Origin of the sequence: Bradyrhizobium australafricanum (assembly GCF_020329495.1) — a bacterium.
Taxonomy (GTDB): Bacteria; Pseudomonadota; Alphaproteobacteria; order Rhizobiales; family Xanthobacteraceae; genus Bradyrhizobium; species Bradyrhizobium australafricanum.
The window spans coordinates 57,672-115,342 of sequence record NZ_JAGKJL010000026.1 but is presented as its reverse complement, the minus strand read 5'-3'; the positions used below and the strand labels follow the sequence as shown (position 1 = coordinate 115,342).

41 protein-coding genes and 4 pseudogenes (2 of these 45 cut by a window edge) are annotated in these 57,671 nt (G+C 60.4%); 9 read left to right on the top strand and 36 right to left on the bottom strand.

Going from position 1 to position 57,671, the window contains the following annotated elements:
* Window positions 1-572, bottom strand: a pseudogene (locus J6525_RS47535) (sugar ABC transporter substrate-binding protein); it reaches 21 nt to the left of the window's first position.
* Window positions 573-1,072: 500 nt separating this feature from the next.
* Window positions 1,073-1,351, bottom strand: coding sequence for a DNA -binding domain-containing protein (locus J6525_RS23325; RefSeq protein WP_225646457.1), 279 nt, complete (start codon window positions 1,349-1,351; stop codon window positions 1,073-1,075).
* An 82-nt stretch (window positions 1,352-1,433) separates the two neighbouring features.
* Here J6525_RS23325 and J6525_RS23320 point away from each other — a divergent pair, with 82 nt between their 5' ends.
* On the top strand, window positions 1,434-1,664 hold the full coding sequence (locus J6525_RS23320) for a helix-turn-helix domain-containing protein (protein ID WP_141340112.1): 231 nt from the start codon (window positions 1,434-1,436) through the stop codon (window positions 1,662-1,664).
* 526 nt (window positions 1,665-2,190) lie between these two features.
* Here the strand turns inward: J6525_RS23320 and J6525_RS23315 are convergent.
* From J6525_RS23315 to J6525_RS23300, 4 genes and pseudogenes are all read right to left on the bottom strand, one after another.
* On the bottom strand, window positions 2,191-4,311 hold the full coding sequence (locus tag J6525_RS23315; RefSeq protein ID WP_225646456.1) for a DUF3363 domain-containing protein: 2,121 nt from the start codon (window positions 4,309-4,311) through the stop codon (window positions 2,191-2,193).
* A gap of 374 nt (window positions 4,312-4,685) precedes the next feature.
* Window positions 4,686-5,573, bottom strand: a pseudogene (locus J6525_RS23310) (lytic transglycosylase domain-containing protein).
* Window positions 5,570-6,082: a S26 family signal peptidase gene (locus tag J6525_RS23305; RefSeq protein WP_225646455.1), complete on the bottom strand. Its 513-nt coding sequence runs from the start codon at window positions 6,080-6,082 to the stop codon at window positions 5,570-5,572. The pseudogene J6525_RS23310 and the gene J6525_RS23305 overlap by 4 nt, the downstream one beginning before the upstream one ends.
* Window positions 6,079-6,543 (bottom strand): DUF2840 domain-containing protein, encoded by a 465-nt coding sequence (locus J6525_RS23300; protein WP_225646454.1) that lies wholly within the window; start codon window positions 6,541-6,543, stop codon window positions 6,079-6,081. The genes J6525_RS23305 and J6525_RS23300 overlap by 4 nt, the downstream gene beginning before the upstream one ends.
* Window positions 6,544-7,118: 575 nt before the next feature.
* Here J6525_RS23300 and J6525_RS23295 point away from each other — a divergent pair.
* Window positions 7,119-7,325, top strand: coding sequence for a hypothetical protein (locus J6525_RS23295; protein WP_225646453.1), 207 nt, complete (start codon window positions 7,119-7,121; stop codon window positions 7,323-7,325).
* Between the two features lie 404 nt (window positions 7,326-7,729).
* Here J6525_RS23295 and J6525_RS23290 read toward each other — a convergent pair.
* The 8 genes and pseudogenes from J6525_RS23290 to J6525_RS23255 all read right to left on the bottom strand — a co-directional run bounded on the left by J6525_RS23290 (window position 7,730) and on the right by J6525_RS23255 (window position 20,557).
* Window positions 7,730-8,622: pseudogene (locus tag J6525_RS23290) on the bottom strand (replication initiator protein A).
* A 3-nt stretch (window positions 8,623-8,625) separates the two neighbouring features.
* Window positions 8,626-8,904, bottom strand: coding sequence for a helix-turn-helix transcriptional regulator (locus tag J6525_RS23285; RefSeq protein ID WP_081334860.1), 279 nt, complete (start codon window positions 8,902-8,904; stop codon window positions 8,626-8,628).
* A gap of 859 nt (window positions 8,905-9,763) precedes the next feature.
* Window positions 9,764-10,084, bottom strand: a complete 321-nt coding sequence (locus J6525_RS23280; protein WP_069279422.1) for a DUF736 domain-containing protein — start codon at window positions 10,082-10,084, stop codon at window positions 9,764-9,766.
* A 605-nt stretch (window positions 10,085-10,689) separates the two neighbouring features.
* Window positions 10,690-11,121, bottom strand: coding sequence for a hypothetical protein (locus J6525_RS23275; protein ID WP_225646452.1), 432 nt, complete (start codon window positions 11,119-11,121; stop codon window positions 10,690-10,692).
* A gap of 141 nt (window positions 11,122-11,262) precedes the next feature.
* Window positions 11,263-12,180, bottom strand: coding sequence for a DUF2493 domain-containing protein (locus J6525_RS23270; RefSeq protein WP_225646469.1), 918 nt, complete (start codon window positions 12,178-12,180; stop codon window positions 11,263-11,265).
* Between the two features lie 377 nt (window positions 12,181-12,557).
* On the bottom strand, window positions 12,558-13,619 hold the full coding sequence (locus J6525_RS23265) for a DUF7146 domain-containing protein (protein ID WP_225646451.1): 1,062 nt from the start codon (window positions 13,617-13,619) through the stop codon (window positions 12,558-12,560).
* On the bottom strand, window positions 13,619-17,941 hold the full coding sequence (locus tag J6525_RS23260) for a strawberry notch family protein (protein ID WP_225646468.1): 4,323 nt from the start codon (window positions 17,939-17,941) through the stop codon (window positions 13,619-13,621). Before J6525_RS23260 ends, J6525_RS23265 begins: the two co-directional genes overlap by 1 nt.
* Before the next feature lie 489 nt (window positions 17,942-18,430).
* Window positions 18,431-20,557 carry a ParB/RepB/Spo0J family partition protein gene (locus J6525_RS23255; protein ID WP_225646467.1) on the bottom strand — a complete coding sequence of 709 codons (2,127 nt, stop codon included), beginning with the start codon at window positions 20,555-20,557 and terminating at the stop codon, window positions 18,431-18,433.
* 221 nt (window positions 20,558-20,778) lie between these two features.
* On the opposite strand from J6525_RS23255, the gene J6525_RS23250 reads away from it, so the two are divergent.
* The gene (locus J6525_RS23250) at window positions 20,779-21,078 is read left to right on the top strand and encodes a hypothetical protein (RefSeq protein WP_225646450.1); all 300 of its coding nucleotides are present in this window, start codon (window positions 20,779-20,781) and stop codon (window positions 21,076-21,078) included.
* 184 nt (window positions 21,079-21,262) lie between these two features.
* Here J6525_RS23250 and J6525_RS23245 read toward each other — a convergent pair whose 3' ends face one another.
* Entirely contained in the window at window positions 21,263-22,456 is a 1,194-nt protein-coding gene (locus J6525_RS23245) for a DUF932 domain-containing protein (protein WP_225646449.1), read from the bottom strand.
* Between the two features lie 274 nt (window positions 22,457-22,730).
* Window positions 22,731-23,048, bottom strand: a complete 318-nt coding sequence (locus J6525_RS23240) for a hypothetical protein (RefSeq protein ID WP_225646448.1) — start codon at window positions 23,046-23,048, stop codon at window positions 22,731-22,733.
* 444 nt (window positions 23,049-23,492) lie between these two features.
* On the opposite strand from J6525_RS23240, the pseudogene J6525_RS23235 reads away from it, so the two are divergent.
* Window positions 23,493-23,878 (top strand): annotated as a pseudogene (locus J6525_RS23235) (helix-turn-helix domain-containing protein).
* A gap of 244 nt (window positions 23,879-24,122) precedes the next feature.
* Here J6525_RS23235 and J6525_RS23230 read toward each other — a convergent pair.
* On the bottom strand, window positions 24,123-24,443 hold the full coding sequence (locus J6525_RS23230) for a DUF736 domain-containing protein (RefSeq protein WP_018454792.1): 321 nt from the start codon (window positions 24,441-24,443) through the stop codon (window positions 24,123-24,125).
* A 992-nt stretch (window positions 24,444-25,435) separates the two neighbouring features.
* Here J6525_RS23230 and J6525_RS23225 point away from each other — a divergent pair.
* Entirely contained in the window at window positions 25,436-26,083 is a 648-nt protein-coding gene (locus J6525_RS23225; protein WP_225646447.1) for a hypothetical protein, read from the top strand.
* A 177-nt stretch (window positions 26,084-26,260) separates the two neighbouring features.
* Window positions 26,261-26,821 carry a DUF4142 domain-containing protein gene (locus tag J6525_RS23220; RefSeq protein WP_225646446.1) on the top strand — a complete coding sequence of 187 codons (561 nt, stop codon included), beginning with the start codon at window positions 26,261-26,263 and terminating at the stop codon, window positions 26,819-26,821.
* Between the two features lie 327 nt (window positions 26,822-27,148).
* Here J6525_RS23220 and J6525_RS23215 read toward each other — a convergent pair whose 3' ends face one another.
* From J6525_RS23215 to J6525_RS23195, 5 genes are all read right to left on the bottom strand, one after another.
* Entirely contained in the window at window positions 27,149-27,643 is a 495-nt protein-coding gene (locus J6525_RS23215; protein ID WP_225646466.1) for a YciE/YciF ferroxidase family protein, read from the bottom strand.
* Between the two features lie 357 nt (window positions 27,644-28,000).
* On the bottom strand, window positions 28,001-28,477 hold the full coding sequence (locus J6525_RS23210; RefSeq protein WP_225646445.1) for a DUF3147 family protein: 477 nt from the start codon (window positions 28,475-28,477) through the stop codon (window positions 28,001-28,003).
* A complete protein-coding gene (locus J6525_RS23205; RefSeq protein ID WP_225646444.1) occupies window positions 28,474-28,821 on the bottom strand; it encodes a DUF3147 family protein in 348 nt (115 codons plus the stop codon). The genes J6525_RS23210 and J6525_RS23205 overlap by 4 nt, the downstream gene beginning before the upstream one ends.
* Window positions 28,818-29,348, bottom strand: a complete 531-nt coding sequence (locus J6525_RS23200) for a cupin domain-containing protein (RefSeq protein WP_225646443.1) — start codon at window positions 29,346-29,348, stop codon at window positions 28,818-28,820. Before J6525_RS23200 ends, J6525_RS23205 begins: the two co-directional genes overlap by 4 nt.
* A 60-nt stretch (window positions 29,349-29,408) precedes the next feature.
* On the bottom strand, window positions 29,409-29,906 hold the full coding sequence (locus J6525_RS23195) for a phosphatase PAP2 family protein (RefSeq protein ID WP_376708547.1): 498 nt from the start codon (window positions 29,904-29,906) through the stop codon (window positions 29,409-29,411).
* Between the two features lie 1,600 nt (window positions 29,907-31,506).
* Here J6525_RS23195 and J6525_RS23190 point away from each other — a divergent pair.
* Window positions 31,507-31,803 (top strand): hypothetical protein, encoded by a 297-nt coding sequence (locus J6525_RS23190; protein WP_225646441.1) that lies wholly within the window; start codon window positions 31,507-31,509, stop codon window positions 31,801-31,803.
* A 996-nt stretch (window positions 31,804-32,799) separates the two neighbouring features.
* Complete coding sequence (locus tag J6525_RS23185) at window positions 32,800-33,750, top strand: oxygenase MpaB family protein (RefSeq protein ID WP_225646465.1); 951 nt, start codon at window positions 32,800-32,802, stop codon at window positions 33,748-33,750.
* A 357-nt stretch (window positions 33,751-34,107) separates the two neighbouring features.
* On the opposite strand, the gene J6525_RS23180 is transcribed toward J6525_RS23185, so the two are convergent.
* The 11 genes from J6525_RS23180 to noeE all read right to left on the bottom strand — a co-directional run bounded on the left by J6525_RS23180 (window position 34,108) and on the right by noeE (window position 52,404).
* On the bottom strand, window positions 34,108-35,442 hold the full coding sequence (locus tag J6525_RS23180) for a glutamine synthetase family protein (protein ID WP_225646440.1): 1,335 nt from the start codon (window positions 35,440-35,442) through the stop codon (window positions 34,108-34,110).
* A complete protein-coding gene (locus J6525_RS23175; protein ID WP_225646439.1) occupies window positions 35,439-36,728 on the bottom strand; it encodes an ATP-grasp domain-containing protein in 1,290 nt (429 codons plus the stop codon). Before J6525_RS23175 ends, J6525_RS23180 begins: the two co-directional genes overlap by 4 nt.
* Window positions 36,725-37,594, bottom strand: a complete 870-nt coding sequence (locus J6525_RS23170; protein ID WP_225646438.1) for an EamA family transporter — start codon at window positions 37,592-37,594, stop codon at window positions 36,725-36,727. Before J6525_RS23170 ends, J6525_RS23175 begins: the two co-directional genes overlap by 4 nt.
* A 162-nt stretch (window positions 37,595-37,756) precedes the next feature.
* Window positions 37,757-38,575, bottom strand: coding sequence for a gamma-glutamyl-gamma-aminobutyrate hydrolase family protein (locus J6525_RS23165; RefSeq protein WP_225646437.1), 819 nt, complete (start codon window positions 38,573-38,575; stop codon window positions 37,757-37,759).
* Window positions 38,572-39,630, bottom strand: coding sequence for a dhydrorhizobitoxine desaturase (rtxC, locus tag J6525_RS23160; RefSeq protein ID WP_225646436.1), 1,059 nt, complete (start codon window positions 39,628-39,630; stop codon window positions 38,572-38,574). Before rtxC ends, J6525_RS23165 begins: the two co-directional genes overlap by 4 nt.
* 31 nt (window positions 39,631-39,661) lie before the next feature.
* Complete coding sequence (locus J6525_RS23155; protein ID WP_249796151.1) at window positions 39,662-42,073, bottom strand: 2-aminoethylphosphonate--pyruvate transaminase; 2,412 nt, start codon at window positions 42,071-42,073, stop codon at window positions 39,662-39,664.
* A 1,714-nt stretch (window positions 42,074-43,787) separates the two neighbouring features.
* On the bottom strand, window positions 43,788-44,441 hold the full coding sequence (locus J6525_RS23150; RefSeq protein ID WP_225646434.1) for an HD domain-containing protein: 654 nt from the start codon (window positions 44,439-44,441) through the stop codon (window positions 43,788-43,790).
* Window positions 44,442-45,534: 1,093 nt separating this feature from the next.
* On the bottom strand, window positions 45,535-46,548 hold the full coding sequence (locus tag J6525_RS23145) for a hypothetical protein (protein WP_225646433.1): 1,014 nt from the start codon (window positions 46,546-46,548) through the stop codon (window positions 45,535-45,537).
* 1,540 nt (window positions 46,549-48,088) lie between these two features.
* Window positions 48,089-49,972: a sulfate adenylyltransferase subunit CysN gene (cysN, locus tag J6525_RS23140; RefSeq protein WP_225646432.1), complete on the bottom strand. Its 1,884-nt coding sequence runs from the start codon at window positions 49,970-49,972 to the stop codon at window positions 48,089-48,091.
* Window positions 49,972-50,871 carry a sulfate adenylyltransferase subunit CysD gene (gene cysD / locus J6525_RS23135; protein ID WP_249796153.1) on the bottom strand — a complete coding sequence of 300 codons (900 nt, stop codon included), beginning with the start codon at window positions 50,869-50,871 and terminating at the stop codon, window positions 49,972-49,974. The genes cysN and cysD overlap by 1 nt, the downstream gene beginning before the upstream one ends.
* Window positions 50,872-51,138: 267 nt before the next feature.
* Window positions 51,139-52,404, bottom strand: coding sequence for a nodulation protein NoeE (gene noeE / locus J6525_RS23130; protein ID WP_225646430.1), 1,266 nt, complete (start codon window positions 52,402-52,404; stop codon window positions 51,139-51,141).
* Between the two features lie 674 nt (window positions 52,405-53,078).
* Here noeE and J6525_RS23125 point away from each other — a divergent pair.
* On the top strand, window positions 53,079-53,633 hold the full coding sequence (locus J6525_RS23125; RefSeq protein WP_225646429.1) for a MarR family winged helix-turn-helix transcriptional regulator: 555 nt from the start codon (window positions 53,079-53,081) through the stop codon (window positions 53,631-53,633).
* 1,142 nt (window positions 53,634-54,775) lie between these two features.
* Here J6525_RS23125 and J6525_RS23120 read toward each other — a convergent pair.
* The 3 genes from J6525_RS23120 to J6525_RS23110 all read right to left on the bottom strand — a co-directional run.
* Window positions 54,776-54,961 carry a hypothetical protein gene (locus J6525_RS23120; protein WP_075968370.1) on the bottom strand — a complete coding sequence of 62 codons (186 nt, stop codon included), beginning with the start codon at window positions 54,959-54,961 and terminating at the stop codon, window positions 54,776-54,778.
* 983 nt (window positions 54,962-55,944) lie between these two features.
* Complete coding sequence (ccoS, locus tag J6525_RS23115; protein ID WP_225646428.1) at window positions 55,945-56,172, bottom strand: cbb3-type cytochrome oxidase assembly protein CcoS; 228 nt, start codon at window positions 56,170-56,172, stop codon at window positions 55,945-55,947.
* Window positions 56,172-57,671, bottom strand: partial view of a heavy metal translocating P-type ATPase gene (locus J6525_RS23110; protein ID WP_225646427.1) — the 3' portion only. The gene runs 687 nt beyond the window's last position; only the last 1,500 of its 2,187 coding nucleotides appear in the window; its start codon lies beyond the right edge, outside the window; it ends in the stop codon at window positions 56,172-56,174. The genes ccoS and J6525_RS23110 overlap by 1 nt, the downstream gene beginning before the upstream one ends.

Genomic DNA, 57,671 nt, shown 5'->3' with positions numbered 1-57,671 from the left:
TTGATGATCATGCCGTGGCGAGCGCCGCCCAGCGAGCACTTCGTGCGCATAGTAGACATTCCAGTACACTTGCTCGTAGAAGCTTTGGGCGATTGTGAAACAGAATGTAGAGCCACTCTTGATGTGTTCGAATGCTTCACTGCCGCCATCAATACCCGTTGCGACAATGTCCTTTCGACCGAGCGCCCCGATCGCATGTGCGGCGCCGATCGCTCCACCATCCCACGCGCTCCAGATCGCGTTATGTCCGGGTGTGTCGTCAGCATGTGCTCGACCGCCTGTCGAGGTGTCGCTGAACCAGTCAGCGAATATGCTATCTCCGCAATGACCCGAATCTCGGGATAGCCGGAGAGTACAAACCTCATTCCGTCTGACCGCGCGCTCCACGCTTCGTTGGAATACAGGTGGATGGCGGCAATTTTGCTTTTTTCCTTGAGTCGCTTGCAGATGTACTCGGCAGCGGCAGAACCCATGCCAAAATGATTGTGCACCGAAGCCGAATTTGCGGGCACGCCCGGAATCGATCCATCGCACAGGAACGTTGGAATACGCGCGTCCGTCGCCGCCTGCACCGCCCGCGATATACCTACGGGGTCAACCGGAACGACAAACAAACAAAGCGTCCGGCTTGGATCCAACAAACGACGCGATCTGCTTGCTCTGCTCACCAGCATCCCAGTTCGCATCGACAATCGTCAGCGTGCCACCCATATCCACCTCGCGTACTTGTCGGCATGACGGATGGCGCATTCTGGGAGCCGGCCGCGGCGCACGCTGGCCGCGAGGCGCTACAATCCGAACAAGCTGCGTAATGTCACCGTGAGGATAGCAAGGTGTCGTTCCTAGAAAAAATGAGAGCTGCAGCCGCCAAAGCCTCGCAACCTGTAAACCCGAGGCTCGGCTAGCGACCGAGGGTGACGTCACGGTCTCAGATCACACGTTGAGGGCATGGATCGAGTGGGCAAAGGCGAAAGCGGAAGCCCTCAGTCCGTTTGGCGGGGGCGCTGTGGGGATGTTTGAGACCATTGCGAAAGTAAACCAATGGCCATAGGTACCGCCCATTCACGACCGGTTATCTAAATGCACCTTTCAACAGGTGCCTGTAGCCTTGTTCCGTCATCCACTTGGCTCGGGCTAGATGGCTATCAAACGTTTCGCGCGCCTGTTCCGGCTCTCGATCAGGATCGATCGACAACACAATTCGCACGACCTCGCGCCAGTCGGTACCTTCAGCGTGAGCGTCAAGCAACCTGAGATAAGTCATACGGTGGGCGTGGTCATAGGGGGTTAAGGCCGGATCGGCAGGCGCAATTGCCGCAACACCGGGGCGGCGGTTCAGCTCATCAGGCATAGGGTCCTCCCATCCACTTGCACCCCACGAATTCGGTTTTAAAGCCGTGGGTTAATAAACCACAAGCCGGTTGGCTGGCGCAATGGATCTGCGTCAGCTTTTCGCAACGAACTTGCGCCGCATTCGGCACCAGCGGGGGATTTCCCAGGAAGAGCTGGCCCACGAGGCCGCCGTCGACCGCGCTCATGTGAGCAAGATGGAAAGGGGCATCACCTACGTAGGTTTGGAAATCATTGGCAAATTTTCTGCTGTCCTTGATGTTGAACCGGCAGAATTCTTCAAGCCGGTCAGCAAAAGGACGAAGCCTCGATAGCGGATCGGCGGACCGATGACGCTTCTGAAGTGGTGCCGGCCAAGTCCGTACCAATCCTTCAGGTGCTCGCTGCTGAAGGCAGCTTCATCAGCAGAAGTTCGGTTCTCTGATCATCGAATGCGTATGCTGCGTTCGCGGTTCGAAGACCCCGATCGTCCCGAAACGTCACCCAACCCCCAGACCCGCGGCGATTGCGCGGTGCTGACGATGGAACTGGCGCGGGGCCCAAGGATGGCGACAGTCGATCGGCCAAGAAGCCCGCCGCCGGCGAGGCAGTGATCCGCGAGGCCGATGATCTCGCGGCCCCGGAATTTGGAACAAAAAGATGGGGGGCTGATGAGCGCCGGCCTCTCCCTCGCCGTCAATCGATTAGGTCATCAACCGCATTTGTCCGTGGCTCCAGATCCAATGCTCTCGCTGCCAGACGCCGCGGGTGAGCGATCTAGCCACCGTGCCCAAGTTGCCACCCCCTCGTCCACGCTCCGCCTGTCGGAGGACGGCCGGCGGCTGGCAAAGGGGGTCCAGCTCACAGCCCAAGCCCACGTTTCCGACCGAAACCCCATTCGATGCCACCGCTGTCGCGCATCACACCGCTGATGTGCTGGCCGATGCGCTTGTCGAGCACAGGCTGCCAGGGCACGAGCTGGAAGCCGAGGCCATCCTCGATCATGGCAAAGCGCCCGCTGGCGAGCGTGGCGACGCCCGCAAGCCTGCCGGCGACGAACTCGCCCGGCTTGCCCGGCGTGTAAGTCAGCCCGCGCTCGGCCGCCATCTGCTTCCCGACGCGACTAATCTCGGTCGCCTCAAGGCGGGCGATCAGGTCGTTCGGCGCGCGAACGCGGCCATCGGCGAGCCGGGTGGCGTGCCCCTGATCGACGAGGGCATGGCGGCGACGCTCCATCGCGCCCGTGACCTCCCGGCCAAAGCCCGCCGCCGCGAGCGGCGTCCGGTTGGGTGAGGCCAGTTCTCGGTCGAGCCAGGTCGCGCCGTCGCTACAGATCTGGCGTTCAAGATCGAGCGTGGAGAGCGTGCGAATGGCGAAGTCCTTCGGCCGGCCAGGGGCGTCATGGGCCATGCCGCGTTCGGCAATGTCGTGGGGGATTTTCCAGTGGTCGGCGTCGATGCGCTCGACATGGCCGGCGCGGCGCAGGGCTTCGAGCCGGCGAACGTGAGAGCGGATGAACGCGTCCGGATCGCCCTTGAAGCGTTCGATCTGCGGGCGCGCGGCCTCCAGATGCTCGCTCGGCCGGTAGAGGCCACCGTTCATGGCCGCCATGTCGCGGATGTTCTGGTCCGCGGCCCGTGGCTCCGCTGTGGTCAGCACCGGATCGAGCGCGACGATGTGGCCGCGCTTGATCTCGTCCAGCCTGGTCGGATCGGCCGTCTCGACATAGTGGGTGCGCCCGTCCACGCCGTTGATGACGAGATGCAGCCGGTCGCTCATCTCGTCGCCGGCCAGTCCCTTGGCCAGCACCCGGCCGACGACCGGCTCGGCGATCTGCCTGCCATGGGTGACGTATTGGCTGGGCCCGCGCTCGTCGGCGATGCCATGCTCGGCGAGCGCCCGGTGCAGGGTCTTGATGATGTCGCCGCGCTCGCCGAGCTCCCGCAAGGTCCGCTCGGCCTTATCCGAGAGCGTCCAGCGTCCCGGCTCGATCTCGCTGGCGAGCCCATACCGTTCTAGCTGGCGGACGCGCCCGATCAGGTTGGCGCGGTTCTCGCGGACGAGATAGCTCGCCCCCTCGCCGGGCCTGAGATCGATGACGCCCTGGTCGCGCTGCTCGGAGGCCAGCATCCTGTCGAGCCGGGTCCAGCGCTCGGCCTGCACCTCGGTGTGGAGCTTGTTCTGAAGCTCGATCTCGGTCTGCGGGCCAAGTTCGAGCGTGACTAGTTCACTTGCCCGATGGCGAACGCCACGAGCGATATAATCACCGGCAATGTTGAGGATGCGGCCATCATCGAGCACCCCGCGGACGATGACATGAGTGTGCGGATGGCCGGTGTTGTGATGATCGATGGCGATCCAGTCGAGCCTGGTGCCGAGATCGGTTGCCATCTGGCGCATGAGGTCGCGGGTGAAGCCGCGCAGGTCCGCCATCTCGATGGAATCTTCCGGCGCGACAATGAACCGGAACTGGTGGCGGTCCTCACGTCCGCGTTCGATGAACGCCTTGCCGTCCGCTTCGTTCTCACTGGCTGAATAAGCCCGGCCTTTCTCGCCGTCGCGGGTGACCCCGTCGCGCTCGAGGTAGCGCAAATGCGCGTCGGCCGCCTTGCTCGCCGCGCCGCGCATCTTCGGCCCGCGCGAACCGCGTTGCGGGTTGAGCTTCACTACCCGCGCCTTGACCACGACCCGCCGCGCGCGGAATCGACCACTGGAGTCCCGCTGCCAGCCGCCGCCGTCCCGAGGAAGGGACGCCAAAACCCTGGCGCCCCGGCCGCACGCGTTGAAACGGCCGCTGCCCTGCCCGTTCCGGCTGCCCGCCGATACCCGGCCTCGGCCGATCTGCCTGGGGTTGCCGCCGGCCTTGCGCACGGCGATCTTCACCTCGGTCAGGAAGGGCAAATCGCGCGCGTTGACCCGCGTGCCCCGGTTGCGCGCGCGGCCCGGCCTGATGCGGAAATCGTCGTGCTCATCGCTCGCCATGACGCGATGATCGGCGCGGGAGTCACGCCGCGCAAGACCTCAAAATCATCAATCGGAAAGCGTCGCAGAATGGGGTGCGGCAGTGCAGAGACGGCGGGGCAAGCCACCGCTGCACGCTGCGCGCGGCAACCATCCTGGACTTGAAAGCAAACGAGAATCTCCTTGAGACGATAGCGTGCGCACATTGCACAGCGCCGTCAGATCGCCCTCGCAAGGTGCCAAAGACAATGTGCAGACAATCACTTGCCGAGCCCGCGAGGTGCGAACGACAGTTCGCTTTATCTTGCAGTCCAGCTGTCGTGCTTGTGCGCTCTCCTCGCTCTTTCGCCAATTGCTCGCTGTTGCAGCCATGGCTTGCGAACCTGCCGATATGGTCATTGCGATCCTCCCGCCTTCGACCTAGGGACGAACACACCAATAGGCCGGGGGACCATGGGCGAGACATCGTGCACCGAGATTACAGCCTTGGCGCCACTCGAAGGCATGAGCTCTGCCGATCGATCGCGCATTCTGGTCAGATCAACCCATGCGACGAACAACGTTTCAGCCGTCGATGGACGCCTGCCGGCGGTCCTCGTCGCAGGCAATTCGATGCCAAGCAGAGTTGCAAGCTTTGCCACATACGCTTGCGTCTCGGCTGGCAAAGCGTCGCCCGCAAGAAGCGCTTCATAGCGAGATGGTCCCGCGTTGTACGCCGCAAACATACCGGGCGAGCCATAGCGATCGAGCAATTCACGCAGATACGCAGCCCCAGCCAAAATGTTGTCGTGTGGATCGTAAGGATTGCTGCCTAGACTATAGCGCTTGCGAAGTTGCCCCTAGGTCGCCGGCATGATTTGCATCAGGCCAATTGCGCCCTTGGGCGATCTGGCATGCACGTCTCCCGCGCTTTCGACGCTCAGCACCGAACGTATCCATGCTGACGGGATCGCAAAGCGTTGTGCGGCTTCGTCGATGAAGCCCGCGAACGAGTGTGTGCCCTGACGGATCGCTGGAAATGCGATCGGCCCGTCCTCAGCTGAAGCAGCATTGCCCGATGCGGTCAGAAGGAGCACCAGGGGCACCACACGCGCGACGGATCGAGCTAAGCAGGCCACCGTGCTCGCGCCCGTCCAGGGTAAAGCTGCTTCGTGCCGGCCGCTCGGCCGGCCTTGACCGCCCCTGCGCGCGTCGACCTTGATATCGATCGGAACGGGGGAATGGTCCCGCAATGGACCGAACAAAGGAATGGCGAGGTGAACACGTGGAACACGCACGCTCATTCCTCCCGCATCCAGACTGGGAACGCACGTCCGATTACGGCGGAAGCCGGGATAAATCCAAAATATCGACCGTCCAGGGAGTCGCTGGACTGCCAGTTCATCAGAAATAGTTCGTCTTTGCCGACGACGCGACAGCCCCGCCATTTCGGCAGCGGCCGGCCGCGTCCGTCGCGATCGCGGGCCTCGCCGACTGTAATGTCATCAACCGAAATCGTGAGGCCGGATCTGCAGACAGTCTGTCCGGGCAGCGCGAGCACCCGTTTAAGCATTGGGACGCCGATGGGCAGATAGCCGTTAAGGTCGAGGAAGGTCGCAAGCGGCTCTGGCGGCTGAACGGCGACCAGTTCGGTAACCTGGAAGCCCGTTGCCGGTCGTAAACGATAAAGACCGGTTGGCACGCTTGTCGGTGCATTCCAGATGTAGAGGGGAAGCGGCTCCCGAGCGATAGTCCCGACCAGCGCAGCGGCGACCCCAAACGTCGTTGTCAACGTCATCATGCGGCGTCTCATCGCGTCACTCTCCGGCGATGGAGCCACGCCTGGTGGCGGGTTTTCGTGTAGGGACGCGGGTTTTCATTGACGGATAAACGGTTGTGGACGTGATGCCAGTGATCTGGAGCGACGTCGACGGGATCGATGCTGAGCGCCTCGACTGCGTCGATCATCTGCAGCACGCGTTCGACCTTTGGCCAGCCGGAGAGCCGCAGCAAAATTTCTCCGCCGGGCTTCACATAGGGCACAGTCGAGCAGCGTTGTCCCGGCGCGACCGAGCGCAAGATGTCGATCCGCGAAATGATCGTACCGAAGTCGTTGGAGGTCCAACGGACAAATGCAAAGATGCTGTCAGGCGCGAACGATAGGACGCGCCGATGACGATCAATCTTCCGTTCCTCGACGATACGACCGAACCGAATGCGGTTTTCGATTCGCTTTTCGAGCCACAGCAGTTCCACTTCGGTGAGATCGCTCATGCTGCCGCTCCCCGACGATCGAGCTGGGAGCCGTATGCTTTGAGCGTCGTTAAGCACGCGTGACGCTCCTGAAGGTTAGCAAGACTGGCGCCGCGGCGTTGCCAGTCACGTCTCATGCAAGTCGTGGTCTGATCCGCTAGACGAAATCCGGAGCATTTCCGGGTAATCGGGGTACTGACTTGTGCCCCCTCGCCGGCCGCATTGCGGCGACGACGCCTCGCAATGATTCGCGAACGGAGCGCGCGGCGCGCTGCGCCGATCGACGGTGAAAGCGAACGGCGGACTTCTATCCAGGTCCCGACGCCTCGCTGGAGGCGACGAACATTTGCGTGGTGGATGGTGACGGCAAGCTCGTCCGGGGGACGACACTTGAGACGGCCCCTGACGCAATCGAGCTGGTCCTGGCAGAGTGAGGAATCCACCTCAAGCGCCTCGACCTGGAAGCGTTCTCGTACAGCGCATGGCTGTTCACGGCGCTCGTCCAAAGGCGCCTCCCCGCGCTTTGCATCGAGACGCGCCATGCCGAAGCGGCGCTGAACGCGACCTACCGGAACGACACCAAAGATATTGCGCAGATGATGCGGACCGGCTGGTTCCGCGCAGTCCACGTCAGGCCGGAGAGCGTGCAAACGTTGCGGGCGCTGCGGGTCGGGCGGACGGCGCTGCTCGGCAAGCTGCTGGATATGGTGAACGCGATCCGCGACTCGTTGGGCACGTTCGGGCTCAAGGTCGGCGACGTATCGGCAGGCCGCCTTGAAGCCATCAAGCTTTGCGCTTGTTAGCCTGACCGCCCATTCTCCAGATTCCGGCATGTGGTGGCTTTGGTGCCCACCACGTATGTCGGCGAGTTCTCCTCGACGAGCGAGCTGCCGCAAGGGAACACAAGGAGTGTAATACGATGACGCCGACCTTGGTGATCGCGCGGTATTACGTGCGACCGCATCTGTAGGTTCGAGAAACCAGTTGCATTGCAGGAAAGCGTGGCGCGTGGGAGAGCAAGTGCAAGAGGCATCGCTGCAGGCGTGGCCTGCTTGTTCAAAAAAAGTTGGGGTTAGTAGGTTAGTGAAGTGAGCGCGGTCGTAAAGCGCGGAGAAGCAAGCAATTAAGCTCAATTTCGGACCTCGACAGCAGGAGGATTGGGTCCCCGAGGGCACGAGGGTAGCGGTCCTCGATAGCACGAGTTGATTCAGAGATTGTTCTTCGAATTTGGAATGAGACCGCGCATGCGCAGGCACGCCGTGAAGGGACCACCAAGCTTCGGTACGAAGTTCAGCCGCTCGGTACCGTTCGGATTGCGCGTGAGCACAAGCTGATAGCCGGGCAATGTCTGGCGTTAGACGATCTGACATACGGCGTCGGCAGTGCTTGAGCTCCAAGAGAATGCCGGACTTGGCATGGAAATCCACAGAGGTCGGGAAGCTCAAGCCGCCGTGGTGGCGCCCACCGTGCTTGCGCACGAGCGAGTAAAGGCGTCCGCCTGTCAGGTTGAAATAGGGTGCGACCGATCGTCAGCAGGAGCCCGTGATCAACCACACCCGTATAGAACCAATCAGGTAGGATCAGCTCGAGACCAAATGAACGCCCGTTGACATCGACCGTCTCCTTCCACTCGCTGATCCAGGAGCAACGATGCGGTCGCCATTCTGTCGGCTGGCGGATCGAAGTCTGCACTGTCATTGATTGCGGTCTGTCGAGCCCGGTCTTTAGCCGGCCATATTTCCGCGCGCTGGTGTCGCGAGCGACAAAGGTCGAAATCTCGTAACGCGTTGCAGCCATCAGGCGCGACGTTTTCAAACCGGTGTCACGGACTTCGACGATTTGGCGCACGGCCCAGATCGGCACATCTGCATCCGAAATGGCCGCCATGCCGCGTTTCCGCATGGCATCGACGTGAATTACGATCGCGCCGGCGCAGAAATCGATTGGCACGATGCGATTTGTCTTCGCGAGTGAGAAGAACGGATAAGCCATGAGATCCTGCGCATCGCGCGGCGCGAGATCGCCAGGATGCGCACGAAACGGGGGAATGCGCTCGCGCTCTGAACGGCGGCGGTGCGCCGAGGATTTGCTAACGGACATTGCTTAGCGCCGCTCTTTACCTGCATAAGGAATTGGCGCATGCCGTTTTGCGGGCAGTACGGTGCCGGTACCGGGATCGGAAGTCGATTTCTTCTTGCCCAGTTCGGCCCAGGCTGTCAGGTCAGCTACCGAGTAGACCACACGCCCACCGATCTTGTGATATTCCGGGCCGGTTCCGTACGTTCGATGTTTCTCCAAAGTGCGGCCGGACAAACTCAAAAAGCGCGCGGCTTCGGACGTTCGTAGGTAACGCGGCGTCTTACCCGCGTTCGGATCGGACATTTGAAAAGCTCCGTGATCGTCTGGAGCGCGAACGAGGTTCGCCGCGCGTCGACGGCCACCATCGCGGAGTAGCAGCACTTAGGGGGATGCCGAAGATGACGGAGTGATTTTCGATACCCCTACGGAAGGCCTGTTCGTCCTCGCGCCCGGGCCACAGAAGCTTGCGATAGAAGCCGCCCACCAGCGATTGCGCGGGCGAGCGCGCGGATAGCGGAGCTCGGGCGCTTGCCCCTGCTATTTGGACGATTGATCCCAAGCTTGGGCTTCGCGCGCGCCCGTTCATCGTGCGCCAGAGTAACTGGGCTACATATGCCCGTTAGTCGCCATCAAACGTCAACTCGGCTGCGTATGACGAACCGACCAGCTGCGGCTCCCTGGACCAGATGCGGTGCTCCACCGAGCCGACGCGCAGAACCGCAGTCCGGTCATTGGGCGCGACGCACCTGCCCGGCCGCAAGATCGAACCGTAGCCGAGACGCTGAACTATTGCGAGAAATGCGGCTGCTGCGATCAAGATCAGCCGCGCTCATACCGTCGCCGGAGCCGGTAGGGTCGTTCGACAACAATAGGAACGATCGCTCGGCTCAGCTCCCGTATAGCTGGATTCAAGGAGATCATCGCTGAAAATCCGCGTCGGAAACCCGACGATCTACTTATTACGCAGGAGGAGCGAGCGGGTTTAAGCCGCCAAAGCACTGCGATCTCTCAACAAGCACTACCGTGCTCGGACAGATTGCTGAAGCGTCGGGATCGAACCGGGGGCCTGCTCAAGAGCGCCGCGCGGCCTGGCAATCGTAAGCCGCCTCAGTCCAGTTGCGAAGCGCCCCGCCAGATGGCGGGGCGCAGCACTCGGCTCAACTCACTCGCCGTTCTTGCGCGGCCGCGACCACAGCAGCGTGTAGCCCTCGCCACCTTCGTCGTCGAACAGATTCGCGTAGATCGGTGCGTTGAAGGAGGGATCGTCGAGCTTGAGCGAGAGGTAATCGCGGCCCTCTTCGGAGCGCTTCGACCAGGCTGCTCCGATCTCGGCCCGGCCCACATAGATGCGGTGGCTCGGAGCGTTGTCGTTGGAGCGGTTGGTCTCGGCGACGATACGGACGCCCTTGGCTTGCAGGCTCAGGGTGACGATCTCGCCCAGGAAATCGTTACCGACCTTCTTGAAAGAACCGATGTTAGCCATGTCACTTCTCCTGTTGTGTTTCGAGCCGCGACCACCGCGGCCTCGATGGCGATCTAAAGGCCGAGGACGATCGGCGACGCACCCCTCGTGGGCCGGAGCGCAGCGGAGGACGCCGTTGTGGCGACTTTCTTGTCTCGCGAGGAATGGGCGAAAGCCCAGGGGAAGAAAGTCGCATCAACGGCGTTGCGGCTCAGACGATCGAGGCGAAGCCGGTCTTCGGCCAGATCAAGCCATCAAGGAGGCCACGTGCGTCCGCGTGCTGAACCGCAATCTCAAGGAGAAGACTGGCGAATCTCGGTTGAGCTGTACAAGATGTCGGAACGATTCAGCGAAGAGAAAGAAACAATCTGCCGCGAAGGGCGGTATCGTCCACGAAAGAACGATCGATAGCGACGCCACGCGCCGCTGCGACCACGTGGGCCGGGCGGAGATCGCCAGCCTGGTCGAAGCGCTCCGAAGAGAGCTGCGATTACCTCTCGCTCCAGGTCCCTTGACCCACATTCAATATGCCGATCCAGGCGAACTCGTTCGACGAGGAAGCTGACGAAGGATCATCCCTCGCGCGCGGCGGCCGCAAGAACGGTTGAGACGGTTGCTCCACCAGCCTAGCCGGCTCGAACAGGCGGGCCTCTGCGAGCAAGAACCGTCAAGCGCGTCCACGTCGTGCCGCCAATGCAAAACGCGCCCAAGCAGGCGAAGGCCTCACGCCAGGCCAGCGACGGCACCCCGATCTGGGACAGGGCGAACACCACATTGTAGCCGGCGATGGCAGCTGGAACGGCGAATATGGTCGCAATCACGAGGCGCAGAGCCAGCGATCGGGTAACAGCGAAGGCGACCTCACCGGCGGCAAGTGTCAGCGCGCCGGCCACACTTCCGACGAGCAGCGCGCCGATGACGCCGGCGCCACCGTGGAACGCTATCATACCGCAAAGGAGTGCGACGAAAAACGGCAAGGCATGCACTGCCAGCGCGAACATCGCCCAGCACAACAGGCCGATGCCGAGCGCATTGAGGATAAGCCCAAGGGCGGGCATGGTGGCGGCTCCATTTGCATGGGTTTGCAAGTCGCGCCTTCCACCACCACCATGGCGCAACTTCGGATATAAAGTCTGAACGAGGCGGAGTTGCGGCGCGCACGACTCTGCTTTGATGGTTTGGAGACGAGAAGACGGCGCTCACGCGCCGCCGAACCTCCAAACGGGGATGCCGAAACGCTTCGCTTTGTCGGCAAGGTTGTCCTGGATCCCTGAACCCGGAAAGTGCATGACGCCGATCGGCAACAGTTCGAGCATGGCGTCATTGCGCTTGAAGGGTGCCGCCTTGGCGTGCTTCGTCCAGTCGGGCTTGAAAGCGATCTGGGGCACCTTGCGGGTGGTCGCCCATTTGGAGGCGATCAGTTCGGCCCCTTTGGGCGAGCCGCCATGGAGCAGGACCATGTCGGGATGCTTGGCATGAACCTTGTCGAGGCGATCCCAGATGAGGCGATGGTCGTTGAAGTCGAGCCCGCCGGTGAGCGCGATCTTCACTCCCTGCGGCAACATGACCTCGGTTTCGGAACGATGCTTGGCGGCGATGAAGTCGCGGGAGTCGATCGTCGCTGCGGTGAGCGTGCGGTGGTTGACCAGCGAGCCCGACCGAGGACGCCAGGATGAACCGGTGTGGACCTCAAATCGCTCGATCGCCTGGTCGCGGAAGAGTTCCAAACAATTTCTGCGCTCGATCAGCGTGATGCCCTCCGCGGTCAGGCGCTCGAGCTCAACCGATCGCACCTCGGACCCGTTCTGCTCTCGCTGGCTCTTGTGCTGCGCTTGTTCATTGTCGTCGAGCTGGCGTTCGATGCGGTCGACGGCACGATGAAACAGGTTGACAGTCGACCAAAGGAGATCGTCGAGGTCCGGCTCAAGCCGCGTATCGCTCAGAGTGGCAACCAAGGCGTCAAACAGATCGATGACGGCGCCGGCGATCATCTTGCCCTCGGGAAGAGGTCTTGGATCTGGCTGGTCGTCGAAGGGACGATAGCCGAAGAGTTGCAATTCGCTCAGGACGTGGTCGGTCGGAGACTGTGCCGGTTCGATGTCGCCATGGTCGGTCATGGGAAGAGGTCCTTTGCTGGATTGGCCGCGCCCATCGCGGCCTTCGTGGCGATCACTCAGACGGCGGGCGGAACGGGCCGGCACCCGTAAGCGGCTCGTCCGCCGAAGCCCGGCAGGGCGTAGGCGGAAGCGTCAGGGCCGAAGCGGCAGCGGAGGATGGCGCAGGCCGGCTATTTTGCTTCGCGATGCAAAGCGCGCTGATCGGATCACTGGCATGCCTCCCATCGCCTGCGCGCGGCGGAAAATAGCCGGACGCAGCCATTGCCGGCCCGGACCGCTTGCCGTCCGATCGCCCTCTAGAAGGCCGTGGTCGCGTGCTCTTCCGGCATTGGCCTAATCTATGACCGACCCATCGCGATCGATCGATAGATAGCGGCTTATTCAGCGGCCAGCGTTGGCGAACGGAGGAAGCGGTCGACGTCTTCCGGTGCGAGTTGAAGCCGCAACACTGCTCCGAGGGCCTCACGGCCGAAGATGTGCAGATCTTCATTGAAATCGCCCGTCCGAGGCGACAGTGCGATCGCTTCAACGCCGGCGTCTTCCGCGCGCTGGGTGAGGATAGCCTGTACGGCATCTCCGGCGGCATCGGCGTCGCGGGCGATGTAGAGGCGACGTAGCCCGGACGGCAGCAACATGGCCGAAAGGTGATTGGCCGACAGCGCAGCGGTCATCGGCAAGGTCGGCAGTACGTAACGCAGCGACAGCATAGTCTCGATGCCTTCGCCCGCAGCGAGCACGTCGTCCACCCGGCCGAAACGCACGGCATTGCCGAGCAGGTCGCCCATCGCCCGTCGTGGCGTGTCGATCGGAGCTTTGCCGAGCCGGACGCGATCAAAGCCGTCTGGATCGAGCCATGTGCGATGCACGCCGGAGATCCGTCCATCGAGGTCCGTGACGCGGGCTATCATCGCTGGCCATGTTTCGGTCGGCAAATGCTCGTCCGGTCGATAATAACAGCGTGGGTGGAAGCGCAAACTGTCGCCATGGTGGATGCGGGCTATTCCGCGACGCTGCAAATAGGCTTCGACCATTGTACCGTCGATCGGGCTGGACATGGCAAAGAGGCGCCGGGCGGCTTCCTGCGATCCGGCCGGCACTGCTGGATCCACGAGTTCTGGGGGAGGTTGTCGCTCGGAACGAGGTAGCATCAGAAAGCGTCTCGCCTCCCCAGTCACTTCGCGAAAGTCGCGCAAGGCCAGACTTTCGCGGATGATGTCGAGGAGGTCACCATGTTCTCCGGTCGCGGCATCGCTCCACTTACCGGCGGGACCTTTCGGCGACTGCTGCAGCCGTACGAACAACGAACGGCCCGGCGCGTTGTGGACGTCGCCGACCACCCAATACCGTCCCACCCGCTTGCCATTGGAGAGATAGTGCCTGCATACCGCCTCGGCCTCTCGCGCGAGGCGGCGTGCCAATTCAGAGGCATCGCGCGGCATCACGCGGCCTCCCGCCCACCAATGCGCGCAACCGGATAGCTGTCGAGTACCTTCGACAGGATCTCGACGCCGCTTACGTCCGCGGGCACGAACATCCGCAGCTTCCAGGAGATGATCTCGCCAAAGAGCCCATAAGCCCGCAGACGATCGCGCATGGTGTCGTTGAATCCCGACAGCTCGATGCGGGCTGCGCCCATCACCCGAACACGGCGAAGCTTCAGCCCCTCCGCGAGATCGAGGACGATCTGCCCCTCCATCAGCGCGGCAAAGGCGGCGTCCGGCGTCATCGAAGGCGCATCAGCGGCAAGGACGTTCGCGACCCAGGCGGCGGAGACCTTGCGGCCGATGATGCGTTCGCCCGCATCGGTCTGGAGACGATAGACGCGGGTCGATTCGTTCGGCAGCTGCTTCCAGATGGGTAGTAGCAAGCCCGCCACGATGTGGATCGTACTTTCCGTGAACTCCGGTACCTCGGCGAGTTCCGCCAGCCAGGCGGCGGCAAAGCGTTCGCGATCCGCTTCGGCCCAATGGCTTTCCGCCATCATGTCGAGGGCGACGCTGTGCTGCTCCATCGGCCGTACCAGGCGGATGCGCCGCTCGATCTCGCCATCGTCGAGCATGAAACTCGGGGCCGGAAGCTGCACGGCAGCACGGCCCGAGCGCTCATTGAGCAACAGGATCGCGTGATGGTCGGAACGGCGAGCCAGGGCGTCATCGAGACTGATGGGATGATTGCGCTGGCGCTGGACGATGGTGAGCAGCCGGGTCTCCGCACCAGTCCCGGGGTGGCTGTAGATCGTCCGCCGGTCGGTGACGACAAAGCTCTCGGCGCGGAGCGTTTCCAGTCCAATGTCGTAGGTGCCGGAGCTAACCGCGCCCTCGATCCGAGCAGTCAAAAGCTGATCGAAGGCGGTGAACAGAATGTTCTGTAGGTCGATGGTGAGCGCCAGCAAACGATTGAGGAACGTCGTGATCGGCGGCAGGTCGTCCCTCAGCCCATTGGCATCAGTCAGCTTCAGGCCGGTCGCATCCTCAAATCTCGCGAGCGAGCAGCCGTCGACCTTGCCTCGCACGAGCAGGACATAGAGTTGACGCAAGGCATCACGCCCGTACTGGCTTTCGAGATTATCCTCTGGCCGGAACAGGCCCTGCCCTCCGGTCTGACGCTGACCGCGCGTGATGGCACCCAGTGTGTCGAGCCGGCGGGCAATGGTGCTGAGAAAGCGCTTTTCGGCCTTTACATCGGTTGCGATGGGACGAAACAGCGGCGGCTGTGCCTGATTGGTCCGGTTGGTCCGGCCAAGCCCCTGGATCGCGGCATCGGCCTTCCAGCCGGGCTCGAGCAGGTAATGGACCCGCAACCGTCGATTCCGGGCTGACAGGTCGGCGTGGTAGCTCCTTCCCGTGCCGCCCGCGTCGGAGAACACGAGGATGCGCTTGACGTCGTCCATGAAGGCCGTGGTCTCCGCGAGGTTCGCCGAGCCAGCTCGGCTCTCGACCACCAAGCGGTCGTGCTTGCGAACGATGCGGCGCGAACGGCCGGTCACTTCTGCGACAAGTTCGGTCCCGAAACGCTGGATGACCTGATCCAACGCCCCGGGAACAGGCGGCAGCGAGGCGAGCTTTTCGATCAAGCGATCGCGGCGGGAGACGGCATCCCTGCTCTCAACCGGTTGACCATCGCGATAAACAGGCCGCGAGCAAAGATTACCCTCCGAGTCGGTGAAGGGTTCGTAAAGCTGGATCGGAAACGAATGGGCGAGATAGTCGAGCACATATTCGCGAGGCGTGATGTCGACCTGGACGTCGCCCCACTCCTCGGTCGGAATCTCGGCGAGGCGACGCTCCATCAGCGCTTCGCCCGTTGACACGATCTGGATCACGGCGGCATGGCCGGCGTCGAGATCGCGCTCGATCGATCGGATCAGCGAAGGGGTCTTCATCGAGGTCAACAGATGCCCGAAGAAGCGCTGCTTGGCGCTTTCGAAGGCGGATCGCGCCGCCGATTTGGCCTGCCCGTTCAGTGTTCCGGTTTCGCCGGTGATGTTGGCGGCCCGCATCGCCGCATCGAGGTTATTATGAATGACGCTGAACGCGCCAGCATAGGCATCGTAGATGCGAACCTGCTCCGGCGTCAGCTTGTGCTCGACGAGCTCGTACTCGACGCCCTCATAGGACAGCGAGCGGGCGGAGTAGAGACCGAGCGCTTTAAGATCACGCGCCAGCACCTCCATGGCCGCCACCCCACCCTCCTCAATCGCCTCGACGAACTCGGCGCGCGTGCCGAACGGAAAGTCGGCGCCGCCCCAAAGGCCGAGGCGTTGGGCATAAGCAAGGTTGTGCACCGTGGTGGCGCCCGTCGCCGACACATAGACCACGCGAGCATTCGGCAAGGCGTGCTGGAGCCTCAGCCCGGCGCGCCCCTGCTGAGAGGCCGCCTGGTCGCCGCGCTCGCCTTTGCCCCCGACCGCATTCTGCATGGCGTGGCTCTCGTCGAAGACGATCACTCCGTCGAAGTCGGAGCCCAACCATTCGACGATCTGCCTGACGCGCGAAAGCTTCTCGCCACGCTCGTCGGTGCGTAGCGTGGCATAGGTGGTAAATAGGATGCCCTCCGGAAGCCGGATCGCCGTGCCCTGGCGAAACCGCGACAGGGGCGTAACCAGCAGGCGCTCCATGCCGAGCGCCGACCAGTCGCGCTGCGCATCCTCGATCAGCTTGTCGGATTTGCTGATCCACACCGCCCGGCGGCGGCCCTTGAGCCAATTGTCGAGCAGGATCCCGGCGACCTGCCGTCCCTTGCCCGCACCGGTGCCATCGCCCAAGAACCAGCCGCGACGGAAGCGGACCGCGTTCTGAGCGCCCTCGCAGGCGGCGGCCACGACATCAAATGTCGCGTCGACCGTCCAGAAGCCTGCCAGCAACTCGCTATGTGCTTCGCCAGCATAAATGACGCTCTCGAGCTGGGCGTCCGACAGAAGTCCATCTGTCACCACAAGCGACGGCAGGTGCGGACGATAGGTCGGCTTCGGCGGCGCGACGGACGCCATCGCCGCGGACTGCACGAGTTCGGTCGGATGCGGGCACGATCCGGGAATAAGGATCGACTGCAACCCGTATGTCTCATAAAGGGCATCGGTCAGTCGGGTTTCTTCCGGCGGCGACCACTCGACTGTCGCGTAGTCGAGCTCCAAGCCTTCTGGCGCCGCGCTTCCCGAGGTGGACGGTGAACACAGTGCAGCGGCGGCGCTCGGTTTCGACTTGGCGGAATGACGGCTAAGGTCGGCCGCTACCGACGTCGCGATGGGCAGCCTGGGAGGCACATGCTGGGTCACCCAGTCAAGCAAGGTCCCGACATGGCTCGCCATGCCCAATGAAGCTGGAAAGGCCTTCGGATCAACCGCCGCCAGCTTGTCGATCACAAGCAGCCTTGTGTCCGTTTGTGTTCCATGCCTGGCGTACACGGCGCCGTCAATGGCGGCAGAAAACGCCACCCGACCGCGTTCCTGGAGGCGAACAAAGGCTTCCGTCCATGCCGGATTCTCCGGCGCGAGGCTCGCGCCAACGATCGCGACAAGACGCCCGCCTTCGCAAAGCCGTGCCAAGGCCGAGGTGATGTGCCGGAGGGCCGCGTCCGGCATCGGTCGTTCGACATTCGCCACCGCCGAGAACGGCGGGTTCATCAAGACGACGCTCGGGGCGACGCTCGCATCGAGATGGTCATCGATTTGGGCGGCGTCGAAGCGGGTGACTTTAAGATTGGCGAACAGATGATCGAGCAATGTCGCGCGCGCCTCCTCCAACTCGTTCAACACCAAGGCGCCGCCCGAAAGCTCGGCAAAGATAGCGAGCAAGCCCGTCCCCGCAGAGGGCTCAAGAACGCGATCGGCGGGCGTCACGTCCGCCGCCGTAGATGCGACAAAGCCGAGCGAAATCGGCGTCGAGAATTGTTGGAGTGCCTGGCTATGCTCGGAACGCCGCGTATGGGTCGGCAGACCGCTCGCGATCCTCGCGAGCATCGGCAGCATGGCGGCCGTCGAGCCAGCCCGGGCGCGCATGGCCGGTCCGAACTTGCGAAGGAACAGAACGGTCGCCGCCTCGCAGACGTCATAGGCGGTCTTCCAGTTCCAGGCGCCGGCCGCGTCCGAGCCGGCGAACGCCGCCGCCATGGCACTGCGCAGGACGGCGGCATCGATGCGACGGCCGCGTTCGAGCTCGGACAGGAGATTCTGTGCGGCACGGAGGGCGGCGGAGCTGAGACTTGCAGCGGCACGCATCGAGAGCGGCGCGGCGGCGGCGCCGCCGGCGAGAGATTCGGTCATGTCAGTGTCTTTCGGAGAGCGGGAATGGGGCGAGCCGGCTGGCGCTCTCTCTGGACCGTGCCGGCTCAAACCCGTCCCGGCCGCTCTTTGCCTCTCATGACCCGGCCAACCCTCACGGCTCGCCCAAAACCCTCGGCCGGGCGAACAAGGCGAAATGCACTGCCGGCACGGCGTGGGCTGACCCGCCGGCCTCACGGCGTGACCTGAGCGATGAACTCCTCGAGGAGATCGTTGGTGGACTTGCCGAGGATTTGATTGGCCGAGATCACAACGACCGGGCCGCCAAAACCATCGGCACGCATCCACTAGTCTAACAAGCAAAGGAGGAAACGGCCGATACATGCTCCGGCGTCAGCGAGCGCCGCACGATGTCCTGAGCGATGAATTCCCGCTCATTGGAAAGCCGAAAGCCCGGCACGAAGCCGGGCGCGGGATGAGGATTGCGATGGAAGGCGTGCGGGACGGCCTCAGGCCGTCCCGCGATAGGCTTCATTCGGCGGCATCGAGCTGTGGTTCGTCGTCGCCGCCGCCGTCCTCCTGCCCTTGGTTGGCGAGGAATTCGGGGAGCGGGCCAGCCTCCGCCTCCTGTTCCATTGGCGCGGCGGTGGCGTCGACAAGACGCAGGAGCTGCGGCAACCAGCCCGAACCATGGAGAAGACGCTCGGCCTCCTTGGCCATGTCGGTCTTCTTCAGGTGATCGATCAATTGCGCCGAGGATTCACCTCGTGCCTCCCGCACCGCCTCCAGAATACGAGGCTTGGTGACGCGGCCGAGATAATTATCGACGGTCGGTCTCCAGCCGGATTGAACCATGTCGAGGCCGACGGCGCGTGCCAGCACATCGGCCTGGCGGAGCCGAGAGCTGAGGCCGTCGGCGGAGACACGGCCCTGATTGTAACGGTTGGCCGGCTCATGGACGGCGTTGACCGCAAATGACGCACAGTGAGCGAACAGGGATGCCTGTGCGGCACCGTCAAGGACCGTGAGCGAATCCCACAGGTCGTTCTCGCTCTTGGGCAGCTGCGCCCTCCAGGACTCGTGCCTGGCCTCAACGGCCTTGGCAGACGCGCTTTCCCTGAGCCCGGGGGCTTGAGCGGGAAAGGTCGGCGTGCGCAGTCCGATCTCCAGACACGTGCCGGACGATCCGTGTCGGTAAAAGGCCGTCAGCACGAAATTGTGCAGCACCGCCTGGAACGCGATTGCCGGATTTTCTGCCAGCGCATCGCGCAATGCCAACGTACGATGCGCCGTCAGTTCGGTGATGAGCCGATCCGGCAATGGCCGTGCCACATCCTCATCGCCTTCCTCCGGCTCGCTCGATTCACCGGCGAGCGAAATCGTCGTGCGCTGAACGGACGCGCCGGGCTCCTGCCCTTCAGTCAAGGTTGTATTGGTGCCCCGCTCGCCTTCGACATCGGCCGCAGGCACCTCGTCCTCCGGTCGGAGATAACCCCGATTGACCGAAAGCCGCCCTTCGCCATCGATGCTGACGAAGACGCCCGCCCTGGCCATCTGGTCCGGCTCGAAGACGTCCGGCCGGTCGTTGAACGCTTCGAGCGTCTGCTCGAGTTCGCCGAGCCGCGCGTCCACCTCGGCGGGCAGTTCGTCAGTGCCTTCAAATCTCGTCTGAAGCGCGTCGTATTCCGCCTGGAGGGCATCGAAGCGCGTCTGCTCCTCGGCGTTGAGAGCTGCCGGGTCTGCGTCGAGCCGACGGAGGCCGTGGTCATGGCCGTAGGGAAAGCTGGCGGCGGTGACCTCGATCCACTTCCAGCCTTCGGCGGCGATCGTCTCGGCATCTGTCCGCAACTTCTCAGCCACGAGACGCTCCAGCAAAGCGACGTCCTCGAGCCAGCCGCCGCCATCTTCTTCGAACAGATCACGCAGCACCTTGCCGCCGGCCGCTTCATAGGCTGCGAGGCCGACAAATCGGACGCGCTTGTCGGATCCCCGCACCGCGCGCTCGGTCAGAAGACGCCTGATCTGATATGGTTCGTCGTAGCCCGACTTGCTGACGTTCTCCCAGACCTGTTCCTGTCGGGCGTGATCGTCGGTAACGGAGAACGCCATCAGCTGTTCGAGCGACATAGCCTCGTCGGCGTAAATGTCGAGCAGCTTCGGGCAAACCGCCGCAAGCCGCAGCCGCTGCTTCACCACGTTGACCGATACGAAGAAGATGGCGGCGATATCCTCCTCGGACCGCCCTTGCTCGTGCAGGGTGTGGAATGCCCGAAACTGGTCGAGGGGATGAAGCGCGACGCGGTGCACGTTCTCGGCGAGCGAGTCCTCTTCCGCGGTGACCTCGCTACCCATGTCACTGACGATGCAAGGGACTGGCGCCGTCTTTGCCAGACGCTTCTGCGCTACCAAAAGCTCAAGCGCGCGATAACGGCGGCCGCCGGCCGGCACCTCGAACATGCCGGTTTCCTGGCCTTCGCCGTCGAGCACGGGCCGGACGTTGAGACTTTGCAGCAGGGAGCGCCGAGCGATGTCCTCGGCGAGATCCTCGATCGAGATGCCGGCTTTGAGCCGCCGTACATTGTTCTGACTCAAGACGAGCTTGCTGAAGGGAATGTCGCGCGACGGCAACAGCTTGATCTTCTGAACGGCCTTTGCCATGTCAGTTTCTCCGAAAACGGGCGGCCGGGAGCCTCTCTCTCGGCCTCCAACCCGTTCGCGAACAGGCCCACCCTCCTCTCGCTCTCGCTTTTCCAGCGAACGATGGCGATGGTTGGCGGCCGCCGCGCTGTCGGAAAACCAGGTCCCGCCCTCGCATCTCCGATCGGATTGAAGCCCAAAACGGCTGGCGCTGGCTGGCACAGGCGAGTCTGTCGACTGCCATGAGCCATTACATTCTGGATGGACGCGAACCTGAATGCACGAACGCGGTTTGGTGGCGGCGATGGTATGAATCAGCCGACCGTGTCGTGGCGCGGACGCGGATAAATCCGGATATCGTCGTCTCAACCGTGTTCGTAGGTCTCGATCTCGGATGCGATCCGGATCGCCCCGTCCTTTTCGAAACCGAGGTCATGGAAGTGGGCGTCGCCTCCGTCGACGCCCGGCAGGAGCGGTACCTGACGTGGGCCGAGGCTGAACGCGGCCACGCAAAGATCGTAAGCGAGTATCGCGGCGCCTGAGCGCGCATCTTTCGTGGCTGCACGCAACCCGCGAGTTCGTCGACGGCGCCGCGACCGGGAGCCGCCGCGGATCGTCGCCCGCGACGGACATGACCGTTTCCGCGAGAGGGCAGCGCGCGAACTCGCGAACCGGCAAAGCGCGGACGGGCCAAGCCGGAGAGCGCAATCTCCGGCTCGGCCGAAACTACGCCACGCGGTCGAGCAACTTCTTGGCCTTGGCCTCCATGTCCAGGCGGACATCCTGGTGCGGCTTGTCGCGCGCGAGCGCGGTGATGCCTTGCACGAAATCGAAGATGCTTTCAGGCGGGCGGCCTTCCTCCACCAGCACCGCGTCGATCACCTTGCCTGCCTCGGCCCTGGAGAAGCCGCGGCGGCGCAGAAACTCGGTGCGATCCTCGTCGCTGCGTGCCACGATCCGCTCGCGGGCGGCTTTGATGCCGTTGACGAAGGGCATCGGTGAGGAGTTGGCGAAGCTTAACAGTGCCGGGGCTGCCTCGTGAGCAAAGCGGGAGGCTGCGTATTTGGAATGGCGGATGGTCATCTCCTCGAAATCTTCCACGCCCCACAGATTGCGATTTTGACAAACCGCACGAAGATAGAAGCTCGCCATGCCGAGCGTCTTCGCACCAACTTCCGAGTTCCAGCAATAGAAGCCCCGGAAATAGAGGTCGGGCGAGCCGTCCCGGAGACGACCGGCTTCGATCGGGTTCAGGTCATCGACCAGAAACAGGAAAACGTCCCTGTCCGATGCATAGAGGGTCGTCGTATCCTTGGAAATATCGACGCGGGGATTGTAGATGCCACTTGACCAGTCGAGCACACCGGGGACCTTCCACCGTGTATCGCCTGTGCCATTGCCAGCGATGCGCTGTACGGCCTCAACCAGCTCGTGGTCGTAGATCCTGCCATAGTCGGGACCGGTGACGGCACGAAGCTCCACCCGGTTATCCTCGGTCTCGAGCGTCTTGATCTGCTCGGCCCGATTGGCAGTCAGGCCATATTGCAGGTTGATGGCTGCGAGGGCCGCGGGGAGCTGCCGCAGGTAGGCAGCCGGAGCGCCAACCTGGCTTGCAAGCTGGCCGAAGCTCCAGTGGGTCGGCGCGACTGGCCTGTCCGAGCCGGGCAGCATCAGGGCCAGGCGCTCGGGATCGGCACTTCTTGCCTCGACATGGATGAGCGCGCTTTCGACCACCCGCGTGCGGCTGCGGTCCGTGCGATCGCGCACCGTGCGGGCCAGGTCGTTGAGCGACAGATAACGTTCATCCGCCGGACGGCAGAACCACTCCGAGGACACCCGACCAACGCGCTCGCCGCGGCTGACATCCACTTTGTAACCGCAGCTGGCGTTGCGGCCGGCATCAACAATCTGCGTATTCATGGGAGCAATCTCCATGACGGGCGCCGGAAGACTCTCCTCCGACCTTCAACCCGTCATGGCCAGGGCCGCTCCCCTCTGCCTCTCCTGTATCGTCAGTCCAACGCCCGCGGCCAAGACCTAACCAGCATCCCCGGCATCCAGTCCCGCCGCAGCTTCCGTCAGGGATGGAAGCCCGCAGGGTGAAAACCCGACGCAAGGCGGGGTTTCAGCGCCAGCCGACAGCCCGGTCCCGCAGGGAGACGGCAATAAACTCAGCCAACGCCTGCAAAGACATCTAACCGGAATCGAAGTCGGCTTGATAAAGCTGCTCGATCTTCGTGACTTCGTCTGGTGTCAACCGGGAGAATTCGTTGTCACGGACGCGCTTTGACAGCCGCCCTTTATTGTGTTGCAACAATCCAGGGAGGCTGTTGAGAGTCCGCTCCGGCATGTCGATCATGCTTTCGACGCCCGGGCGGAATCTATCGAAGCTCCGCAAGAACCGGGCTTCGCTCGGAAGATCCTGTTCGATGGTCATCTGCACGCATGCGTAGAGAAATTCCGCGTGCGGCGTTGCGTCGGAGAAGCGATAGAAGTCAGCTGTATCGTTCAAGACGTTGCCCTGTGGGGTCGGCTCGCCTCAGGCGCGTGACGCGGCATGTAGATGCGCCATTTCCCTTGCTCAAGGATGCGGTGCTTTGTTCCGATGGCCGAAAGCACGCGTGGGACCGGGACAGCTGGCAGGCGTCAATCAGCGCTGCGCAGCTGGGATCGCGACCACTGGCAGCCTCAGATCATGAAAAACGCTCACCGGACCTGAAAACTTTGGTCGCATGGGCTCGATCCGTGAAAAACGTTCCCGATCGTGATTTCCGACCGCAATCTCACGAAAAAGGTTTCCCAAGGAAAAATATGCGGAAGATCCCACAAGCCACGATGCGCGACCCCGCCGGCACCGGGAGCAGGGATGGCGCCATTTGTTGCAGGGGGCGCGGCACCTCAAGCCAAAATGTAATCGTGCTACATAATCGTCGAATATGTAGCACGAAGATAACAAATGCCGACTCCTCATAATCCTCCCGCCGCCGTTCGACGAGCCATTTCGCAAGCTTGGCGCTGACATCCACGACGCCCGCCGACGTCGGCGGCTGCCGATGGCCGTCGTGGCCGAGGCGCGCCTTCACGTCCCGCTCGACCCTGCAAAGAGTCGAAGCCGGCGATACCAATGTCAGCATTGGCATCTATGCCGGCGTCCTTCAGGCGCTTGGTCTGCTCGACGGTCTGAGCCAGATCGCCAACATCAGCAACGATCGTGTCGGACAGGCACTGGCCAGCGCCGAACTGCCCAAGCATGTCCATATCAAACGCAAGCCATCTTCAGGGGGCCTTTCGGACAAACACGAGAGGTCAAGTCGCCCTTCTAGGCCGCATGACGTCCATTGATTGGGTCCGGCCCGCCGCGTTCGAAAGGCCCTGTTCCTTCATCGCCAGCCTCTGCCCCGACGAGCCTTGTCGGATGCACGGCACTCATACGCGCCGAAACCTTCGCTCGGCCGGAAGCGAATGCATCGCGCCAGATCGATCCGTGCATGCGAGTGGCCCATCCAGCGCCGAAGGGATTCTCGCTGGCGCGTGCATAAAAAAGAACCCCGCCCAAGACTGGGCGGGGCCTTGAAGGATCCGCGTCTCACTCGCCGTTCTTGCGCGGCCGCGACCACAGCAGCGTGTAGCCCTCGCCACCTTCGTCGTCGAACAGGTTCGCGTAGATCGGTGCGTTGAAGGAGGGATCGTCGAGCTTGAGCGAGAGGTAATCGCGGCCCTCTTCGGAGCGCTTCGACCAGGCGGCGCCGATCTCGGCCCGGCCCACATAGATGCGGTGGCTCGGAGCGTTGTCGTTGGACCGGTTGGTCTCGGCGACGATACGGACGCCCTTGGCTTGCAGGCTCAGGGTGACGATCTCGCCCTGGAAATCGTTGCCGACCTTCTTGAAGGAACCGATGTTAGCCATGTTACTTCTCCTGTTGTGTTTCGAGCCCGCGACCACCGCGGCCTCGATGGCGATCTAAAGGCCGAGGACGATCGGCGACGCACCCCTCGCGGGCCGGAGCGCAGCGGAGGACGCCGTTGCGGCGACTTTCTTGTCTCGCGAGGAATGGGCGAAAGCCCAGGGGAAGAAAGTCGCATCAACGGCGTTGCGGCTCAGACGATCGAGGCGAAGCCGGTCTTCGGCCAGATCAAGCCATCAAGGAGGCCACGTGCGTCCGCGTGCTGAACCGCAATCTCAAGGAGAAGACTGGCGAATCTCGGTCGAGCTGCACAAGATGTCGGAACGATTCAGCGAAGAGAAAGAAACAATCTGCTGCAAAGGGCGGTATCGTCCATGAAGAACGATCGAGAGCGCGCTACTGCCGCCGCCACTGGTGGGCCGGGCCGAGATCGCCGCAGCCTGTCGAAGCGCATTGATGAGGGCCCCGATTACTTCTCGCTCTCATCACCTTACCCCCGCATTCAATATGTCGATCCAGGCGGACCCGTTCGACCAGAAAGGTACGAAGGATCATCCCTCGTGCGTGGCAGACGTGAGAATTGGTTGAGACGGTTTACTCCCGACGGGCGCGGACAGGGGCGACCTCGGTCTCGATCTCGATGCCGCCGAGATGCGGCTTGGCCCGCGCTGCGCTGTCTTGTGCTCGTAGTCAACCACCGCCGCCAGTACCACGGCGTCTATTACGGCCGCGTACCAACGGCGTCTCGTCAGCAATCGGTGGCGGCAACCAGCGTGCTGGCGGCGGCAGGTAAATACCTGAGCCAGTAATCCTCAATTCTCGAGCGTCAGCGCCAGAACAGCGCAAGCAACAGGATGACTGGAAGCGGGATGCCCAGGAGCCACAATAGCGCGCCTCTGCCGAATGTCATGGTCAATCCTCCTCCTTTCTAGGCATTCAAACCTCAAACAGGTCCGCGGTTCCAACGGATTGGAACTTACGTAGGAAATTGATCTTGAATCCAAAGTTCGTATTTGAGGAGGTAAACATGGCCGCACGCGCGGTACCGCACGCCTTCTTCGCCTGGACTTGGTCACCTGTCCTGGCGGGCGTATTTGCTTCGTTGGTCGTCCAAATCCTATTGACCATGCTGGGTTTTGGCATTGGCCTACTCGCCATCGATACTCCGACGGCCGCGTCCGCGCCTGCTAGCGCCGGCTGGCCTGCCTTCGTCTGGTGGGCCGTTTCGGGCATCATTGCCGCCTTCGTCGGCGGCGCCATCGCAGCCGCCAATTCGCCCGATCAGAGTGGTTTGGGCCGTGTCGGACATGCCTTGGGAGCGTGGGCGGTTGCGACCGTTATCGTAGTAGCGGCAGCCGCGATGATACCTGCTTCGGCTGCCAGCATCGCGGGCAACCTCGCCGGCCCAAGCTATGCGGCGAATGCCCGGATCGCATATTATTCGAGCAACCCGACGCGTGAAACAGTCGGCTCGACGAGCAGGCCGGGAACGCAAGCTCAAATGGAGGAGGCGCGCAAGCACCTCGCCTATACCATGCTTGCCAGTTTCTGCGCGCTTCTGTTGGGCGCCGGCGCTGCCTATGCCGCCGGAATGGCAACCACCGCCCGAGCGGTCGAAGATGCCGCAAGACCGGTTACTTGAGAACGCTTAGCTATCTGGCTCCTGTCCGGCGGGCAAGCCGCCAGATCGCCAAGCGCAGCCACGACGTCTGATTCCTCACCGCTGAACTCGACGAGGAAAAGTCGGCGATACCAAGCCCAACACCGTGGCGCATCGCAAGGGCGTCAACTGCAAGAGCGCAAGCTGAAGGAGGTACACATGAGACGCACGATACTAGCAATCGCGTGCATTTTGCTGGCGACACCAGGACTGGCGCAATCCGTCAGCGAGAAGACCGGCGTCAACTCCGTGCTCGGGGTCAGCCCCTCGACGTCCGATTTCGTCAAGCAGGTCGCGATATCGGACATGTTTGAGATCGAGTCCAGCAAGCTGGCGCAGCAGAAGGGCAACGCGGCGGAGAAAACGTTCGCTTCCCAGATGGTCACAGACCACACCAAGACCAGCACTGAGCTGAAAGGACTTGTCACCAGTGGCAAGGTGAAAACCGAATTGCCCAGCGCTCTCGATTCATCGCATCAAAGCAAGCTCGACAAGCTCAAGGGTGCCAGCGGCAACGACTTCAGCTCCGAGTTCAATTCGATGCAGGTCAGCGCCCATAAGGATGCCGTCGACCTGTTCGAGCGTTATGCCAAGGGCGGCGACAATGCGGATCTGAAGAATTGGGCCGGCAAGACCCTGCCGGCGCTCAAGCATCACCTTGAGGTGGCGCAGGATCTCGACAAGAAGCCCGCATCTACGGTCGGCGAGGGCAAAAAGTAGCAAAAAAGGGAACCGCTGGCAGGCGGTTCCCGCTGCGCTGATGCCAAGGTGGCTCCATTGTAAAGGCTGCAGACATTTGGGGCAGCAGCTACGTCGATGCCGCCATTGGCACTGGGACATACTGTCAAGCTGGGAAGCGCGCTCATGTCACAGCGGTTTGTTGCCCACCCGCCCGAGAGCGGCAAGCGGGGCCGAAGATCTTCGGCCACTTCCAGTACGATGCCAAGCGGATGCAATCCGGGCGGGGCGCCGCCCAGACAGAGGAAGATGACACAGCCATTCAATGCGCGAGCCACGGGGCCGGCCAACGAGCGGCCCGGCTGATTTCTACGCTGCCTTGCGATTGATCGCGGCTTCCGCCAGCTTGTTTAGCGCGGCGTCGGTTTTCTTTTCCTCCTCAAGGGTCTGCTCAAGGAGCTGGACCGCCGGCTTCATGCCCAGTTGTCCAGCCCAGGCAATCAACGTGCCGTAGCGCGATATTTCGTAATGCTCGACGGCCTGAGCACCCGAGAGAAGGCCGGCATCCAGCGCCGGAGAATCTTCGAAATCCTCCATCACTTCCTCGCCCTCCTCGACCAGCCCGAGGATAGCGGGGCAGGTTTTGCCCTTGGGGGCCTGTTTCATCATTTTGAAAACTTGCTGCAGACGCTGGACTTGTCCCTCCGTCTCGCCGGCATGCTTTTCAAATGCTGCGCGCAGTTGGTCAGACTTCGCGGCCTTTGCCATTTTTGGCAACGCAACGAGTATTTTCCTTTCGGCGTAGTACATGTCCTTGAGCGTCTCCAGGAAGAGGTCTTCAAGTGTTTTATTCCGGCCCGGCATGGCTTCCTCCTCAGTTGTGATGCGAGCCAACAGCGCCTTTCCTCAAAGGTTCCACGAGTGACGTGCTGAAGGTCAGCACCCCCTTTCGGGTGCAGGCCATGGATGATCTGCAGCAGCCCCACGCCCTCGCACACGGCGCCCCCTTCTCGAAACAGCGTAGCTGAATGGCGTGTGGGATTTCGTCTGCGCCCCAATTGCAATAGCGCCTTGTAAATCAACCTATCGTTCCGAATACATCCGCTGCCAGCAGGAAGGACCGATGCCGTTTTGGGAGCGACAAGCGTCGAAAGAAACTCGGCCATGAGATCGCGCTTCCTCATTACGGACTGAAGAAACAGTGCCAACCATCCAACGATCCTATCGAGTTCGCGAATTCGCGGAGCCGCTTGCCTGTTGCACTGTCCGCATCGATCGCATTTTGCGGCGCACGTACCAAGCCAGCACCGCGATAGTCAGCCAGGCGAGGGACGCCCCGATGAAAGCGGCGGGGATGTTGCTGCGCAAGATCAGCGTCGAAAAACCGGCCGCAAAGGCCAGCATGCCAAGCGCGCCGAGCGCAGCGCCGGCGGCATCGACGGCGGCCGCCATTTGCCCGCGGCGCTCGCCGGCGAGACCCGCTTCGCGCTTGCGGCGGATTTCGTGCTTCTCAATCAGCGTCGCGCTCGCGCAGAAAATGGCTGGAAGAGCAAGAAAAACGCCACCGATCGCTGCTCCATAGCGGCTGCTGACGAGGCCGGTAAAAACGGTCGCGGCGCCGCCGAGCACGAAGCGGACAAGATATTCGTACCAACGGCCTTGCTTGAGAGATGACGGCGAAAAGCGAATCGGGCTCACGTCTGACCTTCGGTGAAGCTGAGCAACCCGAAGGCCGCGACCAGCCAAATGACCAGTGACAGCAACGTGGCCGTCAACGCTCGCAGCTTTGTGCGGACAAGCAGATGGCAGACGACGACACTGTAAATGGCAAGCGCAATCGCTCCCGCACTCATGGCCTGGGCTTGCAAGGCGGCGTAGTTGACCCCGTGCTGATACAGCGCAATTCCGAGCGTGGCGAGTGCTACCGACGGCGCCGCTCCGAACAGGCCTGCGAAGCTCTTTGGACGCAGAACATCTCCCAGCATCGCGAAGGCCGATACGACGGCGCCGCCGAGGAGGAAGCGGATGACGTACTCGGTCATTTGGATTTCTTCCAGAGTTTCAAGAGCGGCCCGCCGGTCCCATAGACCGGATCCTTACGCGGCGCCGACACCTTCGGGATGGCTTTAAGCGCCCCCCGACGGTGTTCGGCGCTTGTGCACTCGTCGTACGTGCCAGTCGGCGGGTATGCCCCGACGACAAGGAACTTATCGTCCGCGGAAAGGCACTGATGACCTGTGCCGGCGGGAAGAACCGCGATGTCTCCAGCCTTCAGCGTGAAGATCCTGCCCTTGTTGCCGCCGAACCGAACGCGGCCCTTGCCGCTCGCGATGCCGAGCGCCTCATGGATCCTGGAGTGATAATGCACATAGCTGTAAATGCCATCCCGCCAGCTGTCTCCCCAGCCGTTCGCTTCAAATAGGTCTTCGATCACGGCCGCAGCGTCCAGGCTCTCATCGAAAGCGACGGCGTTTCGATAGATAATGAGCGGCCATCGCGGATGGTTCGGGATGAGACCGTCGTCCTTAAAGCGAACCGTGTGAGGCTTTCGCGCTCGCGCGAAATCCATCGCCTTCCGCTTGCCGGGGCGCTTCAGACCGGTTGCGCGCTCATGTATCCCTTCAGGTCTTCAAGAGTCGGCATGATCATCCTCCGTCGAAATTCCATTCGGGTAGCCGGTCCATAGCCTGAGGCCCCGTTCAAGAACCGCACCGAGCGCGAAGCCGGCAACGACATCGCTCGCCCAATGGGCAAGGATCACGATCCGGGTGAGCGACAGCCCGACCGCAATCGCGCGGATCGCCCGCCGGAGACCGGCGGGCAACTCGCTCGCCGCCGATGCTAGCGCGCCCATGTGCAGCGCATGGCCTGAGGGAAAAGCATCTTTTCGTTTTCCGGAAAGCGGGATGCCATGGACATGCCCGATTACCGTTCGACGGTCTGGCCGGGTTTGATCGAACACTGGTTTTGAACCATGGGGCAGCAGGGTCGCCCCGACTGTCACGAGCAGAGCATGGTTGCCCGCTCGCCGCAGCGGCGCCTCACGCCCACGGGAAGCAAGCCAGCCGGCGGCTGCCAGGACCAGAAGAACCTTCTCGTCGGCGCCCCAGGTCAGGGCGCGCGCCACCTGCCCCGGAGCAGGCGCCGTGTTGCCCGCTATAGAACGCGCGATGACGACATCCGGTTTAGTCGGTCGGACAGTAACTGAAGCGCTTGGCCTGTGGCCCAGGCGCCTTGGCGAAAATCTAGCTATCTGGAACATGTCGCAAAGATCGGAAAGGTAAGTACCTTTCCCAACGCTCCACGCGCCGCCAAGGTCCTCTGTCAAATCCAGACGTCCAAACGGCGAAGCCTAACAGTGAATTTTGCGGGCGGGAATTCTACGCCAATAGGAACAAACGACCTACAGCCCGCCTTCGCCGCTTTTCTCCGGCTTCGGCGGAAGCCGCGGAAATGGACAGGACCCGACGGGATCACGAGGAGAAGGCGGGTGCCCTCGAGGCCGAGCGCGCGGCATTGGAAGAGCGCATCGAGGCCAAAGACAGGCGCTGGGAGAAAGCAGACCTCAAGTCGGCTCTTCGCCCGCGGGAGAAGTTCACTCCGCCTTTGGTATGCGTCACTTGCCGCACTTTGTGCAGCAGCCCGGAAAAGCTTGCGGATGCGGCCTTCCACCTCTCACGCACCTCGGCGCACACCTCGTTTGCCCGGTGCCGCTCGGTCTCTCACCGTCGCTACTCGTTCTAGCTCCTGCGCAGCCTTGCGGGTTTCCTTGCCGCTGATCCCAGGAGCGTTCGCTTCTTCGGCTTCGCCCAAGATCCGCTCGCCCCCGCCGGCGCCTCCGCCCCCGCCGAGATCTGCCGGCGAGGCGAGAGGCGAAGCGAAGCGGAAGTCACGGCGACGATCTGCAAATTAGCCAAAGACTTTCCTCGCATGAGGCAACATAATTCGGGCCCGGTAAAACAGTTGCGAGGTCGCGAATCTTGCTGCTGTCTCCAGCTAAACACCTAGCCTCGAGTTGGCAGAGTTGACGTCTGCTGACGGGTCGGGCAGGTCACATCCATCAGCCGCGCAAAACCTACCCTAACATCTTCCTTCTCATCTGATTGCCAGACCAAATTCCGTGTCTGCGGCCGCTTTTTCAGCATCGTTCCGCAATCACCTTCGCGCATCACGTAGGACAGGGCGAGTGTCACGATCACTTTTGAGGAAATCGGGTTCACTGATTGCGGAGATAGGGCGCCGATAACTTTGCGGATCAGCGGATCGTCGCGACGTTATCCCAAGTGAGGCGCCAAGGAGCGTACCTCTAGTCGAGGACCAAAACTGCAGAAATTGCTTGAACCTCACGTTGCGTCAGGGCGTAGACTTGAAACTGTCGGTCACCTTTCAGCAAATTTTTGAGACGGATGTAGCACAAAATGGAGTCATCGAATACCTGTGCGATCGTGAATGCTCCTCAACGGATGCACGGTTAAGACAGGCCCTTCTTGGATCTGCATTCGTGAGCAGAGTACCGCAAGGTCACGCGTCGATACGGATGTATTGTACCGCCACACATGAGATGGTCACTTCGCGAATTCACCCCAAATCTCCTAAACGATGACCACATACGAGAGATACTGAAGCAGCACCATTCGTACTCTCAGAGTCGCGAACGGCGCAAGCGGGCGGCGCGGCGTTATGCCAATCATCGTTCTGTCACAAGCAAATCAATACAGGAGACATGTATGAACCTAGTGAAGACAACCGTAATCGCATGCGGCCTTTCGGCTTTCCTTGCATACCCCGTCATTGCACAGGGTCTTGCCGCTGATGCCAAGGCTCGCAAAGGCATGCAAACTACGAGCATTCAGAGCGGCATGAGCGACGATGAGGACTCGTCGCCAAAGCTCAGGACACCGGGCGCAAAACTGGGTAGGAAGTCGATCAAGGGCGCAAAGAAACCCCGGCGGCAACCGCAGGACAAGGAGACACTTGATGAATTCCCGACCAGCAATACGCCAATAAGTGACAAGCGGCACTGACGCGAAGCCCGGTCCGGACAAACCTTCGGTCGCGCGCCGCGGCCGGAGGTTCAGCTCACATCTAGGCCGGCTATCGACGTTGCAAATGACGGGGCACGCACGTCGATTGGGACTGCCAGATCTTGATCACTGGCTTCTTGCATAAGGCCCGATATCCTGCGGTCTCGTACGACCGCGTCGGGTTACTGACATGCATGTCCGGAAGCGCCCAGGCAGGTAGCTGACGTGGCCTGAAAAGGGAGCACGTCTTTTCCATCGTTCTACTTTGTCTGGCACGCTGATTGCTGAGCCACGCATGGCCTGGTTGCTCAATGACGGCCCTCGTGAGGACCAAGCCGCTTCGTAGCGCAAGTGCGGGCGGCACGCTTTTCCGTGGTGTCGTCCCAGGCGCCGCGCTTCTTGAGCTCATGGTCTACCTGTGAAGAGGCTGCGCACCTGACTGTCTGGCACGCGAGTTGCTGGGAGACGTCTGGGCTTGGCTCCTCAGACATTCGCGCCCCCAAGAGAGGGCCAAGCCTCCACCCAGACTAGCGCGGGTGGTCCCCCCAAGCCGCCCGCGCGCATTTGCTTCAGCCGGAGGTGTTGCGAGATCGGCCGTGCGCACCGCGGAGATCATTGTCACGATCGTGGATAGACCTTGAAGCCCCCCATCGCGGTTCTCATAAGCCAACCAGTCGCGGTCGCTTAGGTCGCTCCGCGAACAGGCCAAGTTGGTTTGCGGATTCGGCGCTCACCTACGACAAAGACGGGTTTGACGACGACGCTGCTGAAATGTGAAGGGGTTAGATGAGTCCGCAAAGGCGCATAATACGTCTTCAGCAAACGGCGGCGGCATCGGCTCAGTCTTACCCGCATGGGGTACGACCAAATGCCCGGCGGCGGTATTCCGCGCAGGTGGACGTCATGCAACAAGTTGAGAGAGCTTTGGTTTGCTGAATCGCGATAGACTGCACAGATCAGTGAAATTACCCCTCGTCCGCTTCCCACGGTGCGCATCTGGTCTCCGAAAGCGACATCGAACTTGCTCTTGACTTCGTCCGGGCTCGGGCCGCGGGACCAGTCGAGGGCATTTTTGGGCCGGGCTCGATGACGTGGCGGATCGACCGGGAAGCCATCACCTTTTTGGGCGCCGGCCGCGCCTTGCTGCTTCAGCTGGCGCATCCCTGGGTCGCCGCGGCCGTCCTCGAGCACTCGTGGAGCTTTGCGGATCCGATCGGTCGCTTCCATCGAACTTTTAATGTGGTGTTTACGATGGTGTTCGGCTCGCTCGACGCGGCCCTTACCGCTGCCCGGCACCTGCACCATCGCCATACCATGATCGTCGGCCGTCTGCCCGAAGCAATCGGTCGGTTCGAGAGCGGCTCGCCCTACCGCGCCAACGAGGTCGCAGCGTTGCGCTGGGTTCACGCGACGCTCGTCGACACCGCTCTGACCGTCCACGACCTGATCCTACCGCCATTCTCCGTCGAAGAGCGCGAACGCTATTGGGCCGAAAGTCGGCTGTTTGGGGCGTTGTTCGGGCTGACGTCGAGCGACTTACCGCCGGATTGGGACTCATTTGCGGCCTACACAGCGGGGATGATGCAATCGGATACATTGTCGGTCAGCACCGCCGCGCGCGAGGTGGCCCGACAGATATTCACCGGTTCACGACCATGGTTGCGTCCGCCGCGCTGGTACCAAACCCTCAGTGCGGAGCTGCTGCCGGACCGATTGCGCACCGGCTACGGATTTGACTTTGACGAACGCGACAGGAGGGCCTCAGAGCGTGCCGTCGCGCGGATACGACGCATCTATCCCAAAATACCGACCCAGCTTCGCTACGTCGGCCCTTACCAGGAAGCTCAAGCGCGACTGCACGGAAGGCGGCAGCTGGGCTGGACAACGCGGTGCCTTAACAGGGCCTGGATAGGGCGCCCCCAGTTGGACGACCGCTGGAACAGTTGAAGCTCTCCGACAGCCGCGGACGTTCGGATGCGGCCGATCGCCGCCTGCCGCGATCCCAACCTTACCGGATCGAAATCGGACTTCTCGTCCCAACAACGGTGGGTTCGCGCGAATGCTCGCAGCTTTGAAGTGATATCCGGTCCTGAGCCGGCCCCTGACTTTGGATTTGTCCGGTTGGGCGATGGATGGCAACGGGAGCTGGCGCGGAGCGCTCCGCATAGCGCACGCCAGATCCCGGAGCGGTTGGCAGTTGAAGGCGAACTCGGGGGCGTCTACCATCCGGACTGCGAGTGTGGTCGTGCATCCGGCGAGCCCTCGAGGAAGAGTTTGCAGCAGCGCCCAGCTGTGAAGCTCAAGCTAAATGACCTCAAAGTACCGCCGACGTTCAAAGTCGGTGACCCGATGTTGAACGGCTTCCCATTCCCAACGGCGGGAGCAAGAAAAGGCTTCAACAAACCTTTCTCCGAAGACATCAATGGCTGCCGGAGATTGTGCAAACCGGTATGTTGCCTCTGACAGACTTTGAGGAAATCTCCCGGATGGAAGGCCGATCTCCGCGCCTGCATCGCCGACGGTCGAAGCCGGGAGCGCCGCATTTGTCTCGATACCCAATATGCCCGAGCCGATGGCGGATGCGAGAGCGAGGTATGGGTTCACGTCTGCCCCAGGCAGCCTGTATTCGAGGCGATGTGCAGACGGCCCTCCCGGGATGACCCGTACCGCGCAGGAGCGATTGTCAACTCCCCAGCTCGGGCAAACTGGAGCCCAGCAGCCAGGTACCAATCTCTTGTAGCTATTGAAATTCGGTACAGCGAGCACCGAGAAATCATTCATGTATTTTAGTTGTCCGCCGATGAACTGGCTCATCAGCTTCGAGACGTTGCGGACTGCTCCACTATCGTAAAACGCATTCTGACCATCTGAGGACACCGAGATATGAATGTGACCGGATTGGCCCGGCCATTTCTCGGAAATCTTAGCCATAAATGTAGCCATCAGGCCTCGCGTCTGCGCCCAGGCCTTTATCATCGACTTGAAGATGATTGCTCGATCAGCAGCCTCCAGGGCATCACAATGGCGAAGTGACGCTTCAATCGCGCCGGGCCCCGATTCAAAGTGCAGCCCGCTGAGAGGTATTCTGGCCTTCTCGCAAAGCGCCAAAATCTCACCGAACAGCTCCTGGTGCGCGACAGAACGCGCTATCGAGTAACCGAACGGACCACGCGTCAAAGGAGCCCACTCGCCGAACGGCTTGTCTTGAATTGTGTCGGCACTCTCCTTGAACAGCATGAACTCAAACTCGAACCCGACGGTACAGCCATATCCGTGGTCAGCAACTCTTTTCAGTACTTTACGCAGAATACCTCGCGGGCAAATGTCCGCATGCCGGCCTCCAAACTCGGCGAGGTAGAGATACAGATCGCCAACGTGGGAAACCGAACGGCCGCTGCCTGATAGAACACGCAGATCGGCGTCTCCGAACGCTGATAGCGGCTTTTGCGTGAACCCCGCCGGAATGACCTGGTCGGAACAGTCCCATGCGAGCACCGCTTCGGAGAACTTAATGACTTTATCCTCATCCAGGAAATCCTTATCCAGGGCGTGCTTGCCTCGAAGGATGCCGTCGAAATCACTCACGCCAATCATGGCCGTACGGCCTGACTTTGCACAAGCCCCCCGAGCGTCCGTCATCGGTTTGATTCCTGCGCGACCAAATCGAACACCTGGTCCATCCGCATCGCACGCAGTCGGCGATAGTCATCCTCGAGCTGGATCAGGTCGTTATTCACCAGGTACACAATGCCTGGCGTCGACGCCAAGTCGATCGTCGGAACCAGTTCTTGACCTATCGGAACGAATGCAATGGCATCCGCGAAGCTCGGGAGCTTGCGGATTTCATCGAGTCCGGAATAACCCGTCACAACGCCGCCCATGTCGGAAATCAGCGAGACACACAGTGCATGAGCCTGCCGCTTGTAGACCCCGCGTCGCCTCATATACTCAGCAAAGCCTTTGGGATCTGCGTAGCGCCAAGCCGTGAGCGTCAAATGGTTATGGCCCAAAGCCATCGTCCGAGCTTTCGCCGACATGGTTCCTTGCAGCCTCGCTCCGAAGTCGACCAAAACCGGTCCCCGATCATCAACGATGATCTCGGCATGAGCGGGCCCGTCGGCGATCCGAAGCGCCTGCAACGCACGAACAAGATAGTCGGACAGCTCCTGAACGATTGGCTCCTTACCACCCAACAACCGCTCGAGTGAGCAGACCGACGACGCGCCCTCGACGGGCACGGTGTCATAGGTCCAGGCCTCCGTGACGAACGCATCTCCGTCGATCGAGACGGCATTTACGGTATATTGCTGGCCGTTTATCTTTTCCTGCGCAAGCGCCAGTTTATTGAGCGCTCCGACCCGGTTCGTCTTGCCGACGATGGCGGTCACAGCGCGCTGAACATCCGTATCGGTCGAGCAAAAGAACACGTCTTCCGTTCCTGTGCTGTTCAGCGGCTTGATCACGACCTCTTCGAAGCTCTCTTCACGCTTCCAGCTTGTGATCTCTCCAGCATTGTCGGACACCAATTGTCTGATCGATCGCACACCTGCCGAGGCCAACGCTTCGCAAAGGCGCGATTTGTCGCGCCGGGCGGCTGAAAGGGCGGTCCCATTTGAGGGTAGGCCCAGCCGCTCCGAGATGGAATCGGCCAGCTCAACTCCGGTCTCGCACCCCGCTATGACGAACTCCAGCTCCCTGCCATGGAGAGCCTTAAGGTGATATTCGACGATCTCCTCGTACCCCATGTGCTCGGGCGGACGAATGACTTCATCATACAGATCCGTATTGAAATGGGATTGGAAGATGGCTGGAATCTGTGCAGCCGACATCACATGCACTGTTCCAATTCCATACTGCTTGAATTCTTCCGGCAGAAATCGGCCAGTCGAATATGCGTCGACGATTACACAATTCCGTTCGTTCATGCGGACCTCCGGTACTGCAAGCAGACGTTGCCGACGGCGACAGCCGTAATAAGAACATTTCCAACGAACGTATGTGGCGACGGCACGATGCGAGAATCAAAGTACTGAAACAGGAACGTGACGACAGGAGCGGTGGACAGGACCATGTTGACCGTGAAGGGCTCTACGCGACGAATGCCCTCCTGGATCAGGAGCAAAGGAATAACGATCGTGGATAGCCCAATCGTTGCGATCGCAAGCCAATGCTGCGAGATCTCGAGCGCGATGGAGGAATGGTCGACCAGTCCCAGCAGCAAAAGGATCGTGCCGTAAAACCGATGCGCCAACACTTGTCGACCAGAAAATCCGCGGTCGAACAAAAGCTTGACGAGTATGTTCGTCAGGGCGAGCGACAGGCCGGCCACGATCGCCAAGATGATACCGAAGGACGATCGAGCTCCCCATGCCACACCAGCGTTGCCGGTTGCCGAGATCCAAATCATATAACCACCGATCGCCGCGATCGCGACGCTCACGACGATATCGGATGCCGGAGGGACGCCCTGCCGCCTGATCAGCGCGTTCAACCACACCGTTGCGGCGGGTCCTAACGCCACCATAAAGGCGACGACGATCGCAGGCTCGGCGTATTTCAGGGCGATAAACAACCCGATCCAGCTGATCGCGGTCACGATATTGAGCGAGACAAAAACCAGGAGCGCCGACTTGGCGGCCCGGGCCTTTCCTCCCTCGTGACCAGCCAGGAGATTGAATGTCAGACACACCGCGGCAAAGGACACAAGGAGAGCAACGAACACGTCCGCCTGCTGAAAATACGATGCCGCATAAACCTCGCCTGCTGCGCTCAGGACAACATAAAGCGCCACAAAGAGAACTCCCAAAGCAAAGCGTCCTGTCAATCGACCGCCCTTCCCCTGCCGGTGGCGCGGCGCAGCGCGCCCCCCGAACCATGCTCGTGCATCGATTCCCAGAGACTCGTCTTTCGACCTGGGCGGACCGCGCTTGGTTTGAAACGTCACAATCCGCCTCTAGGTTTTCTTTGATTCGAAGTACGCAACACACGCTTTTCCAAATGCCATGAACAGTCGCCTGCTCAGGAGATCGGTCGAGACGTGCCATTCAGGGTGCCATTGCACGCCGATTTGCAGCGTCGGCGCCCCGATGACAGAGGCTGCTTCAACCAGTCCGTCAGGCGCCCATGCCTCCGGCTTCAGCGCGGTGGCAAGCGCCTCTATGCCTTGATTATGCAGGGAGTTCACTTGCGCTTCCGCTGCGCCCGCGATCGGAAAAAGCGCACCGTCGGAGCATATCCTCACGCTGTGCGCAGCATCGTACTGGCGGTCTCTTGGACGATCCGGTTTCTCGGCATGCATCAGGGCACTTCCCAGCCTCCACTCCACAAGCGATGGATGGAGTGTGCCGCCGAAATAGACGTTGAGCTCCTGAAGCCCCCGGCAGATCCCCAAGATCGGCATTCCGAGCGCGATGGCCCTATCGATGGCTACCGCAGACAGCCTGTCCCGTGGGCGGTCGCGGATACCATCCTCAACGTCCTGCTGATCGGCTCCTGGATGGGACGCAGGCGCTTTCAAGACGGCCGGATCAAGATTCGATTCATCTCCTGTCAAGACGAGGCCGTCGAGCGCGTCCATGATCGCCCGGGCGGGCTCGCCCCTCGCATCTTCAGCGTCGATCGTCGGCAATATGACGCAGGCTACCCCCGCATGATGAAGGAGCGCCTTGACGTATTTGCGTCGTAGCCAGTCGCGATGCACGCCATCGACCAAAAGTCGGTTCGAGGTGATGCCGACCACGGCGCGGGCTTCGTCTGACAGTTGCACAGTCACGCCACCTGCCCCTTCGCATGGCCATCGGCCACCGACTGCTCATACAAGCGTCGATTTCGCTCCTTCAACTGAGTCATAACACTGGGTTGACCTTGCGGCCCCTTGACGAAGAGCCCTCCCCAGCTCGCGGCAACCTTTGCGTAACCCGGATCCTGCATCCGGATCTTCTGGGCTTTGTGCAAAAGCCAGAACGGGATGCCCGGCGACAGGTGATGCTCGAGGTGGTACTCATCCAGATTCTGTCCAAGGATGGCGCGCTCGAGGAAATTCCCTTTCCGGTTCCTGGTCAGATAGACGTTCTTCGTTTCGGTCTCGCACATCGGCGAGTGTTCGGCGAGTTCGACAAACCACCCGAGAACCTGAAACGTGGTGAGATAGGGCACGATCCAAAACAGGATCACGATGTGGAGCAGCCCAAGCGCATATGAACCGCCCAAGATGCTGATCCAGAAGAGATAGAAGCCATACTTGTCGACAAGGATGCCTGAGCGGCTCTGATCCTCGGCATCCGTGATCGAAAACCGATTGGTCCAGAGATACTTCAGATAGGCCAGTGTCGCCCCACCGAATATCGGCTTCCAGATGATATTGAAGGCGTACCGCTCGGGAGGCTGGACGTCGTAAACACCATTGGTCATGAAGAATTTCAGGTCGGGATCCTTCTCCGGGTCGCCGAGATACGGATGATGCAGATAGACATGCGAGATTCGGTAGGCCCAGTGGCGCTGGAACAGGGGATAGGCGGCGAACAGAATGCCGAGGACATAGTTCCAGGTCGTGTTCTTCGCGAGCGTACGGTGAGCCGCATCATGAGCGATCGTCGTCAGACCGCGCTGGTAGGCGCCGATCAGAAGAACGGCCACCGGGTACAGCCACCAAGAGACGCAGACCGTCGCGAGCGTGCAAGCGGCAATTACAGCGTAATCTTTGGCGATATAGACCATTCCCGTTACATTGTCGGGCCTCAGTTCTGAGAGTTGCTTGTTGATCTCGCGGCTGAACTGAACCGCTTCATAACGGGACGACCTCAGTTTCCAAGCGTCTGTCTGATTCATGAGAACCTCTTCCTGATCGCCTTACAAGTTGTCAGATTGCGGAAAGCGCTCCGTCCAGATCGCGCACGATGTCGTTGACGTCTTCGATGCCGACGCAAAGCCGGATCGAACCGCCAAATATGCCGGCGGCTTCGCGCTTCTCCCGCGGAACGGTGGTGTGGGTCGTCGAAACAGGATGCGTCACGAGCGTCCGGGCATCCCCCACATTCGAAACGTGATACATCAGGTCCACGTTCTGGATGAACTTGCGCCCGGCCTGTTCGTCCTCCACCTCGAACATGACCATCGCGCCGTGTCCGTATGCGGGATTGAGCGTCTGGTCGACGGTTTCCCGGTCGGCTCCTTCGAACAGCCCCGGGTAGAAGACACGACGTACTTTCGGATGCGCCTTAAGAACGTCGGCCACGATCCTGGCGTTTGCGCAGTGCTGCTTCATGCGAAGGGGCAGCGTTTCAAGGCCTTGGATCAGCTGAAAGCTCGCAAAGGGGGCAATGGCCGCGCCAGTGTCGCGCAACCAGGTCATGCGTGCCTTCAGAAGAACCTCGCTTTTTCCGAGATCGTCGACGTCTTGCAGCGCGTTGCGCCAGATGATCCCGCCATGCGCTTCGTCAGGACTGTTGAACAATGGAAAGCGAGAGGCTCCTCGGTAGCTGAACTTGCCGTTGTCAACGATCAGACCGCCCAGCGTCGTGCCGTGGCCGCAGATATATTTCGTGGCGGAGTAGGTCGTAATCGCCGCACCGAGATCTGACGGCCGACATACCAGCGGGGTCGTCGTATTATCCACAACCAAGGGAACGCCGTGCTTTCGGCCGATCTCAGCCAGCTGTTTGACCGGAAGCGGAATCAGACAGGGGTTTGAAATCACCTCTCCGAATAGGCAGATCGTGCGGTCATCGATGGCACGTTCGAAAGTCTCCGGTCTGCGAGGGTCCGCCGTCCTGACGCTGATACCAAGACGCTTTAACGTGTTGTGGAGCAGGTTCCACGTATTGCCGTAGAGGTACGGTGAGGCGACGACATTGTCCCCCACTTCTCCGCTTGACAGGTTGACGATGGCAAGGAACGTCGCCGCTTGACCCGATGCGACCGCGAGCGAGTCACGTCCCATGTCGACCGCGGCATACCTTCTTTCCAGCGCACGGGTCGTCGGATTGATGATCCTGGTATAGGTGAACCCATCCGCCTTGACGTTGTAGACATCCGCAATGTGATTCAGATCGCCATCGAGTTCATAGGCCGTGTTCTGATAGATCGGCACTGCGACAGCTTTGGTCACCGGATCACGTCGGTAGCCCGCGTGCAGAACAGCAGTTTCGGCAGAGAACGGAAGCTGCGAGGTCCTTGCGGACGGCGATGACGTCTCGATGCGGCGCTCGCAAGCCTCGCGGGCTGACGCCGCCCCCGCGCAAGGAACCGGACCGGACCGAAAGTATGTACGAAAGGCGCACCCCAATTGCTCGATCCAACTGGGTTGGATCTCGCCAATGCAACCGACCCGAAAACTCCGCGTCGCCAGGTGCAACTTCGAGTAGATGTAAAGGTTGTGGGCCGCCAAATGGCGATATAGCCCGTCAAATCCTTCCTGATCGGCGATGCCGGATGGCGCACTGAACGCGACACAGACCGGCGACTGCAAGTCGGCAGACAGCAGGGGAGACACTACCCCTTCGAGTTCTTGGACGAGATCGTCTCTAACCTTCTCATACCTGCGGCGCCGGGCATCGATGCCTTCCTCCTCCAGAATCTCCAAGGCCCTCGTCGTTGCCTGAACGATGTGGGTGGGCGGGGTCGATCGCCACTCACCGGAGCGCTCGAGCGAGAGCCATTGGTCTCTCACGTCGAGCACAAACGACCTCGGTTCTTGGACCGCGTTTTTTAGCAGCTCGCGAGACGCGATGACAAAAGCGACCCCTGGCGGCCCTTGAATGCACTTGTTGCTCGACGTCACCAGGACGTCTATCCCACCGCGGCTCAGGTCAATATCGATCGCGCCAAAGGAGCTCATGCCATCGACGATCGTCTTGATACCACGCCGCTTCGCCTCTTCAACGATCGTATCCAGCGGATTGACGATTCCAGTCGTCGTCTCGCAATGCACGAGACATAGGTGGGTAATGCCGGGATTTCGGCTCAGATGCTCAGCAACTTCTTGGGGGTCCAAGGGCTCGGTAGCTCGTTTGACAAGCTTCAGCGCGTCGACGCCCCACAGCCGCAGGATCTTGAAGATGCGCTCGCCATAGATGCCGTTTATGCAAACGAGCGGCTTGTCGTCCCTGGACACGAACGAGGACAGAGCGGCTTCCATTGCAAAGGAGCCGCCTCCCTGAATAGGGACTACGGAATAATCCCCGGCCTTTCCCAGCAGATTGAGCATCAGCCGCCTCATGCGGGCGGTCACTTCCTTGAACTCGCAATCGCGCGATGCGAGATCGAGCTGCATCTGGCTCCTGACCGCCAGCGACAGCGACAACGGACCAGGCGTCAACAGAGAGCGCTGTCTTGTCACACTATTCCCCTTAAGTTGTATTCGTCGACGAATCTGGAGCGGTGCCGCGACTTGAGTCACCTTGCGTGCAGCCCCCTCGCGTCATCTGCTATTGGGCGAAACGCCATCGGCGCAGACGCGCTTCGCTTGACGGCTCATCGAAAATTCGGCCGATCACGACATGCACATCAATCCGCAGATGCAGAGCGATGCCCGCAAGGCGCCAAGACCCCATCGATATCATTCAGCTCTCCCAGGAATTCGCTCTGCCGCCGCATTTGCGCACCGAGGCGACACGAAGCGCAACTCTTATCCAGCCGCCTTGCATGCAACGATCGAGCGCCTTCAACATCTTGCCTAGCAAGCTAGACGTGTCGGCTGATCGGCTTACGGCCGACCTGTGCCATTCAGGCGAACGTTGAAGTTCAGATAAAAGTGCACGTCTGGCCGATCGCGCGCAGATGTCAATTCGCGCGTGGCGCCCGTTATGCGTGCCGCTGCTGACGCGCCGGATCCTGCTGAGCCCGAGGCTTGAGACATTCGCATACTGTCACTCGCTGGAGAGTTCGGGACGTTGACGACCTTTGCCGTCTATTTTCAGATCGTACAACTTGACGTTAGGTGCGTTTCAACCCTCTTCCGAACTCTTCTCATGTTATTTTTTTTCTAACGTGCACGTCCGCGCGGAGCGATAACCGAGGGCTGGCAGAAGATTGCAGGGATCGGCGGCGAGCTGGCTCAGAGTGTCCACAGTGCGACTTCAGGGGTGAGGACGTTCTGCCTGCGATGATTTGGCTCGATTCACGTCGCGCCCTCGCCGAACTCCAGATCGGGATACGAGTTATCCGCCTTTGCTACTTTCCTTGAAGGTCGATGCCTTGGAAGTGCCTGCCACCGCTCTACATGCCCGCCATCATGTCATCATTGCGTCTGAACGGGGTACCCTGTCTCGTCCAGTCAGGCTTTGGCTTGCGATTGGCGGGACCTTTTGCAGCGATCAGCTCGACAACTTTTGCTGAGCCCCGCTGAGCAATCCGCCGAGTGCGGGGCGAGCCATGCGAACAGATCGACGTCGTTGCTGTCTGCAGCAATGCTGCGATGATTGCCCAGCGTTGTCCGCTGTCGTGGGCCGGAGAGAGGCTATTTCTTTCTCGCAACAATTTGGGGCCTGATACCGCGTTAGCCCCTCGTCGCCGAGCTCAATGCTGCCGTTGGTGGAGGAAACGCTCGAAGAAGGCGCGGCGCGCCCAATGCTCCCTAGATATGAGGCATATGCTTACGTGGGGAGAATAGTCGAATGCGATCTGACGCATTATGCGAACGGAAGGTGGTGATGACCAAAATGCTGCGTTGGGATGTCGCCGGAGCACCCGGGGACGATGGAGCTCACCACCAAAGAGCAGGTGAGCGTGAGGGACTTCGAAGCCTGTACGTAACGTGCCCTAAAATGCTGGCCTAGGTACTGGCGGGACGCTGAGACAATCGCCAACGCTGCCTGCACCGCTTGGTCTTTCTCCTCGTAAGGAATTCTGGCCAGTCAGAACACTCCAGCCGAATTCACGCAGTAGAACTTCTATACTGATCAGATCCGGCACTAGACCAGGTGAGTTGCACGGTCTTCTGATCAGACCAGCACGACAACCTTCTGAAAACCGACACTTTTCCCGATCTAGATCTCCTGAAACAATTCGTCCAGATAGCGCACCAAGCGCTCGTGCCTGGGTCTTGCCAGGGATCTTCCAGCCGCGGTTTGGAATCCCGACGCCAGCTTGAGCAATTTGGTGTCGAAATGATCGACTGCAAATTTCTTGTCGTCATGGGGACGATTTCGACCGCGAGGATCGTCGACGTCATAAAGCGACCGCCTCAGCCTACCTGCAAGGTGAAAGCATCGAGCCACCCCAATCATTCCGATTGCGTCTAACCGATCGGCGTCTTGAACGATTTTTGCCTCTAACGTTCGAGGAGGCACGTTTGCGGAGAAGCTATGGGCCTCGATTGCATGCGCAACGGCCTCGATAGCGCTTGCCGAGAAGCCTTGTTCCCTCAGCAACTTCGACGCTTTATCGGCCGCGTGCCGAGATGCTTGAAAACGAAAGGGAGACTCCTTCTCAACCGCTGCGCAGTCGTGAAGAAGGATGCTAGGAACCAGGATCGTGAGATCGCCGCCCTCGATCGCCTGTATTGTTCGCGCGTTCTTCCAAACTCGTAGAGTATGGCTAATGTCGTGCGAGGCATCGTCCTCCCGTGGAATATGAGGAATCAACTGGCTTGCAAGTTGCTCAAGCGGTGCGAAAGCGCTTGCGATCGTCTTGGGGGTCATGATCGAAACTTTCACTGACCGATGGGTTGCTGCCCTTCGCATCCGTAGCAGCCTCGACAGGCTTGCTGGACGCTCCGCACGGCCAGGCGTGTCAACACAATTGGATCCGAATTGCCTTGTGCGGCTAGAGTTAGTACTTTTTCGGCGATGCATGCCTTCAACGAAGACGTCCGCCTTGCTTCGGGCACCGTCGCGACGGCATCATCCAGAACACCTCTCAACAAAGCACACTGTTTAGCTTGCGGGGTCATGACGCTAATCCACCAAGGAAGCTCTGTCCGACGTCAGCTTCGGCTCGCCCAACCAATGGTCCCTAGAAAGCCCCGTGGAATTTGAGTTCGATGCGCCGGCTTCAATGAGCGGGAGTAAGTCTTAGGCATGACCACCGAGTACAAGAAATATGATTCGGCAATGTGACAGGGTTCCAAGCTACGGATATTCGAGGTGTATCTCGCCGAGTGAAACCGTGCGTCGCGAACGTGCGTATCCCCGCTGCGCTACTCGCAAGCGCTGCAGACGTGCACGCCGGGTTCACGACGCGCCCGTTCGAAAGCCGACACAGCATGAGGTGCGGAAGCGCCTCGTTTTGCTCCTCGTCGTCGTTATATGACTAACATGGCCCGTTTTTGCCAAGCTTAGGCACGGCTTGGAGAAAGCCCCTTCGTGACGCAACTCGCACGAGCGGCGCACCGCCGTCGGTGCGCTTTCCTTGAGCACGACAGCCCGCACCTCTTTGAGGTCGGACCGTCTGGCACGCGAGTTGCTAGGAGTGTCGCGTGGACTTGGCTTCTCATACATTTCACGCAGCCCCCGAGATGGCCAAGTTCAACAAACGCGGGCGGCCTCTCCCGGCCGCCCGCACGCCTTTCCGTCTGCGCATCGACGGCTCGCTAAATGGCTTTGGAGAAGTCCGAAGAGGCGCGTAGGAAATGGTCTCAGGGAAAGACCGCAACAGCATTGTGCTTTCCGCTTGCAAAGCTTGAACTCCCTGCCCAAATCGTCGCCTGATCCGGTTCGTTGCAGGCTAACTCCGCGTTCCTTCATGGACAACCAGTTAAGCCAGTTGCGAGAGCATATTTGCGCGGCCGCGTCGTCATAGTGTCTGCGTGACCAGCTCGAGCTGAAGCGCGGCCAGAACGCTGATGCCATCGCGGTGTTCGATGGCCTCGCCCGCAGCCTGCGCGGCTTGTACCAGGGCGGCCTCTTTGCGTTCGGTCATCAATTTGTCAGCTTCGATCTGAGTCAGCAGCTTTTCACGCTCATCCGTCGGGAGCGCGGCAGCATCGTCGCTGTTGGTATCGATCAATTCGTTCACCTTCTCGGTCAAGGTGTCACGAAGGACCCAACAGAGCAGCCCAATTACATCGGGAACCTGACCAGATGCCCTGCCCACAACCCGCGTGTCCGCACCGAGGACGACAGCCGTCAGATCGTGCTCCTGGAGGATGAGCGGCCATTTGATCTCACGCGCGTTGTCATCAATCATGGCTAAGATAGACGGCGCTCCACGTTCCGCCAGTCGTGCGATCAGAACCGCCGCGTCTTGCTTCTTTGCCTCACTGGGAAATGGCGCACTGCGAATCCGGTGCGCATCGGCTTCGAGCTCGCCAAGACGCAGGCGCAAGCGCTTGAGAGCCTCACTGATCGGCTCGTCGAGCCCTAGAATCTCCGACAGCGCGATTTGGGGGATCGAGGTAAGACGCACGCCCGACCGCAGGCCACTGCGAGCCAGAAAGGCCCGGCAGCGTGATGCCAGGCTCTCGCAGTTCCGCATACGGGCGGCAGCAGTCGCCTCCCGACCGATGAGGCAACGCAACTTTTCAGCGAATCCGGCGGCTTTCACGTCCAAGTCACGGATTTGCGCTGCCTCCTTGTCCGCGACGGGGCCGCCGGCGGTGCGGGCCAATATCAGCTGTTTGCGGCGGGTCTCGACGCGGTGAAGCTCGGCACGAGTCGCTCGCATTTCCTCATCAAGCGGCGACCACGTTGAGCGCGCGTCCCCTGCACGATCCACAATCGCCTCGAACCGCCGCCGGGCGCCCTCATCGGGCAGCAAATCGATAGGGTCGATTTGAAAGCAACTTTTGCAACCTATGTCGTCATTCACGCGTCGTCTCGCAGCGGTTATGTGTCAGGTACCCCGGTTTCGCTGGCAATGATCGTAGTAAGCAATTTTTAATGCTTCCACCGCCGATTACCGTCAGCGCAGATTCCAGCGCGATGATCCCCGGTTGGAGCGCTGACGGTACGGCGTCCTTGGTTTCAGCGGCCCCAACCGTTCGCCCGCAGCGCTTTCGTATACGGAGCATTTGAATCTCTCGCGAGTTGGGCGCAGGTCGATTTACGAATCTAACCGGACCTGAACCGGATCTGGAACGAAGCGAAATCATGAGTGGGGTGGTCTTGTCTCCGCGCAGAGAGTCAACCGCCAACAGCCGCTGAATTCCCATCGGCTTTCTATATCTGAGACCCCTGCCTCGCCCTCGGGCGGCCGTACCCCATCCGTTTGCGTTACGCGTACTGCGCACGGATCTCCTGTGCGGCCGCGGCGATCGAAAGGTGAGATATAGGCAAATCTCGCCCAAGATCGTACCCGCCGCAATGACCCAGAATGTCCGAGCCGGGCGCCGGCCGGGCGATCGACGGGCCGCACGACAACCAGTCCTGGGCCATCGCCGACTCTGGCGACTGCATTTGGCACGCTGAGCTGAAATCCGAATGGAGGTACCGCGGAAATTGGGAGTTGGGCCATGACTGAATTAGTCGGAGCCGCGATGGCCGCCCCTGAACCTCTCGTTTCCGCCCCCGATCAATGTGTTTAAATTGGATTCGGAAACTCGGGTCGTCGAAACAGTAACATGCTAGGCGAGGTAGCTGACGAAAAGCTGACGCGCAGCACGCTAAGCGTCTGGCGCCGCTTTTAGGAGCCAAGCTGCCGTGATCGCCAGTACAGCGTTCTTGCGTGACAGCAGGACGGCGGGTGCGGTATCGAGCTTCGGGTCGATCTCGAGAACTGAGAATATCGCTGTGACAGCTGATCCTGCTGCCTGCTCCGTCTTTCGATCAAACTCTCGAGCGCTCGAAACTTCGTGGCCGAGCTGCGCGATCTCGTACTTTATGTCAGGGCGCTGGAGTATCTCGTACAGGTTTCAAACTCCAAGCGCTGGACTGCAGCCAGCCGATGCTGGCGATGCTTCCGCACCTGTGTTCAATTCCCCGCCGCTTCAGCCGGGCTGACGTCGTCATCCAATCTCGGTAGCCACAGGTTTGATAAGGGGAGCCACGCCATACGCGCAAGAAACAACGTGAAGCGAAAACTCAAGTTACTGGAAGTCGAACTTCTTCTCTGGCCTTTGTCCTGGCGTCGTAGATCCTGACCTGGAGCATCGGACGGCGCTTCTTGAGCTCCTGCGCTCCTGCAAAGGCCCCATCTCTGGTCGCGAATTCGGTTTTCAATTGACCGTCGATTTCGAGCACATAACCAGAAGCGGGCAATCGACGTGTGGACGCGACCATTTTGTTCCTTAGAGCATGAGTCCATTGATGCCCGTGCTTAACCCGAGTCGCCTTGGCCGGGCCAGCGGCTTGGTGAGGGGCACATCTTGCTAAATCGACGGTGAGATACGAGGTGATAGGTTCGACAACCACTAACCGCCAAGAATTTCGCGCGCCGCCAAGACATCGATTACAGCTTGGGCCATTTGCTCAGGCGTCTGCTCCATGGTCCTGAGATGAATTTCAGGTCTTGTCGGCGCTTCGTAGGACGCATCGATGCCGGTGAAGTTCTTGATCTTACCGGACTTCGCCTTTGAATAAAGACCTTTGGGATCGCGCCGCGCGCATTCTTCGATCGGCGTATCGACAAAGACTTCGACAAACTCCTCCTTACCGACCAGACTGCGCACCATATCTCGTTCGGCCCTGTGAGGCGAGATGAACGAACAAATTACGATCAAGCCACTGTCCGCCATCAACTTTGCAACTTCCCCGGTACGCCGAATGTTTTCCATGCGGTCGGTCTCGGAGAAGCCAAGGTCCGCGTTTAATCCGTGCCGCAGGTTGTCTCCATCCAACAGCATGGCATGCCGAGACATTGCAAACAGCTTTTGATCGACAATATTGGCAATTGTCGACTTTCCCGCGCCAGGCAGGCCGGTAAACCAAATGATGCAAGGCTTCTGGTTCTTGAGAGTGGCCCGCTCCTTGCGTCCCACTGCAAGGGATTGCCAAGCGATGTTGGCAGCTCGCCGCAGTGGACGTGCGATCATCCCGGCTGCGACCGTGCGGTTGGTATATCGGTCGATGACGATAAATGATCCGGTCTTGCGATTGACCTCGTAAGGATCGAACGCCGCGGGCAATGCGGTTGAGACATTGCAAAATCCGATCTCGTTTAGGCCAAGCGTCCTGGCTGCCAGGTGCTCCCGCGTATTGACGTCGATCCGATGATTTATCGCAGTAATGCTGCCGGCTGTGGTCTGCGATCCAATGCGCAGGATGTAGTTGCGTCCGACATCGAGTTGGTCCTCATCCATCCAGATCAGATGAGCGGCGAATCGATCGGCGAGTTCCGGTCGCTCGGTTGGGCATGCCAGGAGATCGCCGCGGCTGATGTCGATTTCGCTTTCAAGAGTAAGCGTGATTGCATCGCCCGCCTCGGCGCAAGGTAGATCGCCGTCTTGAGTTACAATCCGCCTGACGCGCGCGGTTCGTCCGGATGCTGCGACGACGATGTCGTCTCCCACCGAGATGCTTCCTGAAGCTACGGATCCGGCGTAACCTCGGAAATCCAGGTCCGGTCGGTTCACCCACTGGACCGGAAAGCGGAAGGCCTGCCGGGAGCTGTCGGAGCAGATCCCAATGCTCTCGAGCTGGCCGAGCAGGCAGGGACCATCGTGCCAGCGAGTGTTGCAAGAGCGGTTGACGACATTGTCGCCGTACCTGGCAGAGATCGGGATCGGGACGATCGTATCGAAGCCGAGATCTGCGGCAAAGCCCACATAGTCGGCGACGATCCGATCAAAGGTCTCTTTGCTGTAGTTGACGAGGTCGATCTTGTTCACTGCCAAGACGAGATGGCGGATACCAAGCAGCGAACAGATGAACGAGTGCCGCTTGGTTTGGACCAGCACGCCCTTGCGGGCATCGATGAGGATGATGGCGAGCTGGGCATTTGAGGCGCCAGTTGCCATGTTGCGGGTATACTGCTCGTGGCCGGGTGTATCAGCCACCATGAACGAGCGCCGCTCCGTCGCAAAGAAACGATAGGCTACATCGATCGTGATGCCTTGCTCTCGTTCGGCTTCAAGCCCGTCGACGAGCAGCGCGAAATCGATCTCACGGCCGGTAGTGCCGTGCTTGGCGCTGTCTCGTTCCAACGCCGTCATCTGATCCTGGTAAATCATCTTGCTGTCATGCAGCAGCCGGCCTATCAGCGTGGATTTCCCGTCATCGACCGAGCCGCATGTGATGAATCGCAGCTGGTCCTTTGGCTTGGCTTGGATAGATTGCGTTATTGGTTTGGCAAGCATCAAAAGTAGCCTTCCCGCTTCTTCTTCTCCATCGAAGCGGCTTCATCGGCATCGATCAGGCGGCCCTGACGCTCCGATACTGTCGCGGTCTGCATCTCTGCGACAATGTCTTCGATCGTTGTCGCATCGGATTCAATGGCTCCGCTCAACGGATAGCATCCCAGCGTACGGAAACGGGTCATCCGCATTTGCGGCGCCTCGCCGGTCAGAAGCGGCAATCGCTTGTCGTCGATCATGATCATCGCGCCATTTCGACGCACGATCGGTCTTTGCTTTGCGAAGTAGAGCGGGACGACCGGAATCTTCTCGCGCATGACATATTCCCAGACGTCGAGCTCAGTCCAGTTCGACAGTGCAAAGACGCGCATGGTTTCGCCCTGGCGAATCCGAGTGTTGAATAGATTCCAGAGTTCCGGCCGCTGGTTACGAGGGTCCCATACGTGCCCTGCCGAGCGGAAGGACAGAATCCGCTCTTTTGCGCGGCTCTTTTCCTCATCACGTCGGGCACCGCCAAAAGCAGCATCGAATTCGTGGAGGTCGAGCGCCTGCTTCAGGGCGTCTGTCTTCATCACCTGGGTATGAAGCGCGGAGCCGGAGTCGATCGGATTGATCCCGCGCTCGATGCCCTCCTTGTTTACATGGACGATTAGGTCGAGGCCGAGCCGCTTGGCTGTGGCGTCCCGGAAGTTGATCATCTCGCGGAACTTCCAGGTCGTGTCGACGTGGAGCAGGGGAAAAGGCAACTTAGCGGGAAAAAAGGCCTTGATCGCAATGTGCAGCATCACGCTCGAGTCTTTTCCGATCGAATAAAGCATCACCGGCTTTTTGAACTCGGCGACCACGTCACGCATGATTTCGATCGATTCAGCTTCGAGGCGGCGCAGATGTCTAGGCAGCATATGTTCTTTTCGATGCAGGATCTCTGTTCTTCGCCGTTCTACGGCTGCAGCCCCGATGAGATACCGGTGGCGAAAAAAGCTGCTCGCCATGACGCACGGCTCGCTGCAAGGTCAAGCACGAGTGCAACCGGGAACCGCAGACCGGAGTGCATTCCACCGCTGATGAGGTCTAGCCTGCGCCAGTCATCCGGCGCGCAGACCAGCTCGTTGCGGGCTAAGTTTGGCTAAATAAGCCAGCGTGTTTTGATCGCAAGCATCCAGATCACCCTAAGACACATTGAGGGCCTGCTCAAGGCGCTCGATCTCGCCGCGTAAAATCTGGATGGCCGCGTCGCGATTTTGAATGGCATCCAATCCCGCAGCGCGGTCAGCTTCTGAGGCCAACAGCACGTGTTGCAACTGGGCCACCATTGAGTCCACCGGCCGCAGATCCTCCTCGACCTTGGTGCCCGACAGATTTTGCGTGTGCCGCACTATGGAGCTGCCGGATGCTGAACGAACGCTCTTTGAAATTTTCGGACCGGTGTCGACTGGCTCACCTATTTGAGATGAGCCGGATAGTACTCCTGCCTTGCCACTGCGCAAATCCCACCAGGTCTGGAATATCCGACGATAGAGTTCGGTTACCTCTCCTCCCCTATCCACCACTCCGGCTTGCTGTGCATGCAGCAGCTCCTGCTCATATCCGAGTTCTATCAAAAGTTCGGCGCCGATCAGATCGGTCACCGTTTGCATCTCTTCAGCGCTCAATTGCGATTGCCATGCTTTGACAGAGCTTTCGTCGACCGCGTTTCGCTCCAGGATTTTCCGGTCTCCGAAGCGGCTGGATCGAAGATAATCTGCCTGTTCCATTCCCGCGGATGCGGCAACCGCTGAATCACAGCCAAGCGCCACCAACAGGCGCCGGATCTCCTGATCGGGATGCGCCACGAGCAGTTCGTATTTTATTAGCTGCGTCCGCGGCCGAGTGCGGTGCGCGGCGAGCCTGGGAAGGCCCAGAACCAGATCGGCGAGTGACGATATGACGACATCGGGCAGGCGGAGCATGAGATCAGCGAGAGCAGATACGCTGACCGGGTGGGAGTTTTCTGCCCGGAGCGGGATACCCCACGTTGATTTCAGTGAAGCGGCGATGGCATAAGGATTGCGCATCAGAAGGATGTGTGGTGCTTCTGGATAGACCGCTTCAAGAAATTCCAGCGCCGTCCAGTAACGTGGTGTCTTGTCTATGATGATGCGCTTGCCCGCTGCCGCCAGATACTGGCTGTACGCATTGTCGGCAAAGGCCCGACAGACCAACGTGCGATCTATCCGTCCCAAAAATTCGGATGTGGCAGCCTCGATCAGCGGGGATCCTGCCGGATGTCGCTGATCGACCCTGCCAAATGCCTCAAGTGCCAGCATAAACCAGGGCTCAGGCGGAGCCACAATGTCAGGCTGGTGCTGGAGCAAGTGCGCCAGGAGAGTCGTCCCGGATCGAGGGAGGCCGAGAAGAAAGCACACCGCAGGCGAATGGTCAAAATAACCGCTCATAGTTCAGATCCTCATGCTTGAAAAGCGCGCCTCGCAGCACTCGTTCGATTGACCGAATAACGGCCGGCCGTGAGATCGCGTGAGACGGCCACTTATGCAGCACGTATCAACCGAGAAGATTTTCGCTTGCAATTGATCGTGAGAGCTGTTGCGTTCGACGGATTAACGCGATTACAGAATCATTTCGCTGTCCCCGTTGCTCACAGTTACGACGAAGTCAAAGGTCAGCTCAACTCTACGAAGATTGGCTACCGACATGGGAAGGTTGGGAAGAATTATACGGACGTTTACCGGATAAATCCCTGCGCCGTAGCGACGTTGTTACATCGCCGACGTAAGAAGGCGACATCCGCCTCCGTGATGCTCGGCATGCCGCAGAGAAATTCAGCAGGAGAGCAGACAGGTCGGCGAGTGAGGCAGGAAGCAGACCAAAATCGCGGCTATCTGATCTGGCAGGCGCATCGAGCCGACGGCGTCCAACATCGACCCAACGCAAGTGGCCGTGAATGCCGCTGCTGGTCTTCAAGCAATGAGCGGGGCTCCCGAGCAGCTACGGCGTACCTGCCCCATCCGTCCGAACCGTACCAAGTATTTGATTCACCTACTCTTACGGCGTTGTACCTACTTCCAATTCGCGCTAAGGGAAGCCGGTGAAGGATGGAACCTGACCTACGATGCCGCCGGATTTGCCCGGTCTAGCCAGCGCGCTTGAAAGCGTCTCTACTGAGGGACTGGAGACGATCCGGCCGTTCATCTGGGAGATCAGATCGATCAGTGCCTGTCTCGAAGAGCTCGCCAGATGCCGAGCTCATGTGCTTGGCATCACTGGGCCACAGTGGACGATCCTGATGGCAGTGGCCTACTTAGGCAAGGAAAATGGTGTCTCCGTCAACGTGGTGTCAAAGTTGATGCACGTCGACCCTTCGTTCGTCACGACCCACTCAAAGGTACTAGAGAAAAGTGGATTCCTGCGGCGTAAGCACTGCGCGAGCGATGCTCGGGTCGTGCAGATGACGCTGACGGCCAAAACTCGCAAGCGCCTATTGACTTTGGCGCCGCAACAGCAAGGACTGGACGAGCTCGCTTCTGATGAATTCGGGGTAAGCGGATCAAACGAGTTCATTACCAAGCTGGCCGCGGTCAGGCATCGTCTGGAGAAGGTTCGCCGTGAGAGCGTCTCCGGCCTTCCGAAGACCAAACGCACGACCGTCAGAAATGACGCTCCGTAGCCATGTCAACGCTTCCAGTTTTCGAGTCTTTCTTGAAGCAGCGTGGACGAAGGTGGTTGTGGTCCGTTTATACGGCCGAAGGTGCCCGCGTGATGACGGGTTCAGGACGCAGCCGCTCCGCCGCCAGCTATCAAGCCAACCGTGCGCTGTTTCTATTGCTGCTGGGCGCACCGTATCGCTCCGAAGCTCGAGCGAACCGGCGGGCGCGGCCGGGTACGCTTACGCCCAAGCCGTAGCCCCCCATGATCTTCGCGTAATACCCACTCGCAAGATTACTCATCGGCGATACTATTAGCCAATGCCCCCTCGGGGGGCGCGTCCTGATTTTAAAGACCTACTCTAAAGGCCATTACGCAACTTTCTCCTTGGTCGGCCGAGAGGAGCCGATCACAGTAGCAACAAGACAGCTGAACTTAGCACTTAGGCAAACCGGCCAAGAAGTGCGTATAGGCTCAGGCAACTTCGTGAGTAGTCAGGTTTGCGAGATGGCAGCAACTACCAGGCTCCTTTCGAAACCTCATCAAAGCTCGGGGCCCGACCGCAATCCTGAAGCTGTAGCGAGCACGTGAGTGAAATGCTCATCTCTCTGCAAATCTCAATCCTGCGCCCCCGCAAAATCGCGAGCGGACCGCCGATCACGGACACACTATGCCGGCGAACCTCCTTCGAGCAAGGGACCGTTGGTGTCCTAAATGATAAGCTCTTCTCGGATCAACCGCTGGAACTCCGCCACCTCATCAGAGCTGATCGACCGCACAACCAAGGCGCTCAGAGCCTCTGGCAGGAACACACCGGGAAGCAGGCCAGACGTTCACTAAAAATGCAACCTGTACTCACCGAGCACACAGGATTCGAAACTTCGCATTATAGCGCTTCAACCGCCCTACATTCTCGGTATCAGCAGCAACGATCGCGGCAATGAAATCAAGAGAAATCCACTGGGCTCGAAGTTTGTTCCTTCAGGAGCTGGGCTATATTCATTCAACTGGGATCACTGCGCTTAAACAGCGGGGGCCAGGCAGGATTCGAACCGCATACCGTTCCGCGGAAATCCGCGAGGCGCAGTTGCGACACAAATCCAACAGCCAATAAGGGCGGCCCGGGAGCCGCCCTACTGACCAATCACCAGCACAGCCCATAAGCTAACGCTGATGTCCCAATCCGATGCCAAGATGCAGGGCCTTCTGGCGTAGCGCACCGACAGAGCGTTTGGTCATTTTTGATATCTTTGTGACCGGCGTTCGAGCCTTTGAATGAACCTTGAGCTCCTTGATATCTGCCTTGGTCCACTCGCGCCGCTTAACGCGTTTCTTGGTTGCTTTTTTCACAATGAATGCTCCTTTTGAGAGGAGCGGCTTGTAACATAGTTTTTTCAAAGCGACGACCGTAAAAAAGAGGCAACATAGCACTCGCGCAAAGATGCAAGCTCGCTCATATGTTCAGAAGACAATATCTCAGGTATTAACGACGGCTGCCCGGTTGTAACATTTTGTGGAGGTTTGGTATCAAGAGACTTCGCCACGAGTTGACGAATGCAGCTCTCCTCATCGACGTACGTTGTTCGAAACCAAGCAGGTTATAGCAAGTCGCTGAAAACTTTTGACAAGCGAATTGCGATTAGTCCGAGAACTGCTCAGGTTCGAGGTTTGTATCGATCTTAGAGGGATCAACCATGCAAGTCCCTGTGAGACACCGTCGCGATCTCCTATAATGGTCGCTCCCGCCACAGTCGGCAAGCTGATCGTCTAGCTGCAGAGTTTCGTTTGCGCTGATCGAGGCAACCGGATCGGATCTCGTCTTCCATTGCGCGACCTCGACAACCTATCGAAGTGGTACAATCCTGTCGCGTGAACAGCTTTCATTTTTCTTGACGTAGCGCGAGAGCGGCAAAGCCATCATTTGCACTCGCAATGATCTCTTAGAAAGAGAGATTTCGGACGACGTCGATATCGACGGCCAGCACTTTTGGCTCCAGTCGCCACACTCGTCCAAATTCGAGCGTTCCTCGTTGTCCGACGGTCGACCTTGCCGGAGAATGCGATATCGCCGGCCCGATTGATTACGCGATCGAGATAGCGGTGATCGATGAGACTGCAGCTAATGGGACGTCGTGCGCGAGGCAGCGGCTGAAGCCGCGACTGCAGCTATCGTGGTCTCGGACACACTGCTCGCCATCGATAGCCGGACAGACCATCGAGCAGCCTTTGTTGATCATGGAGCGCATTGCATCCCTCAACAAGCTGCTTGCTGTCCGACTTCGCGACTCGCATGTTCTCGCCAGTTACGGCGGTGGGCCGACTGGATGCGCGAGCTAGCACTCGCGTGGACAGCGCTGACGACCGCTTCCACGAATGTCCTGGTCCATTTTCACTATCTGGATCGGCACCGACGGCTCGTTGGGCTCTTCATCGGTGATTGCGCGCCAAGCCGCCCCGTCGAGATCGTCATACTGACCACTCTTCAGCGACCACAGAAAGCCCAACAGGCCGAAGAAGCCGAGCGAAAGAGCGAGCGGAACCAGATAGACCAGGACTTCCATCAGGCCGCCTCGCTTCTTCGTGCCCGTAGCGCATTCAACATGACCAGTACCGACGAACCTGACATAGCCGCAGCGGCAATCAGCGGCGTCACCAAGCCGGCGATCGCAATGGGCACAGCCAGGAGGTTGTAGACGACAGCAAGCCAAAGATTCTGCCGCATCAGTCGCAGCGCCCTGCGCGAGCCTCTGACCGCCGTCATCACGGGCTCGAGACGCTCACCGAGGAAGACCACATCAGCGACTGCCTGGCTCATATGGGTGGCAGTGACAGGCGACATCGATGCATGCGCTGCAGCGAGCGCGGGCGCATCGTTCAAGCCGTCGCCGACCATCAACACCTTGTGCCCCTGCCTGGTCAGGTCTTCGATCCGAGCGACCTTGTCCGGCGGCGAGACGTTGGCGCGCCACCTTTGAATGCCGAGCGTCTCGGCGGCCCGCCGGACAGCTGGCTCACGATCCCCCGAAACGATCTCGACCATAATACCAAGGCACGCGAGGCTCGCGACGACCTCGGCTGCGTCTGGCCGTATCCGTTGCCGGACGGCAAAGACGTGCCTGACGTCGCCATGGCTGAACGCGACGACGGAGGCCTCGGGATCACGGCACAGGATCTCGTTCGCGAGGCTGTCGGCACCGCAGAAGGCGGGGTGGCCAAGTCGGATCGGCGCTCCCTCATAGTAACCGTGGACCCCTCGCCCGGGCTCCTCTTCGATATCGGCGAGCGGCTCGCTTGCACCGGCAGTTCGTGCGACGGCGGCGGCGATCGGATGGCGGCTCGCCAGCGCGAGCCGGCCTGCCAATTCGATGACATGGTGGGGAATAGTAGCGAGGTTGGCGACATCGAGCTCAGGCAGCGTCAGCGTACCGGTTTTATCGAAGATCACTCGGTCCACCTGCGCAATACGCTCGATCGCATCCCCCGCATTGAGCAGCACGCCGGAACGGAATAGTGCGCCGGAGGCCACGGTCTGCACCGCGGGGATAGCCAGGCCCAGCGCGCAGGGGCAGGTGATGATCAAGACTGCGATCGCGATGACGACCGAGTCATGGAAGGCGGCGCCGGAGGCCAGCCAACCAAGCATCGTCAGCAAGGCCGTAGTGTGAACGATGGGCGCATAGAGCCGCGACGCGCGCTCGGCGAGGCGGAGATAGCGCGAGCGCGCTTGCAGGGCATGATCAAGTAGCCTGGAGATCTCGGCAAGCAGTGTGCCGTCCGAGGCCGTCGCCGCGCGGACGCGCAGGGTGCCGGATCGGACCAATGTGCCGGCGAACACCGCGCTGCCTGGAGCCGCAATCGCCGGCAAGGTCTCGCCGGTAACGAGGCTTTGATCGACCTCAGAGTGTCCCCCGATCACGCTGCCGTCGACGGTACAGCACTCGCCGGGTCGGACCAGCACGATATCTCCCGGTTTGATCGCCGCCACAGGAACGGTTCTGATTTCGGTAGGACTTATGAACTTCGCTGCAGTTTCCGCCTTTAGTGCTGCAAGGTTGCTGGC

Coding starts and splice junctions, on each gene's coding strand:
- J6525_RS23325 (WP_225646457.1), bottom strand. CDS start 1,351: ATGCCTGATGAGCTGAACCGCCGCCCCGGTGTTGCGGCAATTGCGCCT.
- J6525_RS23320 (WP_141340112.1), top strand. CDS start 1,434: ATGGATCTGCGTCAGCTTTTCGCAACGAACTTGCGCCGCATTCGGCAC.
- J6525_RS23315 (WP_225646456.1), bottom strand. CDS start 4,311: ATGGCGAGCGATGAGCACGACGATTTCCGCATCAGGCCGGGCCGCGCG.
- J6525_RS23305 (WP_225646455.1), bottom strand. CDS start 6,082: ATGAGACGCCGCATGATGACGTTGACAACGACGTTTGGGGTCGCCGCT.
- J6525_RS23300 (WP_225646454.1), bottom strand. CDS start 6,543: ATGAGCGATCTCACCGAAGTGGAACTGCTGTGGCTCGAAAAGCGAATC.
- J6525_RS23295 (WP_225646453.1), top strand. CDS start 7,119: ATGATGCGGACCGGCTGGTTCCGCGCAGTCCACGTCAGGCCGGAGAGC.
- J6525_RS23285 (WP_081334860.1), bottom strand. CDS start 8,904: ATGTCCGATCCGAACGCGGGTAAGACGCCGCGTTACCTACGAACGTCC.
- J6525_RS23280 (WP_069279422.1), bottom strand. CDS start 10,084: ATGGCTAACATCGGTTCTTTCAAGAAGGTCGGTAACGATTTCCTGGGC.
- J6525_RS23275 (WP_225646452.1), bottom strand. CDS start 11,121: ATGCCCGCCCTTGGGCTTATCCTCAATGCGCTCGGCATCGGCCTGTTG.
- J6525_RS23270 (WP_225646469.1), bottom strand. CDS start 12,180: ATGACCGACCATGGCGACATCGAACCGGCACAGTCTCCGACCGACCAC.
- J6525_RS23265 (WP_225646451.1), bottom strand. CDS start 13,619: ATGCCGCGCGATGCCTCTGAATTGGCACGCCGCCTCGCGCGAGAGGCC.
- J6525_RS23260 (WP_225646468.1), bottom strand. CDS start 17,941: ATGACCGAATCTCTCGCCGGCGGCGCCGCCGCCGCGCCGCTCTCGATG.
- J6525_RS23255 (WP_225646467.1), bottom strand. CDS start 20,557: ATGGCAAAGGCCGTTCAGAAGATCAAGCTGTTGCCGTCGCGCGACATT.
- J6525_RS23250 (WP_225646450.1), top strand. CDS start 20,779: ATGAGCCATTACATTCTGGATGGACGCGAACCTGAATGCACGAACGCG.
- J6525_RS23245 (WP_225646449.1), bottom strand. CDS start 22,456: ATGAATACGCAGATTGTTGATGCCGGCCGCAACGCCAGCTGCGGTTAC.
- J6525_RS23230 (WP_018454792.1), bottom strand. CDS start 24,443: ATGGCTAACATCGGTTCCTTCAAGAAGGTCGGCAACGATTTCCAGGGC.
- J6525_RS23220 (WP_225646446.1), top strand. CDS start 26,261: ATGAGACGCACGATACTAGCAATCGCGTGCATTTTGCTGGCGACACCA.
- J6525_RS23215 (WP_225646466.1), bottom strand. CDS start 27,643: ATGCCGGGCCGGAATAAAACACTTGAAGACCTCTTCCTGGAGACGCTC.
- J6525_RS23205 (WP_225646444.1), bottom strand. CDS start 28,821: ATGACCGAGTACGTCATCCGCTTCCTCCTCGGCGGCGCCGTCGTATCG.
- J6525_RS23200 (WP_225646443.1), bottom strand. CDS start 29,348: ATGGATTTCGCGCGAGCGCGAAAGCCTCACACGGTTCGCTTTAAGGAC.
- J6525_RS23190 (WP_225646441.1), top strand. CDS start 31,507: ATGAACCTAGTGAAGACAACCGTAATCGCATGCGGCCTTTCGGCTTTC.
- J6525_RS23180 (WP_225646440.1), bottom strand. CDS start 35,442: ATGACGGACGCTCGGGGGGCTTGTGCAAAGTCAGGCCGTACGGCCATG.
- J6525_RS23175 (WP_225646439.1), bottom strand. CDS start 36,728: ATGAACGAACGGAATTGTGTAATCGTCGACGCATATTCGACTGGCCGA.
- rtxC (WP_225646436.1), bottom strand. CDS start 39,630: ATGAATCAGACAGACGCTTGGAAACTGAGGTCGTCCCGTTATGAAGCG.
- J6525_RS23155 (WP_249796151.1), bottom strand. CDS start 42,073: ATGCAGCTCGATCTCGCATCGCGCGATTGCGAGTTCAAGGAAGTGACC.
- J6525_RS23150 (WP_225646434.1), bottom strand. CDS start 44,441: ATGACCCCCAAGACGATCGCAAGCGCTTTCGCACCGCTTGAGCAACTT.
- cysN (WP_225646432.1), bottom strand. CDS start 49,972: ATGCTTGCCAAACCAATAACGCAATCTATCCAAGCCAAGCCAAAGGAC.
- cysD (WP_249796153.1), bottom strand. CDS start 50,871: ATGCTGCCTAGACATCTGCGCCGCCTCGAAGCTGAATCGATCGAAATC.
- noeE (WP_225646430.1), bottom strand. CDS start 52,404: ATGAGCGGTTATTTTGACCATTCGCCTGCGGTGTGCTTTCTTCTCGGC.
- J6525_RS23125 (WP_225646429.1), top strand. CDS start 53,079: ATGCCGCCGGATTTGCCCGGTCTAGCCAGCGCGCTTGAAAGCGTCTCT.
- ccoS (WP_225646428.1), bottom strand. CDS start 56,172: ATGGAAGTCCTGGTCTATCTGGTTCCGCTCGCTCTTTCGCTCGGCTTC.